The 56,858-nt window shown below is 67.1% G+C and carries 52 protein-coding genes, 1 tRNA gene and 1 pseudogene (2 of these 54 cut by a window edge); 38 read left to right on the top strand and 16 right to left on the bottom strand.

What is annotated here, in order from left to right; genetic code table 11:
- The 3 genes from CYU59_RS13370 to CYU59_RS13380 all read left to right on the top strand — a co-directional run.
- Positions 1–2,415 carry the 3' portion of an ABC transporter ATP-binding protein/permease gene (locus tag CYU59_RS13370; protein WP_292990150.1) on the top strand. 198 nt of this gene lie to the left of the window's left edge, so only the last 2,415 of its 2,613 coding nucleotides appear in the window; its start codon lies beyond the left edge, outside the window; the stop codon is at positions 2,413–2,415.
- Positions 2,412–4,151, top strand: coding sequence for an ABC transporter ATP-binding protein (locus CYU59_RS13375; protein ID WP_292990153.1), 1,740 nt, complete (start codon positions 2,412–2,414; stop codon positions 4,149–4,151). The genes CYU59_RS13370 and CYU59_RS13375 overlap by 4 nt, the downstream gene beginning before the upstream one ends.
- 125 nt (positions 4,152–4,276) lie before the next feature.
- Positions 4,277–4,789: a hypothetical protein gene (locus CYU59_RS13380; RefSeq protein WP_292990155.1), complete on the top strand. Its 513-nt coding sequence runs from the start codon at positions 4,277–4,279 to the stop codon at positions 4,787–4,789.
- Here CYU59_RS13380 and CYU59_RS13385 read toward each other — a convergent pair.
- Complete coding sequence (locus CYU59_RS13385; RefSeq protein ID WP_292990158.1) at positions 4,786–5,112, bottom strand: type II toxin-antitoxin system VapB family antitoxin; 327 nt, start codon at positions 5,110–5,112, stop codon at positions 4,786–4,788. The two genes, CYU59_RS13380 and CYU59_RS13385, sit on opposite strands and share 4 nt — an antisense overlap.
- 105 nt (positions 5,113–5,217) lie before the next feature.
- Here CYU59_RS13385 and hrcA point away from each other — a divergent pair, with 105 nt between their 5' ends.
- The 7 genes from hrcA to era all read left to right on the top strand — a co-directional run bounded on the left by hrcA (position 5,218) and on the right by era (position 12,183).
- The gene (hrcA, locus tag CYU59_RS13390; protein WP_292990160.1) at positions 5,218–6,261 is read left to right on the top strand and encodes a heat-inducible transcriptional repressor HrcA; all 1,044 of its coding nucleotides are present in this window, start codon (positions 5,218–5,220) and stop codon (positions 6,259–6,261) included.
- An 89-nt stretch (positions 6,262–6,350) separates the two neighbouring features.
- Positions 6,351–7,496 carry a molecular chaperone DnaJ gene (gene dnaJ / locus CYU59_RS13395; RefSeq protein ID WP_292990163.1) on the top strand — a complete coding sequence of 382 codons (1,146 nt, stop codon included), beginning with the start codon at positions 6,351–6,353 and terminating at the stop codon, positions 7,494–7,496.
- Positions 7,497–8,252 (top strand): 16S rRNA (uracil(1498)-N(3))-methyltransferase, encoded by a 756-nt coding sequence (locus CYU59_RS13400; RefSeq protein WP_292990166.1) that lies wholly within the window; start codon positions 7,497–7,499, stop codon positions 8,250–8,252. It begins immediately after the preceding gene.
- 171 nt (positions 8,253–8,423) lie between these two features.
- Positions 8,424–9,458, top strand: a complete 1,035-nt coding sequence (locus CYU59_RS13405) for a PhoH family protein (protein ID WP_292990168.1) — start codon at positions 8,424–8,426, stop codon at positions 9,456–9,458.
- Positions 9,459–9,473: 15 nt separating this feature from the next.
- On the top strand, positions 9,474–10,007 hold the full coding sequence (gene ybeY, locus CYU59_RS13410) for an rRNA maturation RNase YbeY (RefSeq protein ID WP_292990172.1): 534 nt from the start codon (positions 9,474–9,476) through the stop codon (positions 10,005–10,007).
- Positions 10,004–11,287, top strand: a complete 1,284-nt coding sequence (locus CYU59_RS13415; protein WP_292990175.1) for a hemolysin family protein — start codon at positions 10,004–10,006, stop codon at positions 11,285–11,287. Before ybeY ends, CYU59_RS13415 begins: the two co-directional genes overlap by 4 nt.
- Positions 11,284–12,183 (top strand): GTPase Era, encoded by a 900-nt coding sequence (gene era, locus CYU59_RS13420; RefSeq protein WP_292990178.1) that lies wholly within the window; start codon positions 11,284–11,286, stop codon positions 12,181–12,183. Before CYU59_RS13415 ends, era begins: the two co-directional genes overlap by 4 nt.
- A gap of 88 nt (positions 12,184–12,271) precedes the next feature.
- On the opposite strand, the gene CYU59_RS13425 is transcribed toward era, so the two are convergent.
- Positions 12,272–13,711, bottom strand: coding sequence for an amidase (locus CYU59_RS13425; protein WP_292990182.1), 1,440 nt, complete (start codon positions 13,709–13,711; stop codon positions 12,272–12,274).
- Between the two features lie 63 nt (positions 13,712–13,774).
- Between CYU59_RS13425 and recO the strand changes: the two genes are divergently transcribed.
- Genes recO through CYU59_RS13440 form a run of 3 tightly spaced genes read left to right on the top strand, consistent with a single transcriptional unit; the run spans position 13,775 to position 15,877 of the window.
- Entirely contained in the window at positions 13,775–14,614 is an 840-nt protein-coding gene (gene recO / locus CYU59_RS13430) for a DNA repair protein RecO (RefSeq protein ID WP_292990185.1), read from the top strand.
- Positions 14,574–15,488, top strand: coding sequence for a decaprenyl diphosphate synthase (locus CYU59_RS13435; RefSeq protein ID WP_292990187.1), 915 nt, complete (start codon positions 14,574–14,576; stop codon positions 15,486–15,488). Before recO ends, CYU59_RS13435 begins: the two co-directional genes overlap by 41 nt.
- Positions 15,488–15,877, top strand: coding sequence for a hypothetical protein (locus CYU59_RS13440; RefSeq protein ID WP_292990190.1), 390 nt, complete (start codon positions 15,488–15,490; stop codon positions 15,875–15,877). The genes CYU59_RS13435 and CYU59_RS13440 overlap by 1 nt, the downstream gene beginning before the upstream one ends.
- Here CYU59_RS13440 and CYU59_RS13445 read toward each other — a convergent pair.
- Together CYU59_RS13445 and CYU59_RS13450 are read right to left on the bottom strand one after the other, a co-directional pair.
- Complete coding sequence (locus CYU59_RS13445; protein ID WP_292990192.1) at positions 15,874–16,266, bottom strand: Fur family transcriptional regulator; 393 nt, start codon at positions 16,264–16,266, stop codon at positions 15,874–15,876. The genes CYU59_RS13440 and CYU59_RS13445 overlap by 4 nt on opposite strands.
- Entirely contained in the window at positions 16,263–16,637 is a 375-nt protein-coding gene (locus tag CYU59_RS13450; protein ID WP_292990194.1) for a metalloregulator ArsR/SmtB family transcription factor, read from the bottom strand. The genes CYU59_RS13445 and CYU59_RS13450 overlap by 4 nt, the downstream gene beginning before the upstream one ends.
- 61 nt (positions 16,638–16,698) lie before the next feature.
- Between CYU59_RS13450 and CYU59_RS13455 the strand changes: the two genes are divergently transcribed.
- The gene (locus tag CYU59_RS13455; protein WP_292990196.1) at positions 16,699–18,126 is read left to right on the top strand and encodes a glycine--tRNA ligase; all 1,428 of its coding nucleotides are present in this window, start codon (positions 16,699–16,701) and stop codon (positions 18,124–18,126) included.
- 133 nt (positions 18,127–18,259) lie between these two features.
- Here the strand turns inward: CYU59_RS13455 and CYU59_RS13460 are convergent, their stop codons facing one another.
- The gene (locus CYU59_RS13460) at positions 18,260–20,221 is read right to left on the bottom strand and encodes a TPM domain-containing protein (RefSeq protein ID WP_292990317.1); all 1,962 of its coding nucleotides are present in this window, start codon (positions 20,219–20,221) and stop codon (positions 18,260–18,262) included.
- 102 nt (positions 20,222–20,323) lie between these two features.
- Between CYU59_RS13460 and CYU59_RS13465 the strand changes: the two genes are divergently transcribed.
- From CYU59_RS13465 to dnaG, 3 genes are read left to right on the top strand one after another with little or no spacing between them, the layout of a single operon-like run.
- Positions 20,324–21,577 carry a deoxyguanosinetriphosphate triphosphohydrolase gene (locus CYU59_RS13465; protein WP_292990199.1) on the top strand — a complete coding sequence of 418 codons (1,254 nt, stop codon included), beginning with the start codon at positions 20,324–20,326 and terminating at the stop codon, positions 21,575–21,577.
- 23 nt (positions 21,578–21,600) lie between these two features.
- Complete coding sequence (locus tag CYU59_RS13470) at positions 21,601–22,158, top strand: superoxide dismutase family protein (protein ID WP_292990201.1); 558 nt, start codon at positions 21,601–21,603, stop codon at positions 22,156–22,158.
- Positions 22,159–22,197: 39 nt separating this feature from the next.
- Positions 22,198–24,105 (top strand): DNA primase, encoded by a 1,908-nt coding sequence (gene dnaG / locus CYU59_RS13475; RefSeq protein WP_292990203.1) that lies wholly within the window; start codon positions 22,198–22,200, stop codon positions 24,103–24,105.
- Here the strand turns inward: dnaG and CYU59_RS13480 are convergent.
- Positions 24,102–24,350, bottom strand: coding sequence for a hypothetical protein (locus tag CYU59_RS13480; protein WP_292990205.1), 249 nt, complete (start codon positions 24,348–24,350; stop codon positions 24,102–24,104). The two genes, dnaG and CYU59_RS13480, sit on opposite strands and share 4 nt — an antisense overlap.
- A gap of 157 nt (positions 24,351–24,507) precedes the next feature.
- On the opposite strand from CYU59_RS13480, the gene CYU59_RS13485 reads away from it, so the two are divergent.
- Positions 24,508–24,583 (top strand) — tRNA-Asn (locus CYU59_RS13485).
- 6 nt (positions 24,584–24,589) lie between these two features.
- Here CYU59_RS13485 and CYU59_RS13490 read toward each other — a convergent pair.
- Positions 24,590–24,985: a DUF732 domain-containing protein gene (locus CYU59_RS13490; RefSeq protein ID WP_292990208.1), complete on the bottom strand. Its 396-nt coding sequence runs from the start codon at positions 24,983–24,985 to the stop codon at positions 24,590–24,592.
- Between the two features lie 199 nt (positions 24,986–25,184).
- Between CYU59_RS13490 and CYU59_RS13495 the strand changes: the two genes are divergently transcribed.
- A complete protein-coding gene (locus CYU59_RS13495) occupies positions 25,185–26,564 on the top strand; it encodes an MBL fold metallo-hydrolase (RefSeq protein ID WP_292990210.1) in 1,380 nt (459 codons plus the stop codon).
- On the opposite strand, the gene cysE is transcribed toward CYU59_RS13495, so the two are convergent.
- The 3 genes from cysE to CYU59_RS13510 are packed head-to-tail and all read right to left on the bottom strand — an operon-like array spanning position 26,557 to position 29,373.
- Positions 26,557–27,237: a serine O-acetyltransferase gene (cysE, locus tag CYU59_RS13500; RefSeq protein WP_292990213.1), complete on the bottom strand. Its 681-nt coding sequence runs from the start codon at positions 27,235–27,237 to the stop codon at positions 26,557–26,559. The two genes, CYU59_RS13495 and cysE, sit on opposite strands and share 8 nt — an antisense overlap.
- 2 nt (positions 27,238–27,239) lie before the next feature.
- The gene (gene cysK, locus CYU59_RS13505) at positions 27,240–28,172 is read right to left on the bottom strand and encodes a cysteine synthase A (protein ID WP_292990215.1); all 933 of its coding nucleotides are present in this window, start codon (positions 28,170–28,172) and stop codon (positions 27,240–27,242) included.
- 25 nt (positions 28,173–28,197) lie between these two features.
- Positions 28,198–29,373 (bottom strand): thioester domain-containing protein, encoded by a 1,176-nt coding sequence (locus tag CYU59_RS13510; protein ID WP_292990319.1) that lies wholly within the window; start codon positions 29,371–29,373, stop codon positions 28,198–28,200.
- Positions 29,374–29,843: 470 nt separating this feature from the next.
- Between CYU59_RS13510 and CYU59_RS13515 the strand changes: the two genes are divergently transcribed.
- The gene (locus tag CYU59_RS13515) at positions 29,844–30,767 is read left to right on the top strand and encodes a family 2A encapsulin nanocompartment shell protein (protein ID WP_292990218.1); all 924 of its coding nucleotides are present in this window, start codon (positions 29,844–29,846) and stop codon (positions 30,765–30,767) included.
- Positions 30,754–32,634, top strand: coding sequence for a family 2A encapsulin nanocompartment cargo protein cysteine desulfurase (locus CYU59_RS13520; protein WP_292990221.1), 1,881 nt, complete (start codon positions 30,754–30,756; stop codon positions 32,632–32,634). The genes CYU59_RS13515 and CYU59_RS13520 overlap by 14 nt, the downstream gene beginning before the upstream one ends.
- Before the next feature lie 379 nt (positions 32,635–33,013).
- Here CYU59_RS13520 and CYU59_RS13525 read toward each other — a convergent pair whose 3' ends face one another.
- Entirely contained in the window at positions 33,014–33,208 is a 195-nt protein-coding gene (locus tag CYU59_RS13525) for a hypothetical protein (RefSeq protein WP_292990223.1), read from the bottom strand.
- Between CYU59_RS13525 and CYU59_RS13530 the strand changes: the two genes are divergently transcribed.
- From CYU59_RS13530 to CYU59_RS13590, 13 genes are all read left to right on the top strand, one after another.
- Entirely contained in the window at positions 33,207–33,917 is a 711-nt protein-coding gene (locus tag CYU59_RS13530; protein WP_292990226.1) for an ABC transporter permease, read from the top strand. The two genes, CYU59_RS13525 and CYU59_RS13530, sit on opposite strands and share 2 nt — an antisense overlap.
- A 95-nt stretch (positions 33,918–34,012) precedes the next feature.
- Positions 34,013–34,768 carry an ABC transporter permease gene (locus CYU59_RS13535; protein ID WP_292990322.1) on the top strand — a complete coding sequence of 252 codons (756 nt, stop codon included), beginning with the start codon at positions 34,013–34,015 and terminating at the stop codon, positions 34,766–34,768.
- Positions 34,769–34,772: 4 nt separating this feature from the next.
- Positions 34,773–36,128 carry an MCE family protein gene (locus tag CYU59_RS13540; RefSeq protein WP_292990229.1) on the top strand — a complete coding sequence of 452 codons (1,356 nt, stop codon included), beginning with the start codon at positions 34,773–34,775 and terminating at the stop codon, positions 36,126–36,128.
- A gap of 32 nt (positions 36,129–36,160) precedes the next feature.
- Positions 36,161–37,189: an MlaD family protein gene (locus CYU59_RS13545; protein WP_292990232.1), complete on the top strand. Its 1,029-nt coding sequence runs from the start codon at positions 36,161–36,163 to the stop codon at positions 37,187–37,189.
- Positions 37,186–38,559 carry an MCE family protein gene (locus CYU59_RS13550; protein ID WP_292990235.1) on the top strand — a complete coding sequence of 458 codons (1,374 nt, stop codon included), beginning with the start codon at positions 37,186–37,188 and terminating at the stop codon, positions 38,557–38,559. Before CYU59_RS13545 ends, CYU59_RS13550 begins: the two co-directional genes overlap by 4 nt.
- Positions 38,559–39,953 (top strand): MCE family protein, encoded by a 1,395-nt coding sequence (locus CYU59_RS13555; protein ID WP_292990238.1) that lies wholly within the window; start codon positions 38,559–38,561, stop codon positions 39,951–39,953. Before CYU59_RS13550 ends, CYU59_RS13555 begins: the two co-directional genes overlap by 1 nt.
- Positions 39,950–41,074, top strand: a complete 1,125-nt coding sequence (locus CYU59_RS13560; protein WP_292990241.1) for an MCE family protein — start codon at positions 39,950–39,952, stop codon at positions 41,072–41,074. The genes CYU59_RS13555 and CYU59_RS13560 overlap by 4 nt, the downstream gene beginning before the upstream one ends.
- A gap of 1 nt (position 41,075) precedes the next feature.
- A complete protein-coding gene (locus tag CYU59_RS13565) occupies positions 41,076–42,587 on the top strand; it encodes an MlaD family protein (RefSeq protein WP_292990243.1) in 1,512 nt (503 codons plus the stop codon).
- Positions 42,545–43,216: an Mce protein gene (locus CYU59_RS13570; protein ID WP_292990246.1), complete on the top strand. Its 672-nt coding sequence runs from the start codon at positions 42,545–42,547 to the stop codon at positions 43,214–43,216. Before CYU59_RS13565 ends, CYU59_RS13570 begins: the two co-directional genes overlap by 43 nt.
- Before the next feature lie 41 nt (positions 43,217–43,257).
- Positions 43,258–43,890: a hypothetical protein gene (locus tag CYU59_RS13575; RefSeq protein ID WP_292990248.1), complete on the top strand. Its 633-nt coding sequence runs from the start codon at positions 43,258–43,260 to the stop codon at positions 43,888–43,890.
- Positions 43,891–43,911: 21 nt separating this feature from the next.
- Positions 43,912–44,814 carry an alpha/beta hydrolase family protein gene (locus tag CYU59_RS13580; protein ID WP_292990250.1) on the top strand — a complete coding sequence of 301 codons (903 nt, stop codon included), beginning with the start codon at positions 43,912–43,914 and terminating at the stop codon, positions 44,812–44,814.
- Positions 44,815–44,834: 20 nt separating this feature from the next.
- A complete protein-coding gene (locus tag CYU59_RS13585; protein WP_292990252.1) occupies positions 44,835–45,347 on the top strand; it encodes a CAP domain-containing protein in 513 nt (170 codons plus the stop codon).
- An 8-nt stretch (positions 45,348–45,355) separates the two neighbouring features.
- A complete protein-coding gene (locus CYU59_RS13590) occupies positions 45,356–45,706 on the top strand; it encodes a DUF732 domain-containing protein (RefSeq protein ID WP_292990254.1) in 351 nt (116 codons plus the stop codon).
- On the opposite strand, the pseudogene CYU59_RS13595 reads toward CYU59_RS13590, so the two are convergent.
- From CYU59_RS13595 to CYU59_RS13605, 3 genes and pseudogenes are all read right to left on the bottom strand, one after another.
- Positions 45,707–45,838, bottom strand: a pseudogene (locus CYU59_RS13595) (hypothetical protein); the annotation flags it as partial. It abuts the gene before it with no gap.
- Positions 45,839–45,920: 82 nt separating this feature from the next.
- Complete coding sequence (locus tag CYU59_RS13600; protein WP_292990257.1) at positions 45,921–46,505, bottom strand: rhodanese-like domain-containing protein; 585 nt, start codon at positions 46,503–46,505, stop codon at positions 45,921–45,923.
- An 80-nt stretch (positions 46,506–46,585) separates the two neighbouring features.
- Entirely contained in the window at positions 46,586–48,562 is a 1,977-nt protein-coding gene (locus tag CYU59_RS13605) for an acyl-CoA dehydrogenase (protein ID WP_292990260.1), read from the bottom strand.
- 123 nt (positions 48,563–48,685) lie between these two features.
- Here CYU59_RS13605 and CYU59_RS13610 point away from each other — a divergent pair, with 123 nt between their 5' ends.
- Entirely contained in the window at positions 48,686–50,188 is a 1,503-nt protein-coding gene (locus CYU59_RS13610) for a CHAD domain-containing protein (RefSeq protein ID WP_292990263.1), read from the top strand.
- Positions 50,185–50,931 carry a ParA family protein gene (locus CYU59_RS13615; protein ID WP_292990266.1) on the top strand — a complete coding sequence of 249 codons (747 nt, stop codon included), beginning with the start codon at positions 50,185–50,187 and terminating at the stop codon, positions 50,929–50,931. Before CYU59_RS13610 ends, CYU59_RS13615 begins: the two co-directional genes overlap by 4 nt.
- On the opposite strand, the gene CYU59_RS13620 is transcribed toward CYU59_RS13615, so the two are convergent.
- Both CYU59_RS13620 and CYU59_RS13625 read right to left on the bottom strand, forming a co-directional pair.
- Positions 50,924–53,512, bottom strand: a complete 2,589-nt coding sequence (locus CYU59_RS13620; protein WP_292990269.1) for an ATP-binding cassette domain-containing protein — start codon at positions 53,510–53,512, stop codon at positions 50,924–50,926. The genes CYU59_RS13615 and CYU59_RS13620 overlap by 8 nt on opposite strands.
- A 118-nt stretch (positions 53,513–53,630) precedes the next feature.
- Positions 53,631–54,119, bottom strand: coding sequence for a MarR family transcriptional regulator (locus CYU59_RS13625; RefSeq protein WP_292990272.1), 489 nt, complete (start codon positions 54,117–54,119; stop codon positions 53,631–53,633).
- 126 nt (positions 54,120–54,245) lie between these two features.
- Between CYU59_RS13625 and CYU59_RS13630 the strand changes: the two genes are divergently transcribed.
- Positions 54,246–56,330: an ATP-binding cassette domain-containing protein gene (locus CYU59_RS13630; RefSeq protein ID WP_292990274.1), complete on the top strand. Its 2,085-nt coding sequence runs from the start codon at positions 54,246–54,248 to the stop codon at positions 56,328–56,330.
- Positions 56,331–56,377: 47 nt separating this feature from the next.
- Positions 56,378–56,858: the 5' portion of an energy-coupling factor transporter transmembrane protein EcfT gene (locus CYU59_RS13635; protein ID WP_292990324.1), read on the top strand. It continues 314 nt past the right edge of the window; the window shows 481 of its 795 coding nt (coding positions 1–481); it begins with the start codon at positions 56,378–56,380; the stop codon falls past the right edge of the window.

Consider the following 56,858-nt stretch of genomic DNA (forward strand, 5'->3'; position numbering starts at 1 on the left):
GAATTCCAGCGCGCCTACACGATCTCGGAGGCCGACCCGGCCGCCGGCCGCTTCGCCGTCGACGTCGTGCTGCACGAGCCGGCCGGCCCGGCGTCACGGTGGGCCCGCACGGTCGAGCCCGGAGCGACCATCGCGGTGATGTCGCTGATGGGCTCCTCGCGATTCGACACACCCGACGAGCACCCGGCCGGCTACCTGTTGATCGGTGACGCCGCGTCGATCCCCGGGATCAACGGGATCATCGGGATCGTTCCCGACGACGTGCCGGTCGAGGTGTACCTCGAGCAGCACGTCGACAACGACCGGCAGATTCCGGTCGCGCAGCATCCGCGGTTGCGGCTGCACTGGGTCGCCCGCGGCGACGAGAAATCACTCGCCGCCGCGATCGAACACCGGGACTGGTCGGACTGGTACGCCTGGGCGACACCGGAGGCCACCACGCTCAAGCACGTCCGGACCCGCCTCCGCGACGACTTCGGTTTCCCCAAATCCGTGATCCACGCTCAGGCCTACTGGAGTGCGGGCCGCGCGATGGGTACTCGCCGCGGTGAAGAACCGGCCGAAGTGGCGACCGTCGCACTCAGCAGCGACCCCGTCACCGGTGAGCCGGAAACGGTTGTCGTGCAGCAGGAGCCGACGACCGTCTCGGTCGCGTCAGGAAGCTGGCGGGCCCAGGCCGCGGGCCGGTTGCTGGCCCCGCTGCGCACGGCGCTGATCGCCTCGGGTGTGCTGCAGGCGATCACCACGCTGGTGCAGCTGGCCCCGTTTGTGCTGTTGGTCGAGTTGGCCCGGCTCCTGGCGGCCGGCGCCGACTCCGCGCGACTGCGTGAGGTCGGCTTCGCCGCCGTCGTGCTGCTCGGCATCGGCACCCTGCTGGGCGCCGCGCTGACGCTGTGGCTGCACGTCGTCGACGCGCGGTTCTCCAGCAATCTGCGCTCGCGGTTGCTGAGCAAACTGTCCCGATTGCCGTTGGGCTGGTTCACCGCTCGCGGTTCCGGCTCGATCAAACAACTGGTCGCCGACGACACGCTGTCACTGCATTATCTGGTCACCCACGCGATCCCGGACGCCGTGGCGGCGGTGGTCGCGCCGCTGGCGGTGCTGGTCTATCTGTTCGTCGTCGACTGGCGGGTGGCGCTGGTGCTGCTGATCCCGGTGCTGTTCTACCTGATCCTGACGTCGTCGATGACGATCCAGTCCGGGCCGCGTATTCCGCAGTCCCAACGCTGGGCCGAGCGGATGACCGGCGAGGCCGGTGCGTATCTGGAAGGCCAGCCGGTGATTCGGGTGTTCGGTGGAGCCGCCGCCTCCAGCTTCCGGCGCCGGCTGGACGAGTACGTCGGCTTCCTCACCGACTGGCAGCGTCCACTGGCCGGCAAGAAGACCACGATGGACCTGGTCACTCGCCCCACCACCTTCCTGTGGCTGATCGTCGGCACCGGCACCCTGCTGGTCGTCTTCGACGGAATGAACCCGGTCGACCTGTTGCCGTTCTTGTTGCTGGGCACCACGTTCGGCGCCCGGCTGCTCAACATCGCCTACGGCCTCGGGGGTATCCGCGCCGGACTGTTGGCCGCCCGCCGTCTGCAGGTCACCCTGGACGAGCCGGAGCTCTCGGTGCAGGACGAATCCCGTGACGCGCCCGCCGATGCGTCGGGCACGGTGGTGTTCGATCACGTCAGCTTCGGCTACCGGCCCGGTGTGCCGGTCATTCACGACGTGTCGCTGACGCTGCGGCCCGGTACGGTCACCGCGCTGGTGGGTCCGAGCGGATCCGGCAAGTCGACGCTGGCGGCACTGTTGGCCCGCTTCTACGACGTGCAGCAGGGCGCGATAACGGTTGCCGGACGGGATATTCGGACACTGACCGCCGACGAGCTGTACAGCCGGGTCGGATTCGTGCTGCAGGAAACCCAGCTCGTCCACGGCACCGTCGCCGACAACATCGCGCTGGCCGTGCCCGACGCCACCCGCGCGCAGGTCGAGGCCGCGGCACGGGACGCGCAGATCCACGATCGCATCATCCGACTGCCCGACGGCTACGACACCGTGCTCGGCGCCGCGAGCGGGCTGTCCGGTGGTGAGCGGCAGCGGTTGACGATCGCCCGGGCGATCCTCGCCGACACCGGCGTCCTGATCCTTGACGAAGCCACCGCGTTCGCCGACCCGGAATCGGAATACCTTGTGCAGCAAGCGCTCAACCGTCTGACCCGAGAGCGCACGGTACTGGTGATCGCGCACCGGCTGCACACCATCGTCGGAGCCGACCAGATCGTCGTGCTCGACCACGGCCGGATCGCCGAGCAGGGCACCCACGACGACCTGCTGGCCGCCGACGGACGCTACCGGCGGCTGTGGGACAGCGGCCGGCGCGACCCGGTCACCGCCACCAGCACGCAGGAGGCCACCCGATGATCCGAACCTGGATCAGCCTGGTCCCGGCCGAGCGTCGCGGCAAGGTGATCGTCTACGCCCTGCTGGCCATGGTCTCGGTGGTCGTGCGGGCGGTCGGCACCGTGCTGCTGGTCCCGCTGGTAGGTGCCTTATTCAGCGGCACTCCGCAGCACGCCCTGGTCTGGCTGGGCTGGTTGACCGCCGCGACCGCCGCCGGGTGGACGATCGACACCGCCACTGCGCGAATCGGTTTCGACCTGGGCTTCGCGGTGCTCGACCACACCCAGCACGATGTCGCGGACCAGCTTCCGGACGTGCGGCTGGAATGGTTCAGTGCGGAACACACCGCCACCGCCCGGCAGGCCATCGCGGCGACCGGGCCCGAGCTGGTCGGTCTCGCGGTGAACCTGCTCACCCCGTTGGTCACCGCGGTGCTGCTGCCGGCCGCGATCGCGGTGGCGCTGTTGCCGGTGTCGTGGCAGCTCGCGGCCGCGGCGATGGGCGGTGTGCCACTGCTGCTGGGGGCGTTGTGGGCGTCGGCGCGTCTGGCCCGTCGCGCGGATCAGGCTGCCGCCGAAGCCAATACGTCGCTGACCGAGCGGATCATCGAATTCGCCCGCACCCAGCAGGCACTGCGCGCCGCCCGGCGCGTCGAGCCGGCCCGGAGCATGGTCGGCGATGCGCTGTCCGCGCAACACGGCGCGATGATGCGCCTGCTCACCATGCAGGTCCCCGGCCAGCTGCTGTTCAGCCTGGCCAGTCAGCTCGCGCTGATCCTGTTCGCCGGTGCCACAACCGCTTTGACCATCACGCACCACCTGAGTGTTCCCGAGGCGATCGCGCTGATCGTGGTGATCGCCCGCTACCTGGAACCGTTCACGTCGATCAGCGAACTCGGGCCGGCGCTGGAGAGCACCCGCGCAACCCTCGACCGCATCCGCGCGGTGCTCAGCGCCCCGGTGATCGCGGCCGGGCCGCAAACCCGGCGCGGCCACCACGACGCACCGCTGATCGAGTTCGAGGATGTCGCGTTCAGCTACGACGGCGCGAGCACTCCGGTACTCGACGGGGTGAGTTTTGCGCTGCGGCCGGGAACCACCACCGCGATCGTCGGGCCGTCCGGCTCCGGGAAGAGCACGGTACTGGCGCTGATCGCCGGGCTGTATCAACCCGTCCGCGGCCGCGTCCTGATCGACGGCGTCGACGTCGCGACCCTCGACGCCGAGGCTCGTCGCGCGGCGAGCAGCGTGGTGTTCCAGCACCCCTACCTGTTCCACGGCACCATCCGCGAGAACATCTCGGCCGGGGACCCCGCCGCCACCGACGCCCAGTTCAGCCGGGCCGTCGCGCTGGCCCGGGTGGACGAACTGACCGCCAGGCTGCCGGCCGGCGCCGAGACGGTGGTCGGCGAAGCCGGTTCGGCATTGTCCGGCGGTGAGCGACAACGCGTCAGCATCGCCCGCGCCCTGCTCAAACCGGCGCCGATCCTGCTGGTCGACGAGGCCACCAGCGCGCTGGACACCGAGAACGAGGCCGCCGTGGTCGACGCGCTGACCGCCGACCCGCAGCCGCGGACCCGGGTGATCGTCGCCCACCGGCTGGCCAGTATCCGTCATGCCGACCGGGTGCTCTTCCTCGACGCGGGCACCATCGTCGAGGACGGCACGGTCGACGAATTGCTCACCGCCGGTGGGCGTTTCGACGATTTCTGGCGCCAGCAGCGGGACGCCGCCGAATGGCGCATCCACACCGGCTGACCGGGCCGGTGGTTTTGAAGGCCGATATCGGGCTATTCGACACGCCAGACAGGCCCGGTTGCCGCCGATCGCGCCGCGATCAGCAGAATGGCACCGATGCTCGGGTTCAAATCGAAGGGACAACGATGACTCTGAAAATGTTCGCCGCAGGTGTGGCCGCCGTCGCCGCCACCGGAGCCGCCGCCGCGGGTGTGACGACGCTGGCCGCCGGTGCCGCGTCCGCGCCGCAGGTCGCGCCGGTCGTGTTCAACGTGCCGCTCGACCCCCCGGGCCAGGGCCCGCTGCCGAGCCCCGAGCAGCTGTCCGACCTGTGCAACCGGGTCACCGACCCGGGTGTCGGTTACGAGACGAAAGTCGCACTGGTGGAAAACGGCATCCCGCCGAATGAGGGTCATGTGGCCGACCACGACCTGCGCCAGGCCTACCGGCACGGCAACTTTCCGGAGCAGTTCGCCGTCAGCAACATCGAATCGGTGGCGCCCAACACCGTGAAGGCGGACGTCGCCATCACCGGCCCCAGGTTCGCCGGCCCGGTCGAGAAGAACCTGGTGTTCATCGACCAGGGCGGCACGTGGGTGCTGCAGCACGACGCTGCGCTGGCCCTGGTTCAGGCAGCCACGTCCATCACCAACGACTAGGCCTGGTCCTGGGCGGGGTGCTGCGTCACCGCGTCCAGGTCTAGCAGCCGCGCGTGCAGCACGGTGCGATTCCGCAGCGCCGAGCGCACCGCGCGGTGCAGGCCGTCTTCGAGATAGCAGACGCCCTTCCACTTCACCGCGTGTGGAAAGAGATCGCCGTAGAAGGTGGAGTCTTCCGACAGCAGACGGTCCAGCGCCAGCACGGTGGTCGTGGTGACCAGCTCGTCCAGCCGGATCTGCCGTGGCGGAATCCGCGACCAGTCCCGGTAGGACAGGTTGTGGTCGGGGTACGGCTTGCCGTCGCGCACGCCCTTGAAGATCATCCGAGGCTCGTTTTCGGTGCGATCCTCTCCGATGCGGCCATGCAGCACAGGGTACTTGCTGGTGGTCCCCGTAAACTGGTCGGAGGTTAGGAGGGACGATCGCCGATGGCAAGTGCTGATGAGCGCCGATTCCAGGTGCTGCGCGCGATCGTCGCCGACTTCGTAGCCACCAAAGAACCGATCGGTTCGAAGTCGCTCGTGGACCGGCACAACCTCGGGGTCTCCTCGGCGACGGTCCGCAATGACATGGCCGTGTTGGAGGCCGAGGGTTACATCACCCAGCCGCACACCAGCTCCGGCCGGGTGCCGACGGAGAAGGGCTACCGCGAATTCGTCGACCGCCTCGACGACGTCAAGCCCATGTCGATCGCCGAGCGGCGGGCCATCCAGAGTTTCCTGGAGTCCGGCGTCGACCTCGACGACGTCCTGCGCCGCGCGGTGCGGCTGCTGGCCCAGCTGACCCGGCAGGTCGCCGTGGTGCAGTACCCCACCCTGTCGACGTCGACGGTGCGGCACCTGGAAGTGATCGCGCTGACCCCGGCCCGGTTGCTGATGGTGGTGATCACCGATACCGGACGGGTCGACCAGCGCGTCGTCGAACTCGGCGACGTCATCGACGACCACCAGCTCTCGCAACTGCGCGAAATGCTCGGCCAGGCCCTGGACGGTAAAAAACTCTCGGCGGCCTCGGTGGCCGTGGCCGACCTGGCCGCCCAGCTCGACGGCCGCGGAGGCCAGTCGAAGAGCCTCAGCGACGCGGTGGGTCGTTCGGCGACCGTGCTGCTGGAGTCGTTGGTCGAGCACACCGAGGAGCGGCTGCTGCTGGGCGGCACCGCCAACCTGACCCGCAACACCGCCGACTTCGGCGGCTCGCTGCGCTCGATTCTGGAAGCCCTCGAAGAACAGGTCGTCGTCCTCAAGCTGCTGGCGGCCCAGCAGGAGGCCGGCAAAGTCACGGTCCGCATCGGACACGAGACCGAGGCCGAGCAGATGATGGGCACGTCGGTGGTGTCCACCACATACGGCACCCTGGACACCGTCTACGGCGGCATGGGCGTGCTGGGGCCCACCCGGATGGACTATCCGGGAACTATGGCTAGTGTCGCTGCGGTTGCTCTCTACATCGGCGAAGTGCTGGGCACACGATGACCCGGCATTCCAGGCACAATTCAGTGATGACCGTTATTTCGCGGTCGATCTGGGTCTGAGAACCCAGGAAACTTCAGGAAGGTCGGAGCGTGGCACGCGACTATTACGGTCTGCTCGGCGTGGGCAAGAACGCCAGCGACTCGGAGCTCAAGCGGGCGTATCGAAAGCTGGCGCGCGAACTGCATCCCGACGTCAACCCCGACGAGGCCGCGCAGGCGAAGTTCAAGGAGATCAGCGTCGCCTACGAGGTGCTGTCCGACCCGGAGAAGCGACGCATCGTCGACCTGGGCGGCGATCCGCTGGAGAACGCCGCGGCGGGTGGCGGTGGCTTCGGCGGGTTCGGCGGTCTGGGTGACGTTTTCGAGGCGTTCTTCGGTGGTGGCACGACGTCGCGGGGTCCGGTCGGGCGGGTTCGGCCGGGTTCGGACTCGCTGCTGCGGATGCGTCTCGATCTGACCGAATGCGCGACCGGTGTCAGCAAGCAGGTCACCGTCGACACCGCGGTGCTGTGCGATCGCTGCCAGGGCAAAGGCACCAACGGCGACTCCAAGCCGGTGTCCTGCGACACCTGTGGCGGCCGCGGCGAAGTGCAGACCGTCCAGCGTTCACTACTCGGGCAGGTCATGACGGCGCGGCCCTGCCCCACCTGCCGCGGCGTGGGGGAGGTCATTCCCGACCCCTGCCACCAGTGCGGTGGCGACGGACGGGTGCAGGCCCGCCGCGAGATCGCGGTGAAGATCCCCGCCGGTGTCGGCGACGGCATGCGGGTTCGCCTCGCGGCGCAGGGTGAGGTGGGGCCGGGCGGGGGACCGGCCGGTGACCTGTACGTCGAGATCCACGAGCAGCCGCACGACATCTTCGTGCGTGACGGCGACGACCTGCACTGCACGATCTCGGTACCGATGGTCGACGCGGCCCTCGGCACCACGGTGACCGTCGACGCCATCATCGACGGCCTGACCGAGATCACCATCCCGGCCGGAACCCAGCCCGGTTCGGTGACGACGCGGCGCGGCCACGGCATGCCGCATCTGCGCTCGGGTGTGCGCGGCGACCTGCACGTGCACGTCGACGTGGTGGTCCCGGAGCGGCTCGACCACCAGGACGCCGACCTGTTGCGCGAGTTCAAGAGCCGCCGCGGTCGCGACGTCACCGAGGTCCGCTCGACGCACACCGCCGCCAGCAACGGTGGCGGGTTGTTCAGCCGGCTGCGCGAAACCTTCACCGGGCGCTAATTGCCCGGCCTGTTCTACGTCGACGCGCTGCCCGAGGGCGGTGAGCCGGTCGTCCTCGACGGCGACGAAGGGTTCCACGCCGCCACCGTCCGGCGCATCCGGGTCGGTGAGGAACTGATCCTCGGTGACGGCGCCGGCGGCGTGGCCCGCTGCGTCGTCGAGGAGGCGGCCCGCGACGGGCTCCGGGCCCGAGTGATCGAGCGCCGGCAGGTTGCCCCCGCGCTCCCTCCGGTCACGGTGGTCCAGGCGCTACCGAAATCCGAGCGTTCCGAGCTGGCCGTCGAGCTGGCCACCGAGGCCGGTGCCGACGCGCTGGTGGCCTGGCAGGCCGCGCGCTGCGTGGCCCGCTGGGACGGGGCCCGCGCCGAGAAGGGGCTTCGGCGCTGGCGGGCGGTGGCCCGTGCGGCCGCTCAGCAATCGCGGCGTGCCCACATTCCGACCGTCGACGGGGTGCTCTCGACCGCCGCCCTGGCCTCGCGGGTCGGCGAGGCGACGGCGTCCGGCGGCGTCGTGCTGGCGTTACACGAGTCGGCCCACGGGCCGCTGACGGCGGTCAGCCTGGCGCAGGCCCAGTCGGTGATGCTGCTGGTCGGCCCCGAGGGCGGCATCGCCCCTGACGAATTGGCCGCGTTCGTCGACGCCGGCGCCAGGGCCGTCCGGCTGGGCCCGACGGTGTTGCGCACCTCGACCGCGGCCGCCGTCGCGCTCGGGGCGCTGGGCGTGCTGACGCCGCGCTGGGCGGCAGGAGACGAATGACGTCGCCGAGATCGACGCCAGCGTGACGTGCGCTCGACAGTTCCCGCGCTGCCGTCGATCTCGACGACGCCTGGCAGGACGGCTAACCAGTGGTTTGGCCAACCCACCGGCGGTAGACTCGAGGCGCTAACCCGCTGGACAGACCACAGAAAGCAGGCTTAAGAACCCATCGTGTCGCCTCGCGAGACCAACACTGCTGGTCCGTCCGCATCGTCGGTTCGCAGCAGTATCGACGTTCCGCCCGACCTCGTCATGGGCCTGCTTGGCTCCGCCGACGAAAATCTGCGTACCCTCGAACGCCTCCTCACCGCCGACCTGCATGTCCGCGGCAATGCTGTGACGCTGTCCGGTCAGCCGGCCGACGTCGCGCTCGCCGAACGGGCGCTCTCCGAACTCGTCGCGATCGTCGCCAGTGGCCAACCGCTCACCCCCGAAGGCGTGCGGCACAGCGTCGCGATGCTGGTGGGCACCGGCAACGAGTCACCGGCCGAAGTGCTGACACTGGACATCCTGTCGCGTCGCGGCAAGACGATCCGGCCCAAGACGCTCAACCAGAAGCGCTATGTCGACGCGATCGACAGCCACACCATCGTGTTCGGGATCGGGCCGGCCGGCACCGGCAAGACCTACCTGGCGATGGCCAAGGCGGTCAACGCGCTGCAGACCAAACAGGTCGGCCGGATCATCCTGACCCGTCCGGCGGTGGAAGCCGGTGAGCGCCTTGGCTTTCTGCCCGGCACGCTGAGCGAGAAGATCGACCCTTACCTGCGTCCGCTGTACGACGCGCTGCACGACATGATGGACCCCGAGCTGATCCCGAAGCTGATGTCGTCGGGCGTGATCGAGGTCGCGCCGCTGGCCTACATGCGCGGTAGAACGTTGAACGACGCGTTCATCATTCTCGACGAGGCGCAGAACACCACCGCCGAGCAGATGAAGATGTTCCTCACCCGACTGGGTTTCGGCTCCAAAGTCGTTGTCACCGGCGACGTTACGCAGATCGATCTGCCGGGCAACCACCGGTCGGGTCTGCGTGCGGCCGTCGACATCCTCGACGGGATCGACGACATCCACATCTCGGAGCTCACCAGTGCCGACGTGGTCCGCCACCGGCTGGTCTCCGAGATCGTGGACGCCTACGCGCGACACGAACAGCCGGGGCTGACGATGAACCGTGCTGCGCGACGCGGCACGGGTCGCCGGTAACGCGGTGACGCTGCTGTGACCATCGAGGTAGCCAACGAATCCGGGATCGACGTCTCCGAATCCGAATTGATCAGCGTCGCAAAGTTTGTCATCTCCCAGATGGATGTCAATCCGGCCGCGGAGCTGTCGATGGTGCTGTTGGACACCGCCGCGATGGCCGACCTGCACATGCGCTGGATGGACCTGCCCGGGCCGACCGATGTGATGAGCTTTCCGATGGACGAGCTCGAACCGGGCGGGCGCCCCGACGCGCCGGAACCGGGTCCGGCCATGCTCGGCGACATCGTGCTGTGTCCCGAGTTCGCCGCCGAACAGGCCGCGGCCGCCGGTCATTCGCTGGGACATGAGTTGGCGCTGTTGACGATTCACGGCGTCCTGCACCTGCTCGGCTACGACCACGCCGAGCCGGACGAAGAAAAAGAGATGTTCGGCCTCCAGCGCCGCCTGCTGGAAGAGTGGGTCGCCGACCAGGTCGAGTTCTACCGCCTGCAACGCCAGCACGAGCGGGACCAGCGATTGCTGGACAAATCAAGGTATTTCGACCATTGAACAGTTCCGCTTCGCTGTTCGGCGTGATCCTGCTGATCTCTCTGGGTAGCGTGTTCGCGGCCATCGACGCGGCGATCAGCACGGTGTCGATGGCGCGGGTGCAGGAGATGGTCCGCGACGAGCGGACGGGCGCGGTTCGGCTGGCCAAGGTGATGACCGACCGGCCCCGGTACATCAACCTGGTGGTGCTGCTGCGGATCGTCTGCGAGATCAGCGCAACCGTGCTGCTGGCGCAGTTCTGCTATCGACAGGTGAGCCGCGACTGGGGTCTGTTCATCGCCGCGGTGGTGATGGTGGTGGTCAGCTTCGTCGTCATCGGTGTCGGTCCCAGGACGCTGGGACGCCAGAACGCGTACTCCATTGCACTGGTGTCTGCCCTTCCGCTGCAGGCGATTTCGGTTCTGCTGACCCCGATCAGCCGGGTGCTGGTGGTGCTGGGAAACATGCTGACGCCTGGTCGCGGCTTCCGCAACGGTCCGTTTTCCTCCGAGATCGAACTGCGCGAAGTCGTCGACCTGGCGCAGCAAAGTGGCGTGGTTGCCGCCGACGAACGGCGGATGATCGAGTCGGTGTTCGAACTCGGCGATACGCCGGCCCGCGAGGTGATGGTGCCGCGCACCGAGATGATCTGGATCGAGCACGACAAGTCTGCCGCCGAGGCGATGTCAGTGGCGGTGCGCAGTGGGCACTCCCGCATTCCGGTCATCGGCGAGAACGTCGACGACATCGTCGGGGTGGTGTACCTGAAAGACTGTGTGCAGCAGGCTTATTACGCCTCGACGAGCGGACACGAAACCGCGGTCTCGGAAGTGATGCGGCCGGCGGTGTTCGTTCCGGATTCCAAGCCGCTCGATGAGTTGTTGCGCGAAATGCAGCGGATGCGCAACCACATGACGTTGCTGGTGGACGAATACGGCGCGATTGCAGGGCTGGTGACCATCGAGGATGTTCTCGAGGAGATCGTCGGCGAGATCGCCGACGAGTACGACGCCGCCGAGGTGGCTCCCGTCGAAGAGTTGGGCGACAACCAATTCCGGGTATCGGCACGGTTGCCGATCGAAGACGTGGGTGAACTGTACGGCGTGGAATTCGAGGAGGATCTCGACGTGGACACCGTCGGTGGCCTGCTGGCTCTGGAGCTGGGGCGGGTGCCGCTGCCCGGTTCCCGGGTGGAGTCGCATGGCCTGCTGCTGCACGCCGAGGGTGGGCCCGACCACCGCGGCCGGGTCCGGATCGGTACCGTCTTGCTCAGCCGCGTGGACGCCAACGGTGTTCGATGACCGAGTTCCGTTCCGGCTTCGTCTGTTTCGTCGGCCGGCCCAACACCGGCAAGTCGACGCTGACCAACGCGCTGGTCGGCTCGAAAGTCGCGATCACGTCGAACCGCCCGCAGACCACCCGGCACACGATCCGGGGCATCGTGCACCGCGACGAGTTCCAGATCATCCTGGTCGACACGCCGGGTCTGCATCGACCGCGCACCCTGCTCGGCAAGCGGCTCAACGATCTGGTTCGCGACACCTACAGCGAGGTCGACGCGATCGGGCTGTGCATCCCGGCCGACGAGGCGATCGGGCCGGGGGACAGGTGGATCGTCGAACAGATCCGATCTACCGCTCCCCGAACGACTTTGGTGGCCATTGTGACCAAGATCGACAGGGTGTCCAAGGACAAGCTGGCCGCGCAGCTGTTCGCGGTCAGCGAATTGGTGGGCGCCGACGCCGAGGTGGTCCCGGTCTCGGCGACCACGGGCGAACAGGTCGACGTGCTCATTGGTGTGCTGGCCGCCGCGTTGCCGCCCGGCCCGCCGTACTACCCCGACGGTGAGCTGACCGACGAGCCCGAAGAAGTTCTGATGGCCGAGTTCATCCGGGAGGCCGCGCTCGAGGGCGTCCGCGACGAACTGCCGCACTCGCTGGCGGTGGTGATCGACGAGATCAATCCGCGCGAAGGCCGCGACGACCTGATCGACGTGCATGCGCTGCTCTACGTCGAGCGTGACAGCCAGAAGGGCATCGTGATCGGCAAGGGCGGGGCAAGGCTGCGTGAAGTGGGCACCGTCGCACGCGGTCAGATCGAGAAGCTGCTGGGCACCAAGGTCTACCTCGAGCTACGGGTCAAGGTTGCCAAGAACTGGCAGCGCGACCCCAAACAGCTTGGCCGACTCGGCTTCTGACGCTGTAGCACGACGCGATACAGAACGCTTGGCTGCGGGATCGCGCAGAATGCAGCCCTGGCTGCTGTCTCGCGCTCAGCCGACGCTGCTACCGCACGGCCTCGGACTCGGCGTTCCACCACACCGCAGGCTGCTTGGCCGCCCAGCCGCCGAGCGCCTCCAGTTCGGCGGCCAGTGACACCAGCAACGGCTCGCTGTTGGCCGGCCCCATCAGCTGCACGCCGATCGGCAGGCCTTCGGACGTGAAGCCGGCGGGCACGTTGATCGACGGCCAGCCCAACACATTCCACGGCCAGGTCACCGGGCAGGCCGCGATCATCGCGCGGTCGGTGCCCACACCGCTCAGCTTGTCGAAGGCCTCGGCAAGCGGGGGCGGCAGCGCGGTCGTCGGCGCCAGCACCACATCGACGATCCGGAAAATCGAACCCACCCGTCGCTGATTGGCGGCCTCGCCGGCCCGGGCGGCCCGCAGGATCTGCTGCGAGAGCAGCCGGCCCATCCGCATGTTGGCCAGCGTCCGCCGATCGAACTCAACGCCGTCGCCCAGCCGCTCGGCCCAATCCAGCAGCCCGGATGTGGACCGCGACAAGAAGTTCCACGACAACCGCAGCCCGTAGTCGGGATTGCCGTCGACCACGGTGTGGCCCAGCAGCCGAAGCTGATCGCCCACCGAGTCCAGTGCCGCTTCGATCTCCGGGTCCAGTCGGGCTGGAAATGCGGTGAACGGGAACCGGGTCGACAACGCGATCTTCAGCGAGCCGGGCGCGATGCCGACATGGTCGGACACTGTCACCGGCGGCGGCTTGTGCAGATCGCCGTCGACGTTGCCGGACGCCGCGTCGAGCACCAGCGCCGCGTCGGCGACCGTGCGCGCCAGCACGCCGTTGACGGTGATCCCGTTGAACGCCTCGCGCAGCGGCCACGTCGAGATCCGACCACGCTGCGGCTTGATGCCGACCAGATGCGTCCACGCCGCCGGAATGCGCACGCTGCCCGCGCCGTCGGAGCCGATAGCGGCCGTGACCAGACCGGCGGCCACCGCGGCCGCGCTACCGCCGGACGAACCACCCGGGGTGTGCCGGCGCGACCACGGGTTGCGGGTGTGGCCGAATGCGGGTCCGCTGGTGAACGGCCACTGGCCCAGTTCGCAGGTATTGGTCTTGCCGACGATCACCGCCCCGGCAGCCTTGAGGCGGCGCACCACCTCGGCGTCCTGAGTGGCCGCCTGGACCTGGCCGGACGTGCCGAAGTAGGTCGGCTGGCCGGCGACGTCGACGTCGTCCTTGACCGCGATCGGCACACCGAGCAGCGGCGCCCGGTCACCTTCGGCGCGGCGCCGGTCGGCCCTGGCGGCGTCGGCCAGCGCCGACTCGGTGAGCACCACGCGGAACGCGTTCAGCGTCGGCTGGCTGGCCTCGATGGCGTGCAGAGAGCGACGGACCAGCTCGTCGGAGGTGACCTCACCGCTGGCCAGCTGATACAGCTGGTCAGTGAGCGTGGGGAAACGGCGATCGGCGGAGTTACTCATCGGTACCGACATTATCGGCGCGCGTCCGGGGCGCCGTCGCAACCTGGTGCCAAACTGATACCTATGCGGCTGTACCGGGACCGGGCGGTGGTGCTGCGCCAGCACAAGCTCGGCGAAGCCGACCGGATCGTCACCTTGCTCACCCGCGACCACGGGTTGGTTCGCGCGGTGGCCAAGGGCGTCCGCCGTACCCGCAGCAAGTTCGGCGCGCGACTGGAGCCGTTCGCGCACATCGACGTCCAGCTGCATCCGGGCCGCAACCTCGACATCGTCACGCAGGTGGTCTCACTCGACGCGTTCGCCACCGACATCGTCAGCGACTACGGCCGCTACACCAGCGCGTGCGCGATGCTGGAAACCGCCGAGCGCCTCGCCGGTGAGGAGCGGGCACCGGCCCCGGAGCTGCACCGGCTCACGGTCAGTGCGCTGCGCGCGGTCGCCGACGGCAGCCGGCCCCGCGAGTTGGTGCTGGACGCGTACCTGCTGCGGGCCATGGGCATTGCCGGGTGGGCCCCGGCGCTGACCGAATGCGCGCGGTGCGCCACGCCCGGCCCGCACCGGGCGTTTCACGTCGCCGCGGGTGGCAGCGTGTGCGGGTTCTGCCGCCCGCCCGGCGCGACGACGCCGCCGCTGGGCGTACTCGATCTGATGGCGGCGCTACGCGACGGCGACTGGGAGGCCGCAGAGGTGGTGACACCGTCGGCCCGTAGCCACGCCAGCGGATTGGTGGCCGCTCACCTGCAGTGGCATCTGGAGCGGCAGTTGCGCACCCTGCCGCTGGTCGAGCGGATCCGGCGCGTCGAGGTGATCGATCAGAGCCTGCTCGACCGTCGGGTCGCGCTGGTCAGGCAGGATGTGGCGCATGGAGACGAGCCGGGTGAGCCGCTCAGAGCGGAGGGCTGAGCGCAAGCGGAAGTCTGACTTCCCGCAGCTCGCCCCGGCGCCCGATGACTACCCGGTGTTCCCGGACACCTCGACCTGGCCGGTGGATTTTCCGGAGTTGCCGCCCGCGCCCGGTGGTGGGCCGCGCCGGCCGCCGCAGCACATCTCCAAAGCGGCGGCTCCGGCGATTCCCTTGGAGCAGTTGCCCAATCACGTCGCGATCGTGATGGACGGTAACGGCCGCTGGGCCACCCAGCGCGGTCTCCCGCGGGTGGAGGGTCACAAGATGGGCGAGGCCGTCGTCATCGACATCGTCTGCGGGGCAATCGAAATGGGCATCAAATGGCTCAGCCTCTATGCCTTCTCGACGGAGAACTGGAAACGTTCGGCCGACGAGGTCCGTTTCCTGATGGGATTCAACCGCGACGTGGTACGACGACGCCGGGTGAACCTCAACGAGATGGGTGTCAAGATCCGGTGGGTGGGTTCGCGCCCACGGTTGTGGCGCAGCGTCATCAACGAGCTGGCGGTCGCCGAAGAACTGACCCTGAACAACGACGTGATCACGGTCAACTACTGCGTCAACTACGGTGGCCGTACCGAAATTGCCGAAGCCGCAAGGGATATCGCGCGCGAGGCGGCGGCGGGAAAGTTGAACCCGGAGCGGGTCAACGAGGCGACCATCGCCCGGCACCTGCACCGTCCGGACATTCCCGACGTCGATCTGCTGTTGCGGACCTCGGGGGAGCAACGGACCAGCAACTTCATGCTGTGGCAAGCCGCCTACGCGGAGTACATCTTCCAGGACACGCTCTGGCCTGATTACGATCGCCGCAACCTGTGGGCGGCCTGCGAGGAGTATGCGTTGCGGCATCGACGATTCGGGACGGCGTGATGTCGACGCTGCAGGAACGGTTACTCACGGTGCTCACCGAGGTGCTGCCCGCCGAGGCGGAATCCGATGGGGCGCTGACGGTTCACCACGGCGGCACGATCGCCTCGCTGCGGGTGGTGCCCATCAACGAAGACCTCGATCTGGTGTCGTTGACCCAGATGGTGGCGTGGGACCTGGCGGCCAACAAGAGACTTCGCGACGCGGTGGCCGAGCAGGCGCGCTCGACGCTGCTGGGATCGGTGAGCCTCACCGAAAAGGCCGGCAAGGCCGCCGACGTGATCCTGCGCTACAACTTTCCCGGCAACGGCCTCAACGACGACGCGCTTCGGACGCTCGTCCTGATGGTGCTCGACAAGGGCGCCGAAATACGCCGCGCGGTAACGGGTTAACCGCACTCCGAGCAGGTGCCGTAGATCTCGATGGTGTGACTGACGTCGGAGAACCCGTGCTTGCTGGCGACCGCGGCCGCCCACTCCTCGACCTCGTGATCACCCACCTCGACGGTCGATCCGCAATTGCGGCACACCAGGTGGTGATGGTGGTGATCGGAACAACGGCGATAGACCGATTCGCCGGTGTCATTGCGCAGCGTGTCGAGCAGGCCCGCCGCGGCCATCGACTGCAACGTCCGGTAGACGGTGGTCAGCCCGATGTTCTCGCCGCGCTGGCGCAGCTCGTCGTGCAGTTCCTGGGCGGAGCGGAACTCGTCGAGGGTGTCGAGCAATTCCGCGATCGCCGCCCGCTGTCGCGTGGCGCGGACGCCGGCCTGGGTGGTCATTTGTCCTCCCCGGCGTGCGCGACGGCGTCGACCACGATGTGCGCCAGGTGATGATCGGCCAGCCGGTAGAGCACCTCGCGTCCGGACCGCTCCCCGGCGACCACACCCGCGGCCTTGAGGATCTTCAAGTGCTGGCTCACCAGCGGCTGCGGTACGCCCAGCGCGTCGACCAACTCGTGCACGCAACGCTGGGACTCGTTCAGCTGGAGCACGATCGCGATCCGGACCGGCGCGGCCAGCGCGCGCAACAGCTCGCCGGCGGCATCGAGGATGTCCCGCGGCGGCGGCGCCGGCAGTTCGGCGGAGTCGCTGTGCTGGTGCTCGCTGACCAGTTCGTCGCCGTCAGCTGCGGTGGGGGATGAGAGAGGCATACTGCCTCCACTGTCACATGCATAACCACGCATGTCAAAGAGCGTCGCGTCGATCGCTACGATGACGAATCGTCCGTGCACAACGACAATCAGGAGTCCTCACCTCGTGGCGTCCGTCATCGACACCGTCGTCAACCTCGCCAAACGGCGCGGCCTGGTCTATCCCGCCGGCGAGATCTACGGCGGCACCAAATCGGCGTGGGACTACGGGCCATTGGGCGTCGAGCTCAAAGAGAACATCAAGCGGCAGTGGTGGCGCTCGGTCGTGACCGGCCGCGACGACGTGGTGGGCCTGGACTCGTCGATCATCCTGCCGCGCGCGGTATGGGTGGCCTCCGGCCACGTCGAGGTGTTCAACGACCCGCTCATCGAGTGTCTGAACTGCCACAAGCGGCACCGGCAGGACCATCTCCAGGAGGCCTACGCCCTGAAGAAGGGAGGCGATCCGGATTCGGTGCCGATGAGCGAGATCGTCTGCCCGGACTGTGGCACCAAGGGTCAGTGGACCGAGCCGCGCGACTTCAACATGATGCTCAAGACCTACCTGGGTCCGATCGAGACCGAGGAGGGCCTGCACTACCTGCGGCCCGAGACGGCGCAGGGCATCTTCGTGAACTTCGCCAACGTGGTCACCACGTCCCGCCGCAAGCCCCCGTTCGGCATCGGCCAGATCGGCAAGAGCTTCCGCAACGAGATCACGCCCGGCAACTTCATCTTCCGCACCCGCGAGTTCGAGCAGATGGAGATGGAGTTCTTCGTCGAACCGTCGACCGCCCCAGAATGGCACCAGTACTGGATCGACACCCGCCACCAGTGGTACGTCGATCTCGGCATCGACCCGGAGAACCTGCGGCTCTACGAGCACGCGGCAGAAAAGCTGTCGCACTACTCGGACCGCACCGTCGACATCGAGTACAAGTTCGGCTTCTCCGGCAACCCATGGGGTGAGCTCGAAGGTGTGGCCAACCGCACCGACTTCGACTTGTCCACGCATGCAAAGCATTCCGGTGTCGACCTGTCGTACTACGACCAGGCCAACGACACCCGCTACACGCCGTACGTGATCGAGCCGGCGGCCGGGCTCACCCGCTCGTTCATGGCGTTCCTGATCGACGCGTACCACGAGGACGAAGCGCCGAATGCCAAAGGTGGCGTGGACAAGCGGACTGTGTTGCGGCTCGACCCGAGGCTGGCGCCGGTGAAGGCCGCGGTGCTGCCGCTGTCGCGGCACGCCGACCTGAGCCCGAAGGCCCGGGATCTTGCCCAAGAATTGCGCAAGTACTGGAACGTCGACTTCGACGACGCCGGCGCGATCGGTCGCCGCTACCGGCGCCAGGACGAGATCGGTACGCCCTACTGCGTGACGCTGGACTTCGACTCGCTGGACGACCACGCGGTCACGATCCGCGAGCGCGATGCGATGACCCAGGAGCGGGTGGCGATCGACGGGGTCGTCGACTACCTGGGGTCGCGCCTGCGGGGCTGCTGACGCACCGCCAAAATCCGATTTTCCGGAACTATTGCCGTATTGGTCACCCGTTCAATATCATCGGTAAGTCGACGCGGCGGCTCACTAGGGCGTGGTGAGCTGCCGCGTCCACCATGTCAGGGCAGCACCCGGCTCAGAACCGGCCGCCGCCGCCCATGAATCCGCCGTCGGACGAGCCCGAACCGCCGAACGAGGTCGGGCCCCAGCCGCCTCCGCCACCGCCCCAGCCGCCGCCGAAGCCGCCGCCCATCATGTCGCCGATGATGATGCCGCCGAGCACCGCGCCGGTGTGATCGCCGCTGCCGTAGCGCGATGTGTAGGCCATTTGCGCGGATTGGACGTCGGACTCGGCCAGCGATTGGGCCTGGGCGGCCAGCGACGCCGCCTTATTGGCGTGGGCGATCGCCTCGTTCAAGTCGACCGACTCGGCGTCGCGTGCGGCGTCGATCTGCCGGCTCGCCTCCGAGAGTCGGGTCCGCGCCTCGGGCCCGATGCTGCCCCGGCGGTTGTCGATGTACTCCGAGACGGCGTGCACCCGCGACTGCGCGGTGAACAGCGTCTGCTCCAGGGTGCGGCCGAGCCGCTGTGCGGTCGCCTGCTCCTCGGCGACCGTGGCCAGCAGCCGATTCAGGTCGGCGTCGGCCTTGGTCAGTGCGGTGAACGACGCGAGGGGATCCCCGGAGCCGCTGGTGCGGGCGGCGTCGAGGGCCCGGACGGCGGCCTCGCGGGCACCGGACAGATCGCGCAGATGCGGAGTCTTGGTCTTCTGGCCGCCCTTCAAGATGGTGTCGGCGTGGTCGATGCCGGACTTGACGTCGGCGGTCAGCGACGGCAGCGCCGCTACGGCGTGCCGGATGTCGTTGGCGGCGCTGTCCACCGCGTCGAGCAGTGAACGTGCCTGTCCGAGCGCAGATTCCGCGGCGCGCACGGCGTCGACGAGGGCGCTCTGCTCGCCGCTGACCGGCTTGGCTGCTTTCTCGCGGGCCAAGCCGAGATTCTGTTCGGCGAACGTCAGGCGATCCCGGGCGGTCGTGACGTTGGTGGCCACCGAAGCCAATGCGGCGGAGTCGAATTCGTTGTGCAGCTCGGTCATCCACTGGTCGGCCGGGTCGAGGCGTGCGGTGAGGTCCACGACCTGCTGGGTCAGCGCGTCCAGCCGCGACGGCGCGTTAACCACCAGGTCGCGCATCCCCTCGAAGTCCTCGCGCTGCGACTCCAGCTCCCGATCGGCCCGTGCGGCGGCCACGATCACCTCGGTCAGCAGTTCACGTCGGCGTTGCCGGGTCTCGGGGATCGCGTCGTCGAGCTGCTGGCGCACGGTAAACGCCTGGGCCAACGCCGCTTTGGCGGTGTCGACCGCGCGGGTGAACGGCTGGGTCCGCTGCTCGCCGAACTCCTCGATCGTCAGCGCGAGCTCGTTGGCGCTGGTGCGCACCGCGTTGTCGACGTCGACGACTTTCCACCGGGACAGATCGTCGAGTGCGCCCAGCGACAGGCTGGCCAACGCGTCGGGGTCGGTGGCGTCGACCCGCTTGGCCGCGGCCAACTCGGCGGTCCGGCGTCGACGGCGGCGCCAGCGGGTGACCACATACAACGCCGCCACCGCGACCAGGATGACGCCCAGCCCGATCAGCAGCGGCGCCGAGCTCCCCGACTTCTGGTCTCGGTCCAGGCCGTTCGCCGCGGCCACCGCGGCGCCGCTCCAATCGCCACGGCGCAGCGCGGGCTCGATCTGGTTGCGCCGCAGATCGTCGACCTGGCCGGCGTTGATCGTCTTCACCCGGTTCGGAATCCGGAACGCATAGGAGTGGTCGACGGTCGCCACGGCCAGGATCGCGTCGAAGTCGCCGAGATCGCTCACACTTCGGGTGCTGTCGGCCCAGCTGACGGCCGATTGCCCGGAGAAGGTGTCGACGAACACCACCCACAGCTGAATACGACGGTCGGAGTACAGCTTTCCGCTGGCCGACTCGATCGCGGCCCGGCCGTCCGGCCGCAGGGCCCCGACGTTGTCGGTGATGTAGCCGGATAGTCGGAACGGTGGCTGGGCGGTGGCCGACGGCGCGACGGTGAGCGCGGTGATCAGCATCGCCATGAACACGGCGACCGAGCGGCGGAGGGTGCTCATGTTCGCCAATCTAGCCCCGTGGGGATTCGGGTCCCAGCGCGATCGATCTGACTGGCAGACTGTGCGTCGATGACGCCGCAAGACCCCTACGACGATTTCGACCGCCAGCGGGTGGTCCCCGAGGCCCCGAAGACCGCGGGCCTGCCGGGCACCGAGGGTCAGCGTCGCACCGACTTCGCCCGCGACCGCGCCAGGGTCCTGCACTGCGCCGCACTGCGCCGGCTCGCGGACAAGACGCAGGTCGTCGGCCCGCGGGAGGGGGACACCCCGCGCACCCGCCTGACGCACTCGCTGGAGGTCGCCCAGATCGGGCGGGGGATGGCGATCGGGTTGGGTTGCGATCCGGACCTGGTCGACATGGCCGGCCTGGCCCACGACATCGGGCACCCGCCCTACGGGCACAACGGCGAGCAGGCTCTCGACGAGGTCGCGGCCGCCCACGGCGGCTTCGAGGGAAACGCGCAGAACTTCCGGATCCTGACCATGCTGGAACCCAAAGTGCTTGACCAACAGGGGCATAGCGTCGGGCTCAACCTGACCCGGGCGGCGCTGGACGCCGTCACCAAGTATCCGTGGGCGCGCGACCGGCACCGGCGCAAGTTCGGCTTCTACGACGTCGACCGCGCGGCCGCAGGCTGGATGCGCGAGGGCGCCCCCGCGGATCAGCCCTGCCTGGAGGCCCAGGTGATGGACTGGGCCGACGATGTGGCCTACTCGGTGCACGACGTGGAGGACGGTGTCGTCTCAGGCCGGATCGACCTCCGGGTACTCGCCGACGACGACGAAGCCGCCGCGCTGGCCAAGCTCGGCGAGCGGGACTTCGCCGGAGTTCGGGCTGATGACCTGGCCGCGGCCGCGCACCGGCTGGCGACCCTGCCGGCGGTCGCCGCGGTCGGCAAGTACGACGCGACCTTGACGGCCGCGGTGTCGCTCAAACGCCTGACGAGCGAGTTGGTGGGGCGTTTCGCGTCCGCGGCGATCGCGGCGACCCGCGCCGACGCCGGACCCGGGCCGCTGGCCCGCTACCAGGCCGTGCTGTCGGTGCCGGAGGTGGTGCGCGCCGAGGTGGCCTTGCTGAAAACACTTGCGCTGCAATTCATCATGTCCGACCCGCGACACCAGGACATCCAGGCGCGGCAACGGGAGAGCATTCACCGGGTGGCCCGGGCCTTACTCGCCGGGGCGCCCAGCAGCCTCGATCCGATCTTCGTGCCGGCCTTCCACGACGCCGCCGACGACGGCGCGCGGCTGCGGGTGATCGTGGATCAGATCGCGTCCTGCACCGAGGGACGCTTCGAACGGATCGCCGCCACCCAGGCGTGAGCGCCCGACTACTGTCGGTGCCCATGGTCAAGTCCTCCTTTCTCGTCGCCGCACTGTCCGTCGCCACGTTGAGCGGGTGTAGTCCGCACCAGGACGCGTCCACCGCGACCTCGTCGAGCACCCCCGCGCCGAGCGGCCAAACGCTCACCGCCCAACTGCACGCCGCCGACGGCCGTCAAGTGGCCACCGCGACTTTCGAGTTCACCGGCGGTTATGCGACCGTCACCGTGAAGACCACCGCGGACCACATCCTGGCGCCGGGTTTTCACAAGATGCACATCCACGGAGTCGGCAAGTGCGAGCCGAACTCGGTCGACCCGATGGAGCCGGGCAAGTCCGGCGACTTCCTGTCGGCCGGCATGCACTATCAGGCGCCGGGGCACACCGGTGAGCCGATGAGTGGCGATCTGGACCCGCTGGAAGTACGTCAGGACGGCGCGGCCTACCTGGTGACCACAACCGACGCGTTCACCCGGGACAATCTGTTGGCCGGCAGCAAGACCGCGATCCTGCTGCACGGCGCAGAGCACACTCCCGACGCCGAGAAGCGACTGGCCTGCGGCGTCATCGGCACCGGCTAATCCGGCGGGGCCGTCTCGGGGGCGCTCTACACTGACCCGATGGCCGGCCGCATCTCTGATCGCGATGTCACCGCCATCCGTGAACGCGTGCGTATCGAGGATGTGGTCGGCGACTACGTCCAGCTGCGCCGGGCCGGCGCGGACTCGATGAAGGGCCTGTGCCCGTTCCACGACGAGAAATCGCCGTCGTTCCATGTTCGGCCCAATCACGGTCTGTTCCACTGCTTTGGCTGCGGCGAAGGCGGCGACGTGTATGACTTCGTGCGGAAAATCGAGCACGTCAGCTTCGTCGAGGCCGTCGAGGTGCTGGCCGACCGGGTCGGCCACACCATCACCTACACCGGCGGCGCCGCCACCAACGTGCAGCGCGACCGGGGTAGTCGCAGCCGGCTCATCGCCGCCAACGCCGAGGCGCAGTCGTTCTACGCGGCCGCACTGGAGACACCGGAGGCCCAGCCGGCCCGCAAGTATCTGACCGAGCGCAATTTCGACGGTGACGCCGCCCACCACTTCGGCTGTGGCTTCGCGCCGTCGGGATGGGACACGCTGACGAAGCATCTGTTGCGCAAGGGATTCGAGTTCAAGGAGCTCGAGGCGGCCGGGCTGTCGAGGGAGGGCCGCCGGGGCCCGATGGACCGGTTCCACCGCCGGCTGCTGTGGCCGATCCGCTCGACGGCCGGGGAGGTGATCGGGTTCGGCGCGCGGCGGTTGTTCGACGACGACCCGATGGAAGCCAAGTACGTCAACACCCCCGAGACGCTGCTCTACAAGAAGTCGTCGGTGTTGTTCGGGCTCGACCTGGCCAAGCGCAACATCGCCAAGGGACATCAGGCCGTCGTCGTCGAGGGCTACACCGACGTGATGGCGATGCATCTGTCCGGTGTCACCACCGCGGTGGCATCCTGTGGCACCGCGTTCGGCGAGGAACACTTGTCGATGCTGCGCCGACTCATGATGGACGACAAATTCTTTCGCGGCGAACTGATCTACGTGTTCGATGGTGACGCGGCGGGTCGGGCCGCGGCGCTCAAGGCTTTCTCCGGCGAACAGCAGCTGGCTGGTCAGTCATTTGTCGCGGTCGCGGCCGACGGAATGGATCCCTGCGATCTGCGGCTCGCTTCCGGTGACGGAGCGCTGCGCGACCTGGTGGCTCGACGAACGCCGTTGTTCGAGTTCGCGATTCGCACCACGCTGAGTGACATCGATCTCGACAACGCCGAGGGCCGGGTATCCGCGCTGCGGCTTTGTGTGCCGATCGTCGCTCAGATCAAAGACCCGACCCTGCGCGACGAGTACGCCCGTCAGCTGGCCGGCTGGGTCGGCTGGCCGGACGTCGCGCAGGTCATCGGCAGGGTGCGTCAGGAGGCGAAAAACCCGACAACGCGAGGACGCAACAAATTGCGTCAGCCCAACTCGCAGGCCGACGGCGGGGGCAAGCCTGCCGTTCCCCGTCCCAACCCCTCCGATCCGACGCTGTGGCCGCAGCGCGAGGCGCTGAAGTCGGCGTTGCAGCATCCCGCCCTGGCCGGGCCGGTGTTCGACGCGCTCACCGTCGAGAGCTTCACTCATCCCGGCTACGTCGCGGTGTGCACGGCGATCGAGGCGGCCGGTGGCGCCGCGACGGGTGTCGCCGGTTCGGAGTGGCTGGACGCGGTACGCCAGAAGGCGTTGTCGCCCGCTGCCGCCGGGCTGATCAACGAACTCGGGGTCGAGGCCATCCGGATCGAGGACGACGAGAAGCTGCCGCGTTACATCGCCGGGGTGCTGGCCCGGCTGCAGGAGGTGTGGGTCGGCCGACAGATCGCTGAGGTGAAGTCCAAGCTGCAGCGGATGTCACCGGTGGAGCAGAGCGACGAGTATCACGCGCTGTTCGGCGATCTGGTTGCGATGGAGGCCTATCGGCGCAGCCTGCTCGAGCAGGCCAGTGGCGACGACCTGAGCGCCTAGCGCCCGGTGTTGGGCGCGTGCTGCTCGATCACGCTGGTTTTGTCGTCGATCTCGGTCAGCGTCACCATCCGCCCATCGGGTGACACCCGGTTCGCGATTTTGCGGCGGCCCCCGTCGATCACCGATTTGGCGGCGGGGCTACTGGTCAGTGCCCGGTAGGTGCCGACGATCTGCTCGTAGCGACGTCGACCGGCCTTGGTGCCCAACACGTAGCCCAGTCCCAGCGCGACGACGTAGCGGATCAAAACGGTCCCTTCTCCAAGTTCGACGGGTCTTCGTCCATCCTGCCCCATACCGTCGGGGACGTGCTCTCCGGCGGGCGATCGGTCTGGTTGGGCGCCCGCGCGCCGGTACGCTAAAGTCATCACTCGGTCCGCGCCGTTGCGCACGGGCACCAAGTAGTCCCCTGTAGCTCAATTGGCAGAGCATTCGGCTGTTAACCGGAGGGTTGGTGGTTCGAGTCCACCCGGGGGAGCCAGTACTCCTAGCGGCCCATGCCGCCGAACGGTCCCTGACTTTTCGACTTGTCCTGCGCGCTCGACCTGGTCAGGTAATCGGGGCAGTAGGCACTCGACGCCAGCGCGGCGAACTTCATCGCTCCACCGGAGTTCAATCCCGGGTTGAGCATGCTCAGCTTGCTGACGACATCCTGCTCGGAAGTCCCCGAATTCATCAGGTCGCAGGCCAACCGGCCCGCGGCGACGGCAGCTGAGCCGTCCCGAAAGGTCATGCCCGCTTTGGAGAGCGAGTCGACGAAGCGCGCATCGGCAGCAGGATCCGGCGGGACCGTGGTGTTGGAGTTGTCGCCCGGGTCGGCGACTGCCGGGGCGGCGAGCCCGATGGCGATGGCGGCGCTGGCCAGGACGAGAAGCGATCGCATCGATCCATTCTGGTCCACATCGTCAAGCTTGTCCTGTCGAGAGATCCGGCAGGCGGGTGCGGACAGCTCGACACGGGCCGCCCGGCAGTCGATCAAATCAGCCTGACCACACCCCAACTATTGCCCCTGAACAGGCATTTGTTGAATTCACGGTGATTCCAAATTGCTGGCGACGGGTAGCAACGGGAAGCTGGTATCCATGATCTTCACGCAGCACTACCTGGACTGCCTGTCGCAAGGCTCGTATCTGATCGGCGACGAAAGCAGTGGACGCGCCATCGTCGTCGACCCGCGCCGCGACATCGGCGTGTACCTCGACGAGGCAGCCGAACACGGTCTGAAGATCGAGCGGGTCATCGAGACCCACATCCACGCCGATTTCCTGACCGGCCATCTGGAGTTGGCCGCCGCCACCGGGGCGCAGATCAGCTACAGCGAAGACGCCGAGCTCGAGTTCCCGGTCGACCCGCTCAAAGACGGGCAGCGAATCTCGTTGGGCGAGGTCACTTTAGAGATCATCGCCACGCCGGGTCACACCCCGGAGTCGATCTCGGTCGTGGTCTACGAACACCCCGACGACGCCGTCCCTTACGGCGTACTCACCGGTGACACGCTGTTCGTCGGCGACGTCGGGCGCCCGGATCTGCTCTCCGGGGAAGGGCTTTCGTCGGACGAGCTGGCGCGCTCGCTGTATGACTCGCTGTACGGCAAACTGCTGAAATTGCCCGATGCCACCCGCGTCTTCCCCGCGCACGGGGCCGGGTCGGCGTGCGGCAAGCAGATGTCCAGCGAGACCAGCTCCACGATCGGCGACCAGCGGCGCGACAACTACGCGTTGCAATTCTCCGATGTCGACGAATTCGTCGCCTCGATCACCGAAGGGCAATCACCGCAGCCGCGCTACTTCGAGTACGACTCAGTGCGCAACCGAGAGCAGCGTCCGCTTCTCGACGACGACACGCCACCCCTGCTGAGTCTCGAGGAGGTACGGCGGCACGCGGCGGCCGGTGCGGTTCTGCTCGACACCCGCGAGGCGGCCGAGTACACCCGTGGCCACCTGAGCGGAGCGGTCAACATCGGATTGGACGGCCGCTTCGCCGAAGGCGCCGGCCAGGTGTTTCCGCCCGACCGCGACATCGTCCTGGTCGGTGACACCTCGCTCGCACAGGAGTCCAGGATTCGCCTGGCCCGGGTCGGCTTCGATCGAGTCACCGGCCAATTAGACGATCTGGCAGGCGTTTTCACGCGGTCGCCGCACCTGGTCGAGACCGCCGCGCGCTTCGACGCGAAGCACTTGGCCGAGCTGCTCAACGACGAGCCGGGTCTGCAGGTGGTCGACGTCCGGAATCCGGGCGAGACCGAAGACGGGACCATTCCGGGGGCGCAGGAGATCCCGCTGCCGACGCTCACCGAGTCGCTGGAAAAGCTCGACGCACAGGCGCCGGTCGTCACCTACTGCGCCAGTGGGTATCGCTCGCTGATCGCCGCCAGCCTGCTGCGCGCCGCGGGCTTCCACAGCGTCGGCGACCTGCTCGGTGGCTACCAGGCCTGGGACGACGCCGGGCTGGCCGTCAGATAGAGAAGTCTTCGCCGTGCCACACGCCGGCTTCGGGCGGGCGGATGACCCGTCCGGTCTGCGGCGTGTGACCCTGCTCCTCCAGCTTGGTCACCCGGCTGAGCAGGGACTGCAGACTGATCCCGACCAGGTCGGGCACCAGGGCGTCACTCCCGCTGGAGCCGTGGTGACTGATCGCCTGTCCGGGGACGCCGACGACGACGGCGCTGTTCGGAACTTCTTTCACGACAACGGAATTGGCCCCGATGCGGCTGTCGTCGCCGATTTTGATCGCGCCGAGAATTTTCGCGCCCGCGCCGATGATCACGCGGTCGCCGATGGTGGGATGACGTTTGCCGGTCTCTGAACCGGTTCCACCGAGGGTGACACCGTGGTAGATCGTCACGTCGTCGCCCACCTCGGCGGTCTCGCCGATGACCACGCCGGTGGCGTGGTCGATGAACACTCCGGTCCCGATGATCGCGCCGGGGTGGATATCGACGCCGGTCAGGATGCGGGTGATCTCGCCGAGCGTGCGGGCGGTCACCTTCGCGCCGCGCTGCCACAGCCAGTGGCTCACGCGATGTCCCCAAATGGCATGCACGCCTGGGTATGCGAACACCACTTGCAGCGTGCTGGGCACGGCGGGATCGCGGTCTTTGGCCGCCTTGATGTCGCCCCGAAACGCGGCGAGCACGGCTAGTCCGCCAGTTCGGAGAACAGCACCGTGCTCAGGTACCGTTCGCCGGACGAGGGGAGTACCACGACGATCTGCTTGCCCTTGTTCTCGGGCCGGCGAGCGACCTCCAACGCCGCGAAAACCGCTGCGCCCGAAGAGATTCCGACCAGCAGGCCCTCTTCGGTGGCCAGCCGGCGGGCCAGCTCCAGCGCATCGTCGTTGCCGACGGTGATGACCTCGTCGACCACGTCGTCGTCATAGACCGGCGGGACGAAGCCGGCGCCGATGCCCTGGATCGGGTGCGGGCCCTTCTGCCCTCCGGACAGCACAGGAGATGCGGCGGGCTCGACGGCAATGAGTTTGATGTCCGGATTGCGTTCCTTCAGCACCTGCCCGACCCCGGTGATGGTGCCGCCGGTGCCGACACCGGCGATGAAGATGTCGACGTTGCCGTCCGTTTGCTTCCAGACCTCTTCGGCCGTGGTGGCGCGGTGGATGGCCGGGTTGGCCGGGTTCTCGAATTGCTGGGGGACGAAGTAGCGCTGGTCGCTCTTGGCCAGTTCCTCGGCCTTGGCGATCGCGCCAGGCATGCCTTCTTTGCCGGGAGTCAGGACGAGCTCGGCACCGTAGGCGCGCAACAACACTCGTCGCTCGTTGCTCATGGTGTCGGGCATGGTCAGCACGAGCTTGTAGCCCCGCGCGGCCGCCACCATGGCCAGCGCGATGCCAGTGTTCCCGCTAGTGGGCTCGAGGATGATGGTGTCGGGCTTGAGCAGTCCCGCTTCTTCGGCGGCGTCGAGCATTGCGACCCCGATCCGGTCCTTGACGCTGCCTCCGGGGTTGAAGTACTCCAGCTTCGCGACCACATCGGCCCCGACGCCCTCCGTCACCCGGCGCAGCCGGACCAGCGGTGTGTTCCCGACTAGTTGTGTGACGTCGTCAGCAATGCTCATTTAGATTCGCTCCCACGGTCGCGGATCAACGTTCGTCGGCCTCCCAGCTTAGTTCGAACTCTATGGCTGTCTCGGTGGGGATGGCTAGCGCCACCGGGGTCAACCGTTGCGCGGCGGGGTCCAGGGCGATCCCGGTCAACACACGTCCCCGCAGTTCGGCCGGAGCTTTCGCGGTCAGCGTCGCGGCCGTCGAACCCGGGGCCCGGCGCAGGTAGAAATCGGTTCCCGGCCGCACCGAGGCGGTCGAATAACCATCCGCGTCGACGAGGTGGTGCCCGTCTGCGGTGGCCACGGTGAGCGGTGCCGTCACGCGGAACGGGCCGACCAGGTCGGCGTCGACGACGGCATCGGTGTCGATGAGCGCCGGCCCGGCGCCGGCCTTCTGAGTCGTCCGCACTGCCGCTGCCGCCCCGGCCAGCAAGTAGTTGTACAGATGCACGACCTTGTCGGAGTTGCGGTAATGCCGCGTGCCGGTCAGCCAGAAGTTGACGTGCTCGATCCGCGGCGAGCCGGCTTCGGACGTCGCGATCAACCGGTAGAAGCGATACCCGCGCCCGCCCCGGCCGTGGCTACTGGTCGAGAGCGTGCTGCCCTCGCCCAGCGTGCGCTGATAGCGGCCCGCATCGGCGCCGGTGGTCAGCAGCGAGCCCGAAACATCCTGCCAGACACGCCCGTTCGACGATTTCTGCAGCCGGACCTCCGCGCGGGAACGCGACCACACCGAGTAGCCGCCCAACTGAGGCGCGCCGTCGAACTCGAACGTGGTGATCGCCCCGTGGCCGCGATGCACCGCGATCGGCACGTTCAGCGGCCGCGTCTCCAGGGTCAAACCGTTTGTCAGAAACCAGATCGCGGCCTGCGTGGCGGCGATCGCCTCGTGCTCGCCGATGTTGCCCCTTCCGATCGGGTAGCCGGCCGCGCGCACCCGCCGACTCAGCTTCGCCGCGGACAGCATCGGGTAGGAGTTGCGCAGGATCCACGCGACCTCGGCCTCGTTGCCCGAGGCTCTCAGATGGGGGAGCTCAGACCACGTTCCCGGCTGATACCGCGACGGGTGGCTCGGCGACACACCCGCGAAATTCAACGAGTAGGCCGGCACGTTCGGGTTGATCCGAATCAGGTCGGTACGAGCGGAACTGCCGTCAGTGAAAAAGACTTTCTCCACCGTGTGCGAATAAGTGCCGCCGCGATACCGGGTCATACGTGACAGTTCGGTGGCCGGACGAACCGAAACCCGGGTGTCGGCAGCCGCCCGTGCGGTCGTGCCGGTGCCGGAAAACAGAATGGTCATTGTTGCTTGAGCTTTCTGAAAGACATTGTTGCGGTGCGCAATTCGACTCAACCGGCCATGCGGAGGTAGTCGCCCTGAGGCGGGGAAGCGCGAAGATTTCTAAGGCGTCAGACGTGCGTCAGGAAATCAACGACAACAACAGCAACAACAGATCACGTCGAGGCAGCGCGAGGGAACGAGGCGCGGCTGTACAACGTGTTGCATATCGCCACTATAAGGCATGATTTGACGCGGGCCGTCGGACCGCCGGACCCGCACCCCCGCCGAGATAAAAATCAGCGTGAGTTTTACACTTGCCTGGGTTCGGCGCGGAGCCCACCTATGGTCGGCTGGCCAGCACGGCCCGACACCGATCAGCACTCGACGACGGAAGGATCTCGATGACCTCGGCTCAAAACGAGTCACAGGCACTTGGCGACCTTGGAGCCAGGCAGCTAGCGAACGCGACCAAGACTGTTCCCCAGCTTTCCACCATCACTCCGCGTTGGTTGTTGCACCTGCTCAGCTGGGTGCCGGTGGAGGCGGGCATCTACCGCGTCAACCGGGTGGTCAACCCTGAGCAGGTCGCGGTCAAGGCCGCGGAGGGGCCGGGTCCGGATGGTCCGCTACCGGAGACCTACGTCGACTACGAGACGAACCCTCGCGAATACACCCTGCGCACGATCGCCACCCTGCTCGACGTCGACACCCGGGTCTCCGACCTCTATTCCAGCCCGCACGACCAGGTTTCGCAGCAGTTGCGGCTGACCATCGAGACGATCAAGGAGCGCCAGGAGTCCGAACTGGTCAACAGCCCGGAGTACGGGTTGCTCGCCCAGGCGACGCCGGAGCAGACCCTCCAGACGCTCACCGGCCCGCCCACCCCGGACGACCTCGACGCACTGATCACGAAGGTCTGGAAGACGCCCAGCTTCTTCCTGACCCACCCGCTCGGCGTCGCCGCGTTCGGCCGCGAAGCCACTCGTCGCGGGGTGCCGCCGGTGGTCGTGAGCCTGTTCGGGGCTCAGTTCATCACCTGGCGCGGCATTCCGATCATCCCGTCGGACAAGGTGCCGGTGGAGAACAGCGAAACCAAGTTCATCCTGGTCCGCACCGGTGAGGAGCGTCAGGGTGTGGTGGGGCTGTTCCAGCCCGGCCTGGTCGGCGAGCAAGCGCCCGGCCTGTCGGTTCGTTTCACCGGCATCAACGAGTCGGCGCTCGCCCGGTACCTGGTGACGCTGTACACCTCCTTGGCCGTGCTCACCGACGACGCCCTCGCCGTTCTCGATGGCGTTGCCGTGGACCGATTCCATGAGTACAAGTGAGCACCGCGCGGTCGACGCCGAAAGCGACTTGCCACTGAGCTCTGCGGAACTCTCGGCGCTGGCCAGCCAGCTCTACGCGGCCAGCATCCGGCCCGGTTTCGACAGTCCGCCGCAGTCCGCGCCGGTAGCTCCACGAGGCAACGCACCCGACACCACGACGGCTGCCTCGGCGGGTCAGACGGCGTTCGGCGGCGCGCATCAGCACCCGCTGCCGGTTCCGTTGCTCGGTGTCTCCGACGTTTACCTTCCGGCGCCGACGTCCCCGGAACCGGAGCCGCCGCCACAGGCGGTTCCGGTGGCTCCCCGGGGCAACGTGCCGGATACGACGGCGGGGCCGTCCTCTGCGGCGACGGCTGGCAGTGTCGCGGACCCGTTCGTGCCGGCCGACCTCAGCGCGTTCGCTGTCCCGACCCAGGGCATCGTTCCGACGGTGCCGGGGGTGCTGGCCGGCGGAGTGCCGACGGCCCCGGTCGCTCCGCGCGGCACGGTGCCGTCGTGGCCGACGGGCGCGCCTTCGGTACCCGACCTGGCGTGGAGCGACACGGTGCACGCCGCTCCGGATGCGCCGGCGGGCAACGAGGCTGATTACCACTTCCTCACCGCCGGCAACCCGGTACCGCAGCTGACCGACGATCACGAGATCTTCGACGTCAACGCGGTACGGGCGGATTTCCCGATCCTCAAAGAGGTCATCAACGGAAAGCCGCTGATCTGGTTCGACAACGCAGCGACCACGCAGAAGCCGCAGGTGGTGATCGACCGGCTGGTGAAGTTCTATTCCCACGAGAACTCCAACATCCACCGCGCCGCACACGAGTTGGCGGCCCGGGCCACCGACGCCTACGAGGAGGCGCGGGACACCGTTGCCGAATTCATCGGCGCGCCGAGCTCGGACAACATCGTGTTCACTCGCGGCACCACCGAGGCGATCAACCTGGTGGCGCACGCGTGGGGCGGCAAGCATCTGCAGCCGGGTGACGAGATCGTCATCACCCATCTGGAGCACCACGCGAACATCGTTCCGTGGCAATTGATTTCGCAGAAGACCGGTGCGATTCTCAAGGTCGCTCCGATCGACGACGCGGGCAACTTGCTGTTGAACGAGTTCGAGCAGCTGCTCGGTCCGCGGACCAAACTGGTTGCGGCCAGCCAGGTCTCCAACGCACTGGGCACGGTGGTCCCGGTGGACAAGATCGTCGAACTGGGTCACCGCTACGGCGCTCGGGTACTGATCGACGGCGCACAGTCGATCCAGCACATCCCGACCGACGTCGCCGCCCTCGGTGCCGAGTTCTACGTGTTCTCGGGTCACAAGATCTACGGGCCCACCGGAATCGGCGCGCTGTACGGGACCGAGGAAGCGCTGACCGAGACACCGCCGTGGCAGGGCGGCGGTCACATGATCGCCGACGTCACCCTGGAACGGTCGCTGTATCAGGGACCGCCGATCAAGTTCGAGGCCGGCACCGGCAACATCGCCGATGCGGTCGGGCTCACCGAGGCGTTGCGCTACGTGCAGCGGCTGGGCATCGAGCGCATCGCGGCCTACGAGCAGACCTTGCTCGAATATGCGACGCCGCGACTGGCGGACATCCCCGGTGTTCGCCTGGTCGGCACTGCCGAAGAGAAGGCCAGCGTGCTGTCGTTTGTGCTGGCCGGTCACGAGCCGCTCGAGGTGGGCAAGGCGCTCAACGCCGAGGGGATCGCGGTGCGCGCGGGGCATCACTGCGCCCAGCCGGCCCTGCGGCGGTTGGGGCTGGAGGCGACGGTGCGGCCGTCGTTCTCCTTCTACAACACCCATGAGGAAATCGATGTCTTCCTGCGGGCGGTGCGACGCATCGCCGAGGGCGGGACGAACGTCGGCTGAATCTGTTCCTCCGGGCCCGGCACACGGTGTGTAACCGAGTGCCGGGCCCGTCGGCATCTGCGCCCGATTGGCCAGGTCAGCGCGGCTTTTTGGCCTTTTGAGCATACCGGTCTCATATTTTCTCTGATTGATTCGAAACCTCCCGCGCGCGGCCGTTAGTCCGTAAATTTCCGTCGTGGTCTATGCGTGCAGTCGGCCCACGGCATTGCCGTCGTGCTCATGTGCGCGCGCGCACCCGCTGACCGTAGGGTGACCGAGAAATTCTTCCCGTAGCCAGAGGAGCGCGATGAGTTGCATCGAGAGCCGGCCGAGCGAGCAAACTCGATGAATGCCGCGATCACGGCAAGTTCAATGGTTGACTTCCGTGCGACAGCACTGCTCAGCCGCCATATTCCGGTGAGCTGGACGGAGCGGCCAAGGCGTCGGCAGGGTCCGGCTGGGCAAACTCGATCGTGGCCTTGGTCACACCGACGGTGGATCGGGTAAGCGGGGTGCCGGAGAACTCGGGGGGATCGGCCCTGTCGCGGGTCGATTGGTCTAAGCCTGCTACGGCAATTGGCGATTTCGTTGTCATGTCCGGAGAAACCTTCTCCGCTGCCTTCCGCCGGCCTTTCGCTCTGCGGGAACTGATCGACCAGATCTGGTTCGTCGCGAGGGTCTCGATCGTGCCCACGCTCGTGTTGTCGGTTCCCTACACCGTCCTGATCGTCTTCACCCTCAACATCGTCCTGATCGAGGTCGGCGCCGGTGACCTGTCCGGGGCGGGCGCTGCGCTCGCGTCCATCACTCAGGTCGGACCGGTCGTCACCGCGATCGTGGTGTCGGGTGCAGGTGCCACCGCGATCTGCGCCGATCTGGGCGCCAGGACGATTCGCGAAGAGATCGACGCGATGAAAGTGATCGGGATCAATCCGATCCAGGCGCTCGTGGTGCCGCGCGTGATTGCCGCGACATTCGTTGCGCTGCTGCTGTATTCGGCGGTCGCGGTGGTCGGGCTCACGGGTAGCTATTTCTTCGTGGTGTACGTCCAGCACGTCACGCCGGGAGCGTTCATTTTCGGCATGACGATCCTGACCGGCCTGCCGCAGGTGATCGTGTCGTTGGTCAAAGCGCTGCTCTTCGGGCTCTCGGCGGGTCTGATCGCGTGTTACAAGGGGTTGTCTGTCGGCGGCGGTGCGACCGGAGTGGGCAACGCGGTCAACGAGACCGTGGTGTTTGCGTTCATGGCGCTGTTCCTGATCAACATCCTGGCCACTGCATTCGGCGTCAAGGTTTCCCCGTGACCAGCACTGACGAGGACGAAAGGTACATACCGGGTCGGGACTTCCTGAACGGGGTGGTCGGCGCTGTCCGGACCCTGGGCGAGCAGACCGCATTCATCGGCAGCTCCCTCGGTTACACCGTCGACGCCGTTCGGCGCTATCCGGGTGAGGTGCTGCGACTGATCGCGGTCCTGGGGATGGGGACCGGAGCGCTCGCGGTCATCGGCGGCACCGTCGTCATCGTCGGATTCCTGACGCTCACCACCGGCGCGCTGATCGCCGTCCAGGGTTACAACACCCTGTCCAATGTCGGAATCGAGGCCCTCACAGGCTTTCTGGGGGCCTTCCTCAATGTCCGGTTCATCGTTCCGGCAACGGCAGGCGTGGCGCTGGCCGCCACCATCGGGGCCGGCGCGACCGCGCAGCTCGGCGCCATGCGCATCAACGAGGAGATCGATGCGCTGGAGGCGATGGCCATCCGGCCGATCACGTATCTGGCATCCACCCGCATCGTCGCCGGGGTGGTGGCGGTCATCCCGATCTACACCCTGGCGATGCTGATGGGTTTTCTGGCGACCCGGTTCGGCACGACCGTCATCTACGGGCAGTCAAGGGGTGTGTACGACCATTACTTCTCGTCGTTCCTGCATCCGACCGATCTGCTCTGGTCGTTCACCGAGGCGCTGTCGATGGCGGCCGCGGTGATGGCGATCCACACGTACTACGGCTACAACGCGACAGGCGGACCGGCGGGGGTCGGCGAGGCAGTGGGGCGTGCCGTGCGTTCTTCGATCACAGCGGGGGTTTTCATTCTGTTGACCATCACACTGTCGGTGTACGGACAGTCCGGCAACTTCCACTTGTCGGGGTGACGGGATGAGCCAGCATCAGACCCGGCGGCGCCGGGGGATCGACCCTATCTGGTGGGCACCGATACTCGTTTTGGTGATCCTCGGGGTCAGCACGCTGACCGGGCTGGCGTTCGAGGGAACGCTGAAGACCACGGTGCCGCTCACCGTCATCTCCGACCGTGCCGGTTTGGTGATGGAAGACGACGCGAAGGTGAAACTTCGTGGCGTCCAGATCGGGGAAGTGTCGAAAGTCGAGTCCTACGCCGACTCGGCCGGGACGAATCTGTCGAAGCTGAAGCTGAAGATCTATCCGGACGAATTCCGCTACCTGCCGAGCAACGTCGAGGCGGAGATCAAGTCCAGCACCGCTTTCGGGGCCAAGTACGTCGATCTCATCGTCCCGCCTTCCGGACCCAGTCACCGCGATCTGGCCAAAGGCGCTGTGCTGCACAGTCGCAACGTGACAGTGGAGGTCAACACCGTCTTCGAGAACCTGGAGTCGATCGTGCACGCGATCGATCCGGCGAAGCTGAACGGTGTGCTGTCGGCGTTGGCCGACGGCTTCCGAGGCAAAGGTGAGCGCATCGGTCAGGCGATCAGTGGCGGCAACCAATTCCTGGTTGCGGTCAACCCGAAGCAGGCGACCATCCGCAAGGACTGGCAGCTCTTCGGCAAGACCGCAGCAGCCTATTCCGCTGCGGCGCAGGATATTTTGGCCACTCTTGATTCGTTCTCGACGACGAGCGTCACGATCACCAAGAACAAGAAGGCACTCAACGAGGTGCTGCTGGACGCGATCGGCTTCTCCAACGCCGGTATCAACACGATCGGACGCAACGAGCAGAACCTGGTCAGTTCGATCAACCTCATCGCGCCGACCTTCGAGCTGCTGAACAAATACTCGCCGACCTACAAGTGCACGTTCGAGGGCGCGGTCTGGTACTTGGAGAACGGCGGTCGAGCTGCCATGGGGGGCAACGGCAAATCGCTCAACATCGACGGTGGACTGCTGTTCGGCGACGACCCCTACCGCTATCCCGACAACCTGCCCCGGGTGCAGGCCAAGGGAGGCCCCGGGGGCCGACCGAGCTGTGGGTCGCTGCCCGACGCGAGCGCGAACTTCCCGGTCAAGTACCTGGTGACCGACACCGGCTTCGGCACGGGCCTGGACATCCGGCCCAACACCGGCATCGGCTTCCCCGGCTACGTCAACTACTTCCCGGTCACCAAGGGAACGCCTCAGCCGCCGCTGATCCGTTACCCTGGCGGACCGGCGCCGGGCCTGCCGCCCGCGTACCCGGGCCAGCCGCCGTCCGGTGCGCCCGACTATGCCGGGGCCGCGACGCCGCCACTTCCGCCCGGTCCAGCGCCGGCCCCCTAAGTGACCGTGAACTCGAAAAGTAAGGAGCTGCAATGAGAACCGACGCCGGCGCGATCGCGCGTGTGGTGGCGTTCACCGTTGTCTCGCTTGCCTTCGTGTTCATTCTGGTGACGGTCTTCGGGCAGTTCCGGTTCGACTCCCGCACGTCCTACAGCGCGGTCTTCTCGAACGTCTCCGGCCTCAAGGGCGGCAACTTCGTCCGCATCGCCGGTGTCGAGGTCGGAAAGGTCAGCGACCTCAAGCTGGAGAAGGACGGCACGGTCCACGTCGACTTCGCCATCGACAAGGGGTTGCGGCTCACCGAGGGCACCAAAGCGTCGGTGCGATACGAAAACCTGATCGGCGACCGGTATCTCGCGCTCGAGGACGGGCCCGGCCCGCCCAGGCGACTGCCGGAAAAGGCGACGATTCCGTTGGCGCGGACCTCTCCGGCGCTCGACGTCGACGCGCTGATCGGTGGTTTCAGGCCGCTGTTCCGAGCGCTGGACCCCGACCAGGTGAACGCATTGTCCGGCCAGTTGTTGCGGGTGTTCCAGGGCGAGGGCGCAACCATCTCATCGGTGCTCGGTGAAACCAGCGCGCTGACAACCACATTGGCCAACCGCGACAAGCTGATCGGCGACGTGATCACCAACTTGAACGTCGTGCTGCACACCTTCGGCACACGGGACAAGCAATTCTCGGACGGCCTGGACAAGTTGTCTCAACTCGTCGGGGCGCTCTCCGAGCGCAAGACCGACATCACCAAGGACGTGGCCTACATCAACGCCGCGACCGGTTCGGTCGCCGATCTGTTGACTCAGGCGCGGCAACCCATCAAAGACACTGTGGTGCAGACGGATCGCGTGTCGGGGCAGATCGAGTCCGATCACAGTTACTTCGACGACCTCGTCAGGACTCTCCCCGAGGTGTACCAGGTGCTGTCCCGGCAGGGTCTCTACGGTGACTACTTCGGCTTCTACATCTGCGACGTGATCATCAAGCTCAACGGCCGCAACGGACAACCCACGTTCGTCAAGCTGGTGAGCCAGGTAACCGGACGGTGCTTACCGAAAAAATGACCTCGATCAAAGAACGCTTCAAGGCCCTCAACGACAAGCGGCGCAACATCAAGCCGCTCGCCGACCGCAACCGGGTCACCGTCGGTCTGGTCGGCATCGGCATCGTCGTCGCCTTGGTCGCCGCCGTGTTCTCCTACGAGAAGATTCCGTTTCTCACCGGAAAGTCCGGCTACTCCGCCTATTTCACCGAGGCGGGCGGCATCAAGCCGGACAGCGACGTGCGGGTGTCGGGAATGTCAGTGGGCCGGGTGTCCAGCGTCAAGCTCGACGGGACCAAAGTGCTGGTCTCTTTCACCGTCGACGATGACGTCGCTCTGGGCAACCGCACCGAGGCGTCGATCAAGACCGAGACCGTGCTGGGCACGAAGATGCTCGAGATCACCCCGCGAGGCGACGGCAAACTCGAGGGCGCCATCCCGGTCGAGCGCACCCGGGCGCCCTACGATCTACCAGATGCGTTGGGCGACTTGACCAGCACCGTCAGCGCATTGGACACCGCGAAACTCTCGTCGGCGCTGACTACCCTGGCGACCACCTTCAAAGACACGCCGCCCGATCTGAAGGCCGCCCTTGAAGGCGTCGCGCAGTTCTCCAGCACGTTGGACAACCGCGACGCGAAACTGCGCAGTCTGCTGACCAACGCGAACAAGGTCGTGGGGGTGCTCGGCAAGCGCAGCGACCAGATCGCGAACCTGGTCATCAACGCCAATGCCCTACTGGCCGAACTGCTGACGCAGCGCAACGCGGTGGACGCGTTGATGACCAACGTCGGGGCCGCGTCGCGGGAGATCTCCGCGGTTGTCGGCGACAACCGGACGCAGCTCAAGCCCGCCCTGGACAAGCTCAACAGTGTGCTGGGAGTTCTGGACGACCGCAAGAAGGAGCTGCAGCGCACCCTGTACCTCATCCCGAAGTACGCGATGTCGTTCGGTGAAGTGCTGGGGTCGGGGCCCTTCTTCAAGGCCTCGCTTCCGAACCTGACGCTGGGACAGTTCGCGCAGCCGTTCACCGACGCGGCCTTCTCCGATCTGGGCCTCGATCCCAATGTGCTGCTGCCGTCCCAACTCGTCGATCCCGGCACCGGCCAACCCGGCCTGCCGTTGCTGCCGATGCCGTACCCGCGCACCGGACAGGGCGGCGAGCCGCGACGGAATATCCCGGACGCCATCACCGGCAACCCGGGCGATCAACCGTGCAGTGCGCCCGGTCGACCAGGAGCACCCGGGTGCTACCCGTACCGGCAGCCGCCACCGGCGCCGCCGCCGGGCGGGCCGCCCCCCGGGCCGCCGGCCGATCTCAAGCCGCCGCCCAAGCAGACGCCGGTGTACCAACCGGCGCCCAATGAAGTGCCGTCGAACGGGGGTCGCTGATGGCCTTCGCGAAAGTCCGTGAACGCCTGGACAAAGGCGCCGTCTGGGTCGAGAACCATCGACGGGTCACCAAGATCGGCACCGGAATCAGCCTGCTGCTGATCCTGGCCGTCGGGATCAGCATGATGGTCACGCCGTGGTGGAAGCAGGTGACCCGCAACACCTACATCGCCTACTTCCCGAACACCAACGGTGTCTACACCGGCGACGAAATCCGGATCCTGGGCGTCGCGGTCGGGACGATCGAGAAGATCGAACCGCAGCCCAATGCGGCGAAGGTCACGTTCACCGTCGAGTCGCAGTACGCGGTGCCGGCCGACGTCAAGGCGGCGATCCTGTCCCCGTCGCTGGTCACCTCGCGTGCGATCCAACTCGTCCCGGTCTACTCCGGTGGCCCGAAACTGGCTGACGGCGCGATCATTCCGCAGGAGCGCACCGCGGTTCCGGTCGAGTGGGACGACCTGCGTAAGCAGTTGGAAAAGCTGACCGACTCGTTGCAGCCGACAACCGAGGGTGGTACCAGCGCGCTCGGTCAGTTCGTCAACACCTCGGCGGCGAACCTGCGCGGCGAAGGGGACACCGCGCGCGACACCGTCATCAAGCTCTCCCAGGCGGTTTCGGCGCTCGGCGACCACAGCACGGACATCTTCAGCACGCTGCGCAACCTGGAGGTGTTCGTCTCCGCGCTGACGTCGAGCAGTGAGTTGTTGGCATCGTTCAACAAGAATTTGGCCTCGATCACCACGGTGATGGCCAATACACCCAACGAGTGGGGCCAGGCCATCGCGGGGTTGGACGCCGCCGTCAACGACCTGCGTCCCTTCGTCGCCGAGAACCGCGAAGCCATCGGCACCACGTTCGACCACCTCAACGAGATCACCACCGCGTTGAACGACAGCCGCCGTGACATCAAACAGACGCTGCACGTCGCGCCGAACGTGTTCCAGAACTTCCTGAACATCTACCAGCCGGCGCAGAGCGCGGTGACCGGCATCCTGGCGCTGTCGAACTTCGCCGACACCGTCCAATCCATCTGCGGGTCAATCGAATCCGACGGCCGGGTGGGTGCGAAGCAGTCGGCGCGGCTGTGCGAGCAGTATTTGTCGCCGATCATCAAGAACCGCCAGTACAACTTCCTGCCGATCGGACTGAACCCGTTCGTGGGCGCGGCGGCTCGTCCTAACGAGATCACTTACAGCGAGGACAAGCTCAACCCGCACATCCCGCCGCCGGGAGCGCCGGCCGGCCCGGCCCCCGACGTACCGCCGCCGGTGTCGCCGCAGGCGCTGCCGGGCGGCGCGGTGCCACCTCCGCCGGTCGCGGTCCGGTCCACCGATCCGCATGCGGGGCTGACGGGCCTGATGGTCCCGGCGCCACCGGGAGGTACGCCATGAGGCGCATCGTGATTGCGGCGCTGGCGATCTCGTCCATGCTGGCGCTGTCGGGCTGTGGCGGCTGGCGGGGGCTCAACTCGCTGCCGCTGCCGGGAACCGCGGGAAAGGGCAAGGGCTCGTACACCATTCAGGCTCAACTGCCGGATGTGGTGGTGATCCAGCCGAATACCCGGGTGCGGGTTGCCGACGTCAACATCGGCAACGTCACCAAGATCGAAGTCCAGGACTGGCACGCGCTGGTGACGATGCGGATCGACGGCAGCGTCCATCTGCCCGAGAACAGCACCGCCAAGGTCGGCCAGACCAGTCTCCTCGGGTCCATGCACATCGAGTTGGCGCCGCCCAGTGACGAGGCGCCACGGGGTCAGCTGAAGAACGGCTCGGTGATTCCGCTGGCCAAAGCGGCGACCTACCCGACCACCGAGCAGACACTGGCTTCGGTGGCGATCCTGCTCAACGGGGGCGGGCTCGGTCACATTCAGGAGCTGACAAGGACTTTCGCCACTGCACTGAGCGGTCGCGAGCAAGAGATGCGCAGCCTGTTGACCCAGCTGGACGTCTTTGTCACCGAGACCAAGAAGCAGACCGATGACATCATCACGGCCATCGAGAATGTCAACGAACTGGCCGGTCAGGTGGCGGACAAAGACGCAACTGTGGACAAGGCGCTCACGACGATTCCGCAGGCCTTGGGTGTGCTTTCCGACACCCGGAAGCTGTTGGTCGACGCCATCGACAGGGTCGGCCAATTCAGCGCCGTCGCCGCCTCCACGATCCAGCAGTCGAAGAAGTCGCTCGTTGACAACTTCCGTAACCTGGCACCTGCCTTGCGCGAACTGGCTAATGCCGGTCCGGCGCTCACCCGGGGACTGGACTTCCTGTCCACGCTGCCGTGGGTGAAAAGCACTGTGCCGAACTGGTTCAGGGGTGACTTCGCCAACATCTCGCTGGTCGTCGACCTGACGTTGAGCCGACTCGACAGTGGCTTCTTCACAGGGTCGCGGTGGGAGGGAAACCTCACCGAACTCGAGATGCAGTGGGGGCGAACCATCGGCCAGATGCCCAGTCCGTACACCGCGGTCAATCCGTTGATCGCGCCGTATCACTGGGGAGGCTACTGAGATGGCGAGTTCGAGCAAGCTGCGGCTGTCTCGCGGCGTGTGGACCCAGCTGGCGATCTTGGCATCCGTCACGGTTCTGTCGATCGGTGTGATGGCCTTCGGCTTCATCAAAGTGCCTGCGCTGCTTGGTATCGGCCGGTACACGGTGAAGGTCGACCTGCCCGCCTCGGGTGGGTTGTATCCGACGTCGGTGGTGAACTATCGCGGCAGCGAGGTCGGGACCGTCAAGTCGGTCGACGTCACCCAGACCGGGGTTCAGGCCGTGCTCTCGCTGAAGTCCGACATCGCGATTCCCCGCGACCTGACCGCCGCGGTGCACAGCCGCTCGGCGGTCGGGGAGCAGTTCCTGGAGCTGACACCGCGGTCCGGCACCGTGTCGGACACCGGCCCGAAACTGCGCGACGGTGACGTGATCGCGGTTGGCAGAACACAGATCCCGGTCGATATCGGCAAGCTGCTCGACATCACCAACAAGGCGCTCGTCGCGATCCCGCAGGACAACCTGCACACGGTCGTCGAAGAGGCATCCAAAGCCGTCGCGGGTCTGGGCCCGGAACTGTCCCGCCTCATCGACGGCGGCACGGCGTTGGCGATCGACGCCGGCAAGACCACCGACTCGTTCTCCCGCCTGATCGACGAGTTCCCTCCGGTGGCCAGTTCGCAAGTGCGAACCTCGGATTCGATCGCGACCTGGGCGCGGCGGGTGAATGCCATCACCAGTCAGGTGAAGGAACAGGACAGCCGGCTCGCGGACTTGCTCAACACCGCCGGCCCGGCACTCGACGAGGGCACCGCGCTGTTCGACCGGCTGGCACCGACTCTGCCGGTGCTGTTGTCGAATCTGGTCAGCCTGGGCACGATCACGGTGAACTACCGCAACGACCTCGAGCAGTTGTTGGTGATGTTCCCGCAGGGGACCGCGGTGATGTCGTCGATCATTGTGCCGGACCGGGTCGCCAAAATGGATTACAAGGGCATCTATCTCGACTTCAACCTGAACCTCAACTCGCCGCCACCGTGCAACGCGGGGTTCTTGCCGGTTCAGCAACAGCGCATTCCGGTCCGCGAGGACTATCCCGACCGCACCAACGGCGAGTTGTACTGCCGCATCCCGCAGAACTCCGACATGAACGTCCGCGGTGTTCGCAACGTGCCGTGTGAAACGAAGCCGGGTAAACGTGCGCCCACGGTCGAGATGTGCGAGAGCGACGAGCAGTACGTTCCACTGAACGACGGCTTGTTCTGGAAGGGCGATCCGAACGCGACGTTGAGCGGCCAGGGTGTGCCGCAGTACCCCAAGGGCGGCGTGGCCCCGTATTCGCCGGGCGAGCACTGGCACCCGCCCGTTGACCCCGCGGCGCCGAAACCGGTGCTCGCAATTCCCTACGATCCCCTGACCGGGAACTACGTCGGGCCGGACGGTCGTCACTTCAGCGATTCCGACTTGGCCGCCGGAATGAAAGGCAAGACATGGCAGAGCATGATGGTGCCGCCGAAGAAACCGAATCCCTAGCCGACGCCGAGGCCGACGCGGAAGCCACGGCCGAGACACCCGACGCCGAGGGCGCCGAGGACGCTGTCGACGCCGAGGATGCCGAGGCCTCCGAGCCCGACCAGGACGACGAGCCGAAGCCGAAAAGGTCGGTCCGCCAGTCACTCTCGGGCACCCGCGGCCTGATCGCGGTGAGTCTGGTGGCGGTCGTGACGCTGGGGGCGCTGGCCGGCTGGCTGGGATACCGCTACTACGGCGACCAGCAGACCCAGGAGCGCCGCGCCCTCTTCGTCCAGGTCGCGCGCCAGACTGCGATCAACCTCACCACGATCGACCACGCCGAGGTCGATGCGGACATCAAGCGCGTGCTGGATTCGGTGACCGGTGCCTTCCACGAGGAGTACGAGAACCGTTCCAAGCCGTTCATCGAAGTCGTGAAGAAGGTCCAGTCGAAAACCGAGGGCAACATCGCCGAGGCGGGGATAGTGTCCGCTACAGCCGACCAGGCTCAGGTGTTGGTGGCGGTGGCGGTGAAGACGTCGTTGGCCGGAGCGCCGCCGGATCAGGAACCTCGTCGGTGGCGGATGCGGTTGACCGTCGACAGGACCGGGGATAGTGCCAAGGTGTCGAAAGTCGAGTTCGTGCCGTGAGTGGCCGAACCGCGTTGACGGCACAGGAGGAGGAGTCCGCGATGTCTGACGACGTGGATCCGTCCGTTGACGACCCGTCGGTGGACGAGCGCGACGACGAGGCCGCTGCCGTCGAAGACGGCGCAGAGGCAGACCAGGTCGACGGCGACGACGCAGCCGAGGACGTCGACAAAAAGGAATCCGCGCCGCGCAAGCGCGACTGGACCCGTCTGCTCACCGTGCTGCTTCCCGCGTTGGCGGTGCTGATCGGGGCGGGTGCCGGTTACCTGACCTGGCTTGATCATGCTGCACGCGAAGCACGGCTGGCGCTGGAGCAATCGGTGCAGGCCGCTTCGGAAAGTACGATCGCGATCCTGTCCTACAAGCCGGAAACGGTGGACCAGGAATTGAAGGCCGCCGCCGACCGGCTCGCGGAGCCGTTCCGGCAGCAGTACACCCAGCTGGTCTCCGACGTCGTGGCGCCGGGAGCCAAGCAGCAGCACATCACTGCGGTGGCCACGGTGCCCTCGGCGGCATCGGTGTCAGCGACCGGAAAGCACGCTGTGGTACTGGTTTTCGTCGACCAGACCACCACCATCGGCAACGATGCGCCGACGCAGAGCACGTCGAGTGTTCGTGTCACGCTCGACAAAGTCCATGGCCGCTGGCTGATTTCACAGTTCGACCCGGTGTGACCGAGGACAGGTGAGGCGAAGATGACACGTTTGACGCGGACGATCCGGCGGCTGTCGGTGGTCACGCTGGTTGTCGGATGGTGTGCCGCGACTGCGGTTTCGGGCGCAACCGGTGTGACGAGAGCCGCCGGCTTCGAGACACTGCGGGTGCCATCGGCGTCGATGGGCCGCGATATTCCGGTGCAGTTCCTGGCCGGTGGGCCGCACGCGGCGTATCTGCTCGACGGTTTCAATGCTGCACCGGACGTGAGCAACTGGGCCACCGCCGGCAACGGATTCAATACCCTTGCCGGTAAAGGCATTTCGGTGGTCGCCCCGGCCGGCGGCGCGTACAGCATGTACACCAACTGGGAGCAGGACGGCAGCAAACAGTGGGAGACGTTCCTGTCGACCGAGCTTCCCGACTGGCTGGCCGCCAACAAGGGTTTGGCACCCGGCGGGCATGGTGTGGTCGGTGTCTCGCAGGGCGGATACGCCGCGGCGGCGCTGGCCACTTTCCATCCCGACCGGTTCCGCTACGCCGGATCGTTGTCGGGCTATCTTGCCCCCGAACGGACCGCGGTGGATGGGGCGATCAGGAATTGTCTCCTGCAAGGCGGAGCCGACAGCGGCGCCATGTGGGGCGCGCCCCAGCTCGGTCGCTGGAAATGGCACTCACCGAATCAGAACGTCCAGCAGTTGGTGGACAACAACACTCGGCTGTGGGTCTACAGCCCGGGCAGCGGGGCCCCGACCGACCAGGGCGCGATGGCCGGCAACGCCGATATCGCCCAGGGCACCAACGCAACGTTCTACTCACACTTCCGGGACGTCGGTGGCACCAACGCCCACTTCGATCTGGGGCGTGGTGGCGGCAACGACTGGCCGACCTGGTCCCGGCAGCTGAGCGCCATGTCCGGCGATCTCGCGGCGAACATTCGCTAACACCCGAGAAATGAGATGTCATGACTGACAAGCGCATTCGTGAACTCGTGCGGATCATCTCGATACCGCTGGCGCTCGGGCTCGTCGCGCCGGTCGCCGCCGCGTCGGCCGCTCCGGGAGTTCCCGGTAACAACGACCGGCTCAACAACGGCATCGTGACCAATGTCGACACGATCAAGTTCCAGCACGGCTGCACCACCAAGCTCAAGAAGAACCCGCAGCTGGAGGCCGCCGCGCAACGCCAGACCGTTGATGTGCTCAACAATCGAGGCCTCGACGCCGACGTCGGATCCGACGGCTCGTCAGTGGCCGACCGGGCCCGGGACGCGGGCTACCGCGGCAGGGTGGCTGAAACCGTGGCGATCAACAATTCGCTGGCGATCAACGACCTCGACGTGATCGGGAATTGGTACTACCGACCCGATTACATGGCAATCATGTCGAACTGCGCCAACACTCAGATCGGGGTGTGGTCGGAGAACAGCTTCGACCGCAGTGTGCTGGTCGCCGTCTACGGGCAGCCCGACCAATGAGGCGCGCAATGCTGTTGAGCAGCCTTGTCGTCGCCGCGTCGTTGACCGGTGCCCTGCCGGCGCCGCACGCGCAAGCCGTTCCAGCACCCGACATCGAGTTCATCTACGACACGACGGTGCGTAAGCAATACAGCTTCGCGAACACCGCCGATGCGATCAGCTACGCCCACGGCATCTGCGACAAGATCACCGGCGGGGCCGGCTACGGCCAGGTGATCGGCGACGTGAAGCGTGACGTATTACCCAATGACGAGTACTCGGCCAACTACCTGATCTCAAACGCGGTCAACATCTATTGCCCGGCTCAGCTCTGGGCGCTGCGCAACACGGCGGGCAGCTACGTGCCGCCGCCGCAGTAGTCAGCCGTTGTCGGCGTTGCCGAGGTCCGGCGCGTAGGACGGCGGTGGGTAGTTGCCCCGCAGCAGCCACGCGAAGGCCGCAATGCCGTATTCCAGCTCGTCGCTCGCGTCGTAATCGGGGTTGGGATTCACGGTGTTGAGCCTATCGCGCTGGGGCGCCGAATGTCGTTCGACGCCGGTCTACCTGGTGGTCTGACCATAACTTGCGGTGATTTTATCGATTGCCGTTCGGCCCGGACGCCAGCTGGGAAAGAACCGTTTCGGTGTCGGTCGACGCACCACGGTTGTACGGCAACTTCGACAGCGCCGTTCCCATCGCGCAGGTGTTGGAGACGGCGGCGTAGGTCAGGCCGCCACCGATCGCGGCGGCCAGCCACTTCAGCCGAGGTATCGCAATGCTTCCCAGTACCGACGACAGCACGATGGAACCGGCGACCAGGCGGACCTGGCGCTCCAGATCCCACCGCTGAGCGCCACGGTTGACCTCGTACCCCTGCCTTTCCCAGTCGCTGATCCCTTTTTCCAGGACGCTGCCGCCGTCGACGCCCGCGCGCTGCAGAAGCTCCTGCGCTTGGGTCGCCCGTTGGCCCGAGCGGCACACCAGAACGAGGTCATCGCTCTGGTCGAGCCGCTCGGCGACCTTCGGGCCGTGTTCGTTGAGCACATCGAGCGGCACGTTCAGCGAGCCGTCGATGTGAGAGCTCTCGAACTCCGCCGGTGTCCGCACGTCGAGGATCCGTGGCGGGGTGTCCGAGGCGATCCGTTCCCGCAGTTCATTCGAGGTGATGGCAGTGGTCATGGGCAGACGAATACCCCACGGGACTGCTGGTCCGAAGGTTTTGCTCGCGGTGAGTTTTGCTCGATGCGCCGGCGCGCGGCTCAAGCCTGGAGCAAGGCCGAATCAGAAGCGCCGGTCTCATCCGATTCGGCGCTGGACGGCTGCTCGGGGTGCAGCATGTCCGCGTAGCGCAGAGATTCGGGGATGCCGAACCCGTCGACGAGCAGTTCCGCGTGCGGGCGCAGCAGTCGGCACCGGTCGTTGATGCCGCGGGTGACCGCCTTGGCGCGCTCGGTCGACAGGAAGCGGTGCTCGACGTACCAGGCTTTGTCATCCTCGATCACGGTCAGCGCGTAGAGGTCGCAGACCAGCTCGAGAACCTCACGGGCCTCGTCGTTTTCGCAGGCGTCGATCCCGGCGACGAAGGCCTCCAGCACCACCCGGTCGATGTGCGCCCGCGCGGCGTGCAGCACGTGGTCCTGCACCGAGTTGAACGCGTCGAACGCCGACATCTCCTTCGATTTGGCCTGCAGCCGGCGCGCCACCGAGGCGATGATGTACTGCTCCCGGTCCTCGAACATCTGGACCTGAGTGCCCCGGTTGAACAGGCTGCCTTCTTCCTCGTTGTCCTGCCGGGCGTCGATGACGGTCTGGATGATCGTTTCGGCCGCAGTGCGTTTCAGCACCCGCTCGCCGGCGAAGTTGGCGGCGAACCGCACCCACTCCACCGGGCTCATGCTCTTGATGTCGTCGGCGTAGGCGGTGAGCAACTCCTTGGCGACCAGCTGGGTCAGCACGTGGTTGTCACCTTCGAAGGTGGTGAACACGTCGGTGTCGGCGCGCAGCGCGATCAGCCGGTTGTCGGCCATGTACCCGGCGCCGCCACACGCTTCGCGGGACTCCTGGATGGCGGTGGAGGCGTGCCAGGTGTTGGCCGCCTTCAGGCCGGCGGCGCGCGACTCGAGTTCCCGCTGCTCCTCGGCGTCGGGGGAGTCGGTGGTCTGCAGATCGTGGCACTTGGAGACCAGTTCGTTCTGCGCGAACTGCAGTGCGTACGACTTGGCGATCAGCGGGAACAGCCGGCGCTGATGCACCAGGTAATCCATGATGAGCACTTCGCCGTCATCGTCCGGTGCGCTGAACTGCTTGCGCTGCAAGGCATATCGGGTCGCGATGTCGAGCGCCACCCGGGCCGCGGCGCCGGCGCTGCCCCCGACGGTCACCCGCCCGCGGATCAGGGTGCCGATCATGGTGAAGAACCGCCGGTTGGGATTTTCGATCGGCGAGGTGTACGTGCCGTCGGCCTCGACATCGCCGTATTTGTTGAGCAGGTTCACCCTCGGCACCCGGACGTGGTCGAACACGATGCGGCCGTTGTCGACGCCGGGCAGGCCGCCCTTGTACTGACAGTCCGATGTCGTCACGCCAGGCAGGTCGTTGCCCTCGGCGTCGCGGATCGGCACCAGCACGCAGTGCACCCCGTGATTGACCTGCTCACCGTTCTCGGTGGTGATGAGTTGCGCGAAAACCGCGGCGATGACGGCTGTTTCGGCTGCGCCGCCGATGTAGTCCTTGCGCGCGTTCGGAGTCTCCGAGTGGATGACGAACTCTTGGGTCTCGGCGTCGTAGGTCGCCGTCGTCTCCAGCGCCTGGACGTCGCTGCCGTGGCCGGTCTCGGTCATCGCAAAACAACCGGGCAGCTCGAGGCTGATGATTTTCTTCACATACGCCTCGTGGTGGCGCTCGGTGCCCAGATTCTCGACGGCCCCGCCGAACAGGCCCCACTGCACGCCCGCCTTGACCATCAGCGACAGATCCGACATCGCCAGCATCTCGATCATCGTCACCGCGGCGCCGACGTTGCCGTTGCCGCCGTGCTCTTTGCGGAAGCCGTCGTCGGCCTCACCCGAGGCGGCCATGATGCTCATCTGCTCGGCCACCTTGGTGCGCGCGATCACCGTGTTCGGCGTGTAGTGCGGACGGAAGAGGTCTTCGGAGAGCCGCTGACGCATCTGGTTCTTCACGTCACGAAAGCGTCCGTCGAGAGAGTTGCGCAAATGTTCCGCAATGGTGGTCATACCCGACGGTAACCGATGAGAATCGAGACGCCGGGATCTACACCGAACTGGCCGCTCCGTTAACCCGCAGTGTTTATAGTTCGTCGCGCAGTCGCGGTCGCGCGTCCCCCAGGAAGGTGAGCCATGAGCGGGATATCCCGCGCATTCAGCAAGGAGGGCGCGGTCGACATCGACACCGTGGCCGCTGCCTTGGCCCCGAAGTTCACTGTGGCTGCCGGCGAATACACGACCGTGTCACGCACCTGGCTGGACACTTTCGACTGGCGGTTGCACTCGGCCGGTATCTCGCTGCACTTCGCCGACAACGGGCCGCTGGTCCTGCAGCTGCCCGACGGGGTCCGTTTGCAGGCGCCGCGGGCCGCGAAGTGGCCGGCGCAGGTGCACGAGCTGCCCCCCGGCCCGGTCCGTGACGCACTGGCACCGCTGATCGCGCCGCGGGCGCTGGTGCCGGTCGTCACCGTGCAGGCGGCCTCCCAGGAAAGCCGGGTGCTCGATGCCGACGAGAAGACGGTGGCTCGGTTGCTCACCGACAGTGTCGCCGACGGCACCAGCCAGTTGCGCATCCAACCGCTGCGCGGTTACGACGCCGACGGCGATCGCATCGCGCGGCGGCTGGCGAAGATCGACGGGTTCAGTGCCGTCGCGACGACGCCGTATGACCTCGCGCTGACCCACGCGGTCCGCGGGCCCACCAACGGAACCGCCTCCGTTTCGCCGCTACGACCGAAAGCTGTTGCCGCCGTTGCCATCACCGGCATCCTGGACGGATTCGCGGCGGCAATCGAGGAGAATGTGCCGGGAACCATCGCCTCGATCGACATCGAATTCCTGCACGACCTGCGCGTCGCGGTCCGTCGCACCCGATCGATTCTCAAGCTCGTCGGCGACGTGCTGCCCAATCAGCTCGCCGAGCGTTACGCACCGGATTTCAAGTGGCTCGGCGATCTGACCACCCCGGTCCGCGACCTGGACGTCTACCTGTTCGAGCTCGACTCGATGACGGCCCGGCTGACCTCTGCCGACCCCGGCGACCTCGACCCGTTTCGGTCCTTTCTGGTCTCGCACCGCGCTGCGGAACGGCGTCGCCTGGTACGCGGCCTGCGCTCGAAACGGTTCCACAATCTGCTCGGCGACTGGCGCGCCGAGCTGGCCGAAGTGAGCACCGGCGCCGGCGCCGGTCCCACGGTCGCGGCGCTGGCACGTCAGCGACTCACGCGGGCCTACCGCAACGCCGCGCGGCGGGGCAGTCGGATCACCGAGGACTCGCCCAGCGACGACGTCCACGCGCTGCGCAAGCGGTGCAAGGAATTGCGTTACCTGCTCGAGGTCTTCAAACCGGTGTGCGAGAGTGCGCCCCACCGGGCCTTGCTCAAAGAGCTCAAGTCGCTGCAGGACACCCTCGGTGACTTCCAGGACGGCGAGGTGCAGCGCGAAGCCGTGCACGAATTCGCCGCCGCGATGATGGAACAGGGCGCGGCGCCCCCCAAGACGCTGCTGGCGATGGGGGAGATGGCCGCTCAGCTCGACGCCCATCAGCTCGGTGCGCGGGCCGCGCTGGCCGGGCGGCTGCAGCCCTTCCTCTCCGACGAGAATCGGGCCCGTGTCAAGGCATTGGTGCGCCGATGAAGGTCTATGCCACCTACAACATCAAGGGCGGTGTCGGTAAGACGTCGGCGGCGGTGAACCTGGCGCATCTGGCGGCGCTCGACGGACTCAACGTGCTGCTGTGGGACCTCGACCCGCAGGGCGCGGCGACGTTCATGTTCCGGGTGCGGCCCGAGGTCAAAGGTGGCGGCCGGGCGCTGGTGGAGGGGTCACGATCGCTGGACGACGCGATCAAGGCCACGGATTTCGACGGCCTGGATCTGGTGCCCGCGGACTTCCGTTACCGGAATCTGGACGTGCAGCTCGACGACATGAAGCGTCCGACGCGCCGGATTCGAGAACTGTTGCGGCCGCTGGAAAGTCAGTACGACGCCGTCTTCCTCGACTGCCCGCCGAGCATCTCGTTGCTCTCGGAAAACGTGCTCCACGCGGTCGACACCCTGTTGGTGCCGATGATCCCGGCGACGTTGTCGGTACGCACTTACGACCAACTGACGGAGTTCGTCGCCGATTTCGAAGGACGGCAGCCGCGGGTGCGCGCCTTCTTCTCGATGGTGGACAAGCGCAAGCGCCTGCACTGCGACCTGGTGGAGCGCTTGTCGACCGAGCGAGCCGGGATCTTGACCACGACCATTCCGGCGCTGTCGATCATCGAACAGATGGCCGAGCATCGTGCGCCGGTGACCGCATCCGCGCCGCACAGCGCGGCGTCGCACTGCTACCGCGCCCTCTGGGCAGAGGTCAGGCGCGACGAACTCAGGTGATCGGCTCCTGGTGATGCCGCCGCGACGGCCGTCGTAAGCGCCAGCGCAGCGCCGCGGTGGCGATCACGCCGAATCCGGTCAACAGGCCCATGTCCAGTAGCCATTGTCCGGAAGAGTGTTTCCACGAATCGTCAGCCTCGGCAAGGGGATTGACCGCATGCACGTCGACGGTGGATGCGGCCGCCGCGAAGCCCCAGCGGGACGGCATCAGGGCGGCGATCTGCTCCAGCGGGAACCGGCCGGAGATCGGGAACATCGCTCCGGCGAACACCAGGGAGAACAGGACGATCAACACGCCGGTCAGCAGAATCTGCTCGAAGTGCCTTGCCAGAGTGGACAAAGCGAGCGCAACCATTGCCGTCACGATGGCGGTGACGGCCAGCGCGATGAACAGTTCTGTACTGGCCGCGAGGGTGTGGTGTCCGAGCAGCACGCCGCCGCGGGCGGGGGCCTTGTGGCCGACGGTCGCGACAGCGGTGATCGTTGCGGTCTGAGCGATGGCGATCAGGCTGAACACGAGGATCTTGCCGGCCAAAAAGGCCGACGCCGACAGCCCGTGTGCCTGTTCGCGGCGGAAGATGCGCTGCTCGCCGAACAAGTCGCGGATGCCCAAGGCCGTACCCATGACCACGGCCCCGAGGGTGAGCACGGTCAGGATCGCGACGGCCTGGTCGGGATTTCTGCCGTAGCGGCTAGCCGGGCCCAGACCCGCGTCGCCGGGTATCAGCAACGACATCGCGCCGAACAGCATCGGCAGGATGGCGAGGAAGACCAAGTACCGTTGATCGGCGACGGTCAGCCAGGCTTGGCGACGGATCGAAACCGCGATCTGGTGCAGCAGGTTTCGCTTCAACGCCGGAGCGGTCGGGGTGTCCGACGGCGGCGGGGGTTCGGGTGGCGGCGGCACCTGCTGGCGGGCCAGGTATTCGTCGTGTGCGCCGTAGGGGTCCGTTCGGGCCCGCTTGACGATGGCGTCCCAGTCGGTGGTGCCCAACTGTGGCCCGATCTCCGCGGGTGCGCCGGCGAATACCGGGATGCCGGTCGGGGTCAGCACCACCACCTGGTCGCAGACGTCGAGTCCGGTCGGCGCCGTCGTGGCCACCAAAACGACACGCCCCTCGTCGGCGAGACGTCGCAGCGCCGTCGTGATCTGTTGTGCCGCTTCGGGTTCGAGTCCGGCCGTCGGCTCGTCCAGAACGACCAGCGACGGGTCGGTCACCAACTCCAGCGCCAACGACGCGCGCTTCCGCTGCACGGCGGTCAGGGTGCCTGCCCGTGCGGTGCGCAGTGAGTCGAGTTCCAGCTTCTCCAGTACCGTCTGAACGGCTTCTCGGCGCAGGTCATTGGAAGTGCCTGGCGCGAAACGCAATTCGGCGGCATAGTTCAGCGACTGCTCGACGGTCAATTGCGGGCGCAGCAGATCGTGGCGCGGCACCACGCCCACATGCGGCCGTACGTCGTCGGCCGCCACGTCGTGGCCGTCGAAATCGACTTCACCCGCGCTGGGTTGCACCGTGCCGGCCAGCACATCGACCAGAGCGGAAGTGCTGGCTTCGGAAAGCCCGATGACGGAGGTGATCGTGCCCGGAGACGCGGTGAACGACAGGTCGGCCAACGCCTGCTCGCCGTCAACGCTCAGCCGTACCCGGCGGGCCTCCAGCGGGCCGGCGATGGTCGTCGGAGCCGGGGATTCGGGCGGGGTTTCGGTTGGCGCCGCCGCCACATCGGTGTGGGTTTCGCCCGGCTGGTCCGGCTCGGTGGCCGGTGCGGCCTCAGGCGGCCGGGCCTCGGTGCGCCGTTGCTTCAGCTTGTGGATCGCACTCGAGAGCCGGGCAGTCACTGTCGGCTTGGGTGCCGGTGGCGGCAACTGCACCGCTGCTGTCGGCTGGCCCTGGTAGGGCACCGTCGGTGGCGGCGACGGAAACGGCGGCAGCGGCTGCGACGGGGGTGGCGGCTGTGGCGGCGCCGGCGGCTGCGGAGGCGACGGCGGCTGCGGAGGAGGCGCAGGCTGCGGACGGACCCGCGGCGGCGGCGGTGGGGGAGGCGGCGCGACCCACTGGCGCGGCGGCGGGGGCAGGGGAACCGGCGGGGGAGGCGGAACAGGGGGAGGCGGCGGAACCGGCGGAGGTGGCGCGACACGGGGCTGCGGCGGGACCGGCGGATGGAACTGTGCGACAGGTCTCGGCGGCGGGCGCAGCGGCGGCGGTGGTGCGGACGGCCGGCGCACCGGAGGCGGCGGGACCCGCGGCGGTGGCGGCGGAGCGGGCGGGGCGGGGAGCTCGAAGACCAACCGCGGGCCGTGCTGCGGGTCGCCGAGCGTGATGGCCCGACCGTGGTGGATGAAGACCGTCGACATCCGCACCCCGTCGACGTACATGCCCGCTTCGCTGCGGTCGACAGCGATCCACTGGCCGCCGTTGAAGTGCAGCACCACCAGCGGTGCCGGCGATCCGCTCACCCCGTTGAGACGGACGTCCGCCCCGGCGTCCACGCCGACGGTGACGTCGCGACCAGGTGGGAAGGCGAATCTGTTTGCGCCGAGCCAGACGATAAGCGGAGAGTCGAACGTCCCCGTCGACACATCCGCCCCCTTTGCTCACCCGAAATAGTTGATTCCGGAGTCCATTATCCAGCCGCCGCTGTGAGGCGGGCATCGGCCGTGGGCCGTCCGGGCCGGACAGGCCCAGCGAGAGGGGTGGCTAGCGGGATGCGCCGGGCCGCGGCACGGTTGCCGACTCGTCGAGCAGGCGGCGAAGCACGGTCACCGCTTCCAGCAGGATCTGGCGGTCGGCGGCGTTGAGCCCGGCGAGTTGCGGCTCGATCGCGCTGGCGCGGTCGGCCCGAACCCGGTTGAGGGTCTGCATGCCCTCCGCTGTGATCTTGATTCGGACGGCCCGGGCGTCGCCTGGGTCGACGGTTCGAGTCACCAGACCTGCGTCTTCGAGCCGTCGGACCTGCGTGGTCATCGTCGGCTGCGAGCAGTGATCGACCGCTGCCAGGTCGCAGATGCGCGCCTCGCCGTGGGCGTCGATCGTCGACAGCAGGCGCGCCTGCGCGGCCGGCAACTGCATTTGGATGCGTTGGGTCGCGTAGCGATTCAGCCGGGCGACAACGGCGAGCAGATCCGCGCCCAGGCCGGCGACAGCCTCGTCGGCGGCGCCGCGCTCGCTGGTTGCGGATGGAGTCATGCGTCTATAGTTGCATAGCTAGGCTATCTAGGCCACGAACCATGCAATTTCAGTCGTGTTAACTCGAACCCAATCCCCTTGTTTTGCATAGGGGTACACCCCGTGGGTGCTGGCAGAATTGGTGAAATGAACGCGACCCGCCCCGCGGCCGGGACTTCGTCCCGTTCGCTGCGTCCCGGCGAGCTAGCGCAGTCCTCGGTGATGGCCGCCCTCTGCGCGGCCACCGCGATCATCTCGATCGTCGTCCCCTTCGCCGGGGCGCTGTCATTGCTGGGCACCGTCCCGATGGGGTTGCTGGCCTACCGGTACCGATTCCGGGTGCTGGTCGCCGCGACGGTCGCCGCCGCGGTGATCGCATTCCTGATCGCCGGCCTCGGTGGCCTGATGACGGTCGGGAACAGCGCCTACGTCGGCGGGCTGACCGGCGTCATCAAACGGCGAGGCCGTGGCACCGGGACGGTGCTTGTCGTCTCGCTCGTCGCCGGAGCGGTGTTCAACCTGTTCGCGGTCGGCGCGCTGATGCTGCTCGCGCGACTGCGAAACCTGATCTTCGACACCGTGAAGGCCAACATCGACGGGCTCGCCGCCGTGTTGACCGCCATCGGCCGTTTCGTGGTCGACCACCCGTTTCCGCTCAGCACCCGCATCGGGAATGGCTTAGAGGCGACCGCTCACGGACTCCAGTGGTTCATCGGCCACGCGCTGGGCTACTGGCAGCTGCTGATCTTCGCCAACGGTGTCGTCTCGCTGATGGTCGTGTCGCTGATCGGATGGTGGGCGCTGTCGCGGGTGCTGGACCGGATGCGCGGCATTCCCGACGTGCACAAGCTGGACGCCTTGCACGACAGCGCCCCGGTGGGTCCGGTCCCGGTGCGCTTGGACCAGGTCCGCTTCCGCTATCCCAACACCGCCCACGACGCGCTGCGGCCGGTCGACCTACAGGTCGACGCCGGCGAACATCTGGCGGTCACCGGGGTCAACGGCTCTGGCAAGACCACGCTGATGCTGGTGCTGGCCGGCCGCGAACCGACGTCGGGCGTCATCGAACGGCCCGGGTCGGTGGGGCTGGGCCGAATGGGCGGCACCGCGGTGGTAATGCAGCATCCGGAAAGTCAGGTGCTGGGCACCCGGGTCGCCGACGACGTGGTGTGGGGCCTGCCGCCGGGAACCAAAACCGATGTGGCCCAGCTGCTCAGCGAAGTCGGCCTGGAATCGCACGCCGAACGCGACACCGGAAGTCTGTCCGGCGGTGAGCTGCAGCGGCTGGCGGTCGCGGCCGCTCTGGCCCGCGAGCCCGCGCTGCTGATCGCCGATGAGGTCACCAGCATGGTCGACCAGGAGGGCCGCGAGAGCCTGCTGGGTGTGTTGTCCGGCCTGAAGCGGCAGCACAGCACGGCGCTGGTGCACATCACCCACTACAGCACTGAGGCTGAAATCGCGGACAGCACCATCAATCTCAGCGAGTCCGGGGACAACACCAGCATGGTCGAGACGATCGCTGCGCCCGTGACGACGCCCCCGATGGGACATGAGTCCAGTCCGGCGATTCTCGAGGTCTCCGGCGTCAGCCACGAGTACAACAGCGGGACACCGTGGGCCAAGACCGCGTTGCGCGACGTCAACTTCACCGTCCATCAGGGCGACGGGTTGTTGATTCACGGCGGTAACGGGTCGGGAAAGTCGACGCTGGCGTGGATTTTGGCCGGGCTGACGGTGCCGACCACCGGCGATTGCCTGCTGGACGGTGCGCCGACCCACGAGCAGGTCGGTGCGGTGGCGCTGTCGTTCCAGGCGGCCAGGCTGCAGCTGATGCGCAGCCGGGTCGATCGGGAAGTGGCGTCGGCGGCGGGCTTCTCGCCGAAGGACCGTGATCGCATCGACAACGCTCTGGCCGTGGTGGGCTTGGACAGTGCGCTGGGCAGCCGGCGCATCGACCAACTCAGCGGCGGCCAGATGCGCCGGGTGGTGCTGGCCGGTCTGCTGGCCCGTTCCCCGCGAGCGCTCATCCTCGACGAGCCGTTGGCGGGTCTGGATGCCGAAACACAAAGCGGTCTGGTGCGCTTGATCGAAGACCTGCGCCGCGAGCAGGGCTTGACCGTGGTGGTCATCTCGCACGACTTCGTCGGCTTGGAGGAGCTGTGCCCCCGCACCGTGGACCTTCGTGACGGCGTGTTGCACGAAGTCTCGGCCACCGCGGGAGAGCTGTCGTGACGGCTGCGGCGCCGAAGGACGGTTCCGAGCGCCGGCCGTCACGTTCGATGGTTCTGCTGCGTCCGGTGCCCGGCACGTCAGTCGTGCACGACCTGTGGGCCGGCACCAAACTACTTGCCGTGGCCGCCATCTCGGTACTGCTGACATTCTTCCCGGGATGGATCGCGATCGGACTGGTCGCCGGGCTGGTGCTGACCGCCGCCAAGCTCGCGCACATTCCGCGTGGTGCTCTACCCACCATTCCACGCTGGCTGTGGATCCTGCTGGCCCTCGGTGGCTTGTCGGCCGCGGCCGCCGGCGGCAGTCCAGTGGTGCAGTTGGCCGGAACATCGCTGGGGCTTGGCGGGTTGCTGAATTTCCTGCGGATCACAGCGTTGTCGATTGTGCTACTGGGACTCGGCGCAATGGTGTCGTGGACCACCAATGTCGCTGAAATCGCGCCTGCGGTGGCCTCTTTGGGCCGGCCGCTGCGATGGGTGCGGATTCCGGTCGACGAGTGGGCGGTCACCATCGCGCTGGCGCTGCGGG

It is taken from the genome of Mycobacterium sp., assembly GCF_002863225.1.
In the GTDB taxonomy this organism is placed as follows: domain Bacteria; phylum Actinomycetota; class Actinomycetes; order Mycobacteriales; family Mycobacteriaceae; genus Mycobacterium.

Bases quoted from the DNA above. Each gene is read 5' to 3' on its own strand.
- CYU59_RS13375 (WP_292990153.1), top strand. From the start codon at position 2,412: ATGATCCGAACCTGGATCAGCCTGGTCCCGGCCGAGCGTCGCGGCAAG.
- CYU59_RS13380 (WP_292990155.1), top strand. From the start codon at position 4,277: ATGACTCTGAAAATGTTCGCCGCAGGTGTGGCCGCCGTCGCCGCCACC.
- CYU59_RS13385 (WP_292990158.1), bottom strand. From the start codon at position 5,112: ATGATCTTCAAGGGCGTGCGCGACGGCAAGCCGTACCCCGACCACAAC.
- hrcA (WP_292990160.1), top strand. From the start codon at position 5,218: ATGGCAAGTGCTGATGAGCGCCGATTCCAGGTGCTGCGCGCGATCGTC.
- era (WP_292990178.1), top strand. From the start codon at position 11,284: ATGACCGAGTTCCGTTCCGGCTTCGTCTGTTTCGTCGGCCGGCCCAAC.
- CYU59_RS13425 (WP_292990182.1), bottom strand. From the start codon at position 13,711: ATGAGTAACTCCGCCGATCGCCGTTTCCCCACGCTCACTGACCAGCTG.
- recO (WP_292990185.1), top strand. From the start codon at position 13,775: ATGCGGCTGTACCGGGACCGGGCGGTGGTGCTGCGCCAGCACAAGCTC.
- CYU59_RS13435 (WP_292990187.1), top strand. From the start codon at position 14,574: ATGGAGACGAGCCGGGTGAGCCGCTCAGAGCGGAGGGCTGAGCGCAAG.
- CYU59_RS13440 (WP_292990190.1), top strand. From the start codon at position 15,488: ATGTCGACGCTGCAGGAACGGTTACTCACGGTGCTCACCGAGGTGCTG.
- CYU59_RS13445 (WP_292990192.1), bottom strand. From the start codon at position 16,266: ATGACCACCCAGGCCGGCGTCCGCGCCACGCGACAGCGGGCGGCGATC.
- CYU59_RS13450 (WP_292990194.1), bottom strand. From the start codon at position 16,637: ATGCCTCTCTCATCCCCCACCGCAGCTGACGGCGACGAACTGGTCAGC.
- CYU59_RS13455 (WP_292990196.1), top strand. From the start codon at position 16,699: ATGACGAATCGTCCGTGCACAACGACAATCAGGAGTCCTCACCTCGTG.
- CYU59_RS13460 (WP_292990317.1), bottom strand. From the start codon at position 20,221: ATGGCGATGCTGATCACCGCGCTCACCGTCGCGCCGTCGGCCACCGCC.
- CYU59_RS13465 (WP_292990199.1), top strand. From the start codon at position 20,324: ATGACGCCGCAAGACCCCTACGACGATTTCGACCGCCAGCGGGTGGTC.
- CYU59_RS13470 (WP_292990201.1), top strand. From the start codon at position 21,601: ATGGTCAAGTCCTCCTTTCTCGTCGCCGCACTGTCCGTCGCCACGTTG.
- dnaG (WP_292990203.1), top strand. From the start codon at position 22,198: ATGGCCGGCCGCATCTCTGATCGCGATGTCACCGCCATCCGTGAACGC.
- CYU59_RS13490 (WP_292990208.1), bottom strand. From the start codon at position 24,985: ATGCGATCGCTTCTCGTCCTGGCCAGCGCCGCCATCGCCATCGGGCTC.
- CYU59_RS13495 (WP_292990210.1), top strand. From the start codon at position 25,185: ATGATCTTCACGCAGCACTACCTGGACTGCCTGTCGCAAGGCTCGTAT.
- cysK (WP_292990215.1), bottom strand. From the start codon at position 28,172: ATGAGCATTGCTGACGACGTCACACAACTAGTCGGGAACACACCGCTG.
- CYU59_RS13510 (WP_292990319.1), bottom strand. From the start codon at position 29,373: ATGACCCGGTATCGCGGCGGCACTTATTCGCACACGGTGGAGAAAGTC.
- CYU59_RS13515 (WP_292990218.1), top strand. From the start codon at position 29,844: ATGACCTCGGCTCAAAACGAGTCACAGGCACTTGGCGACCTTGGAGCC.
- CYU59_RS13520 (WP_292990221.1), top strand. From the start codon at position 30,754: ATGAGTACAAGTGAGCACCGCGCGGTCGACGCCGAAAGCGACTTGCCA.
- CYU59_RS13530 (WP_292990226.1), top strand. From the start codon at position 33,207: ATGTCCGGAGAAACCTTCTCCGCTGCCTTCCGCCGGCCTTTCGCTCTG.
- CYU59_RS13525 (WP_292990223.1), bottom strand. From the start codon at position 33,208: ATGACAACGAAATCGCCAATTGCCGTAGCAGGCTTAGACCAATCGACC.
- CYU59_RS13540 (WP_292990229.1), top strand. From the start codon at position 34,773: ATGAGCCAGCATCAGACCCGGCGGCGCCGGGGGATCGACCCTATCTGG.
- CYU59_RS13545 (WP_292990232.1), top strand. From the start codon at position 36,161: ATGAGAACCGACGCCGGCGCGATCGCGCGTGTGGTGGCGTTCACCGTT.
- CYU59_RS13550 (WP_292990235.1), top strand. From the start codon at position 37,186: ATGACCTCGATCAAAGAACGCTTCAAGGCCCTCAACGACAAGCGGCGC.
- CYU59_RS13555 (WP_292990238.1), top strand. From the start codon at position 38,559: ATGGCCTTCGCGAAAGTCCGTGAACGCCTGGACAAAGGCGCCGTCTGG.
- CYU59_RS13560 (WP_292990241.1), top strand. From the start codon at position 39,950: ATGAGGCGCATCGTGATTGCGGCGCTGGCGATCTCGTCCATGCTGGCG.
- CYU59_RS13565 (WP_292990243.1), top strand. From the start codon at position 41,076: ATGGCGAGTTCGAGCAAGCTGCGGCTGTCTCGCGGCGTGTGGACCCAG.
- CYU59_RS13570 (WP_292990246.1), top strand. From the start codon at position 42,545: ATGGCAGAGCATGATGGTGCCGCCGAAGAAACCGAATCCCTAGCCGAC.
- CYU59_RS13575 (WP_292990248.1), top strand. From the start codon at position 43,258: ATGTCTGACGACGTGGATCCGTCCGTTGACGACCCGTCGGTGGACGAG.
- CYU59_RS13580 (WP_292990250.1), top strand. From the start codon at position 43,912: ATGACACGTTTGACGCGGACGATCCGGCGGCTGTCGGTGGTCACGCTG.
- CYU59_RS13585 (WP_292990252.1), top strand. From the start codon at position 44,835: ATGACTGACAAGCGCATTCGTGAACTCGTGCGGATCATCTCGATACCG.
- CYU59_RS13590 (WP_292990254.1), top strand. From the start codon at position 45,356: ATGCTGTTGAGCAGCCTTGTCGTCGCCGCGTCGTTGACCGGTGCCCTG.
- CYU59_RS13600 (WP_292990257.1), bottom strand. From the start codon at position 46,505: ATGACCACTGCCATCACCTCGAATGAACTGCGGGAACGGATCGCCTCG.
- CYU59_RS13605 (WP_292990260.1), bottom strand. From the start codon at position 48,562: ATGACCACCATTGCGGAACATTTGCGCAACTCTCTCGACGGACGCTTT.
- CYU59_RS13610 (WP_292990263.1), top strand. From the start codon at position 48,686: ATGAGCGGGATATCCCGCGCATTCAGCAAGGAGGGCGCGGTCGACATC.
- CYU59_RS13615 (WP_292990266.1), top strand. From the start codon at position 50,185: ATGAAGGTCTATGCCACCTACAACATCAAGGGCGGTGTCGGTAAGACG.
- CYU59_RS13625 (WP_292990272.1), bottom strand. From the start codon at position 54,119: ATGACTCCATCCGCAACCAGCGAGCGCGGCGCCGCCGACGAGGCTGTC.
- CYU59_RS13630 (WP_292990274.1), top strand. From the start codon at position 54,246: ATGAACGCGACCCGCCCCGCGGCCGGGACTTCGTCCCGTTCGCTGCGT.